General features: G+C 53.4%; 49 protein-coding genes and 1 pseudogene (1 of these 50 only partly in view). 41 read left to right on the plus strand and 9 right to left on the minus strand.

Going from position 1 to position 57,671, the window contains the following annotated elements; all coding sequences use genetic code 11:
* Positions 1-246 precede the first annotated feature (246 nt).
* On the plus strand, positions 247-651 hold the full coding sequence (locus C4S74_RS15890; protein ID WP_103996283.1) for a VOC family protein: 405 nt from the start codon (positions 247-249) through the stop codon (positions 649-651).
* A 92-nt stretch (positions 652-743) separates the two neighbouring features.
* Here C4S74_RS15890 and C4S74_RS15895 read toward each other — a convergent pair whose 3' ends face one another.
* A complete protein-coding gene (locus tag C4S74_RS15895) occupies positions 744-2,621 on the minus strand; it encodes a bifunctional UDP-sugar hydrolase/5'-nucleotidase (RefSeq protein ID WP_103996284.1) in 1,878 nt (625 codons plus the stop codon).
* A 286-nt stretch (positions 2,622-2,907) separates the two neighbouring features.
* Here C4S74_RS15895 and C4S74_RS15900 point away from each other — a divergent pair, with 286 nt between their 5' ends.
* The 5 genes from C4S74_RS15900 (at position 2,908) to C4S74_RS15920 (ending at position 9,247) form a co-directional block, all read left to right on the plus strand.
* Positions 2,908-3,873, plus strand: coding sequence for a sugar-binding transcriptional regulator (locus tag C4S74_RS15900; protein WP_009671421.1), 966 nt, complete (start codon positions 2,908-2,910; stop codon positions 3,871-3,873).
* A gap of 76 nt (positions 3,874-3,949) precedes the next feature.
* On the plus strand, positions 3,950-4,783 hold the full coding sequence (locus C4S74_RS15905) for a purine-nucleoside phosphorylase (RefSeq protein ID WP_103996285.1): 834 nt from the start codon (positions 3,950-3,952) through the stop codon (positions 4,781-4,783).
* Between the two features lie 273 nt (positions 4,784-5,056).
* Positions 5,057-6,370 carry an amidohydrolase family protein gene (locus C4S74_RS15910; protein WP_181024443.1) on the plus strand — a complete coding sequence of 438 codons (1,314 nt, stop codon included), beginning with the start codon at positions 5,057-5,059 and terminating at the stop codon, positions 6,368-6,370.
* Positions 6,371-6,785: 415 nt separating this feature from the next.
* Positions 6,786-8,072: an NCS2 family permease gene (locus C4S74_RS15915; protein WP_103996287.1), complete on the plus strand. Its 1,287-nt coding sequence runs from the start codon at positions 6,786-6,788 to the stop codon at positions 8,070-8,072.
* Positions 8,073-8,566: 494 nt separating this feature from the next.
* Positions 8,567-9,247: a 4'-phosphopantetheinyl transferase superfamily protein gene (locus C4S74_RS15920; protein WP_103996288.1), complete on the plus strand. Its 681-nt coding sequence runs from the start codon at positions 8,567-8,569 to the stop codon at positions 9,245-9,247.
* On the opposite strand, the gene C4S74_RS15925 is transcribed toward C4S74_RS15920, so the two are convergent.
* The 3 genes from C4S74_RS15925 to C4S74_RS15935 form a co-directional block, all read right to left on the minus strand.
* A complete protein-coding gene (locus C4S74_RS15925) occupies positions 9,210-10,202 on the minus strand; it encodes a DNA-3-methyladenine glycosylase (RefSeq protein ID WP_103996289.1) in 993 nt (330 codons plus the stop codon). The two genes, C4S74_RS15920 and C4S74_RS15925, sit on opposite strands and share 38 nt — an antisense overlap.
* The gene (locus C4S74_RS15930; protein ID WP_103996290.1) at positions 10,162-10,728 is read right to left on the minus strand and encodes a methylated-DNA--[protein]-cysteine S-methyltransferase; all 567 of its coding nucleotides are present in this window, start codon (positions 10,726-10,728) and stop codon (positions 10,162-10,164) included. The genes C4S74_RS15925 and C4S74_RS15930 overlap by 41 nt, the downstream gene beginning before the upstream one ends.
* Before the next feature lie 179 nt (positions 10,729-10,907).
* Positions 10,908-11,477 carry a bifunctional transcriptional activator/DNA repair enzyme AdaA gene (locus C4S74_RS15935; protein WP_103996291.1) on the minus strand — a complete coding sequence of 190 codons (570 nt, stop codon included), beginning with the start codon at positions 11,475-11,477 and terminating at the stop codon, positions 10,908-10,910.
* Positions 11,478-11,703: 226 nt separating this feature from the next.
* Between C4S74_RS15935 and C4S74_RS15940 the strand changes: the two genes are divergently transcribed.
* From C4S74_RS15940 to C4S74_RS16020, 17 genes and pseudogenes are all read left to right on the plus strand, one after another.
* A complete protein-coding gene (locus C4S74_RS15940; RefSeq protein ID WP_103996292.1) occupies positions 11,704-12,285 on the plus strand; it encodes a TIGR00730 family Rossman fold protein in 582 nt (193 codons plus the stop codon).
* A gap of 265 nt (positions 12,286-12,550) precedes the next feature.
* On the plus strand, positions 12,551-13,216 hold the full coding sequence (deoC, locus tag C4S74_RS15945; protein ID WP_103996293.1) for a deoxyribose-phosphate aldolase: 666 nt from the start codon (positions 12,551-12,553) through the stop codon (positions 13,214-13,216).
* A gap of 27 nt (positions 13,217-13,243) precedes the next feature.
* The gene (locus tag C4S74_RS15950) at positions 13,244-13,645 is read left to right on the plus strand and encodes a cytidine deaminase (protein ID WP_009674813.1); all 402 of its coding nucleotides are present in this window, start codon (positions 13,244-13,246) and stop codon (positions 13,643-13,645) included.
* 121 nt (positions 13,646-13,766) lie between these two features.
* Positions 13,767-14,945: a NupC/NupG family nucleoside CNT transporter gene (locus tag C4S74_RS15955; RefSeq protein ID WP_103996294.1), complete on the plus strand. Its 1,179-nt coding sequence runs from the start codon at positions 13,767-13,769 to the stop codon at positions 14,943-14,945.
* Between the two features lie 26 nt (positions 14,946-14,971).
* Entirely contained in the window at positions 14,972-16,153 is a 1,182-nt protein-coding gene (gene deoB, locus C4S74_RS15960; protein WP_103996295.1) for a phosphopentomutase, read from the plus strand.
* A 54-nt stretch (positions 16,154-16,207) separates the two neighbouring features.
* The gene (gene deoD / locus C4S74_RS15965) at positions 16,208-16,915 is read left to right on the plus strand and encodes a purine-nucleoside phosphorylase (RefSeq protein ID WP_103996296.1); all 708 of its coding nucleotides are present in this window, start codon (positions 16,208-16,210) and stop codon (positions 16,913-16,915) included.
* Between the two features lie 193 nt (positions 16,916-17,108).
* Positions 17,109-18,410, plus strand: coding sequence for a pyrimidine-nucleoside phosphorylase (locus C4S74_RS15970; protein WP_103996297.1), 1,302 nt, complete (start codon positions 17,109-17,111; stop codon positions 18,408-18,410).
* Between the two features lie 333 nt (positions 18,411-18,743).
* A complete protein-coding gene (locus tag C4S74_RS15975) occupies positions 18,744-19,337 on the plus strand; it encodes a TetR/AcrR family transcriptional regulator (RefSeq protein WP_103996298.1) in 594 nt (197 codons plus the stop codon).
* A gap of 108 nt (positions 19,338-19,445) precedes the next feature.
* Positions 19,446-20,828 carry an MFS transporter gene (locus tag C4S74_RS15980; RefSeq protein WP_103996299.1) on the plus strand — a complete coding sequence of 461 codons (1,383 nt, stop codon included), beginning with the start codon at positions 19,446-19,448 and terminating at the stop codon, positions 20,826-20,828.
* 281 nt (positions 20,829-21,109) lie between these two features.
* Positions 21,110-21,987 (plus strand): annotated as a pseudogene (locus C4S74_RS15985) (Virginiamycin B lyase).
* A gap of 351 nt (positions 21,988-22,338) precedes the next feature.
* Positions 22,339-24,120 (plus strand): hypothetical protein, encoded by a 1,782-nt coding sequence (locus C4S74_RS15990; RefSeq protein WP_103996300.1) that lies wholly within the window; start codon positions 22,339-22,341, stop codon positions 24,118-24,120.
* 142 nt (positions 24,121-24,262) lie between these two features.
* Positions 24,263-25,297, plus strand: a complete 1,035-nt coding sequence (locus C4S74_RS15995; protein ID WP_103996301.1) for a hypothetical protein — start codon at positions 24,263-24,265, stop codon at positions 25,295-25,297.
* A gap of 248 nt (positions 25,298-25,545) precedes the next feature.
* A complete protein-coding gene (locus C4S74_RS16000; RefSeq protein WP_103996302.1) occupies positions 25,546-25,992 on the plus strand; it encodes a MarR family winged helix-turn-helix transcriptional regulator in 447 nt (148 codons plus the stop codon).
* Positions 25,993-26,022: 30 nt separating this feature from the next.
* On the plus strand, positions 26,023-26,997 hold the full coding sequence (locus C4S74_RS16005) for a ring-cleaving dioxygenase (protein WP_103996303.1): 975 nt from the start codon (positions 26,023-26,025) through the stop codon (positions 26,995-26,997).
* Between the two features lie 419 nt (positions 26,998-27,416).
* Entirely contained in the window at positions 27,417-27,995 is a 579-nt protein-coding gene (locus C4S74_RS16010; protein WP_103996304.1) for a sulfurtransferase TusA family protein, read from the plus strand.
* Positions 27,996-28,226: 231 nt separating this feature from the next.
* Positions 28,227-29,387, plus strand: a complete 1,161-nt coding sequence (locus C4S74_RS16015) for an MBL fold metallo-hydrolase (RefSeq protein WP_103996305.1) — start codon at positions 28,227-28,229, stop codon at positions 29,385-29,387.
* A gap of 57 nt (positions 29,388-29,444) precedes the next feature.
* The gene (locus tag C4S74_RS16020) at positions 29,445-29,672 is read left to right on the plus strand and encodes a sulfurtransferase TusA family protein (RefSeq protein WP_103996306.1); all 228 of its coding nucleotides are present in this window, start codon (positions 29,445-29,447) and stop codon (positions 29,670-29,672) included.
* 65 nt (positions 29,673-29,737) lie between these two features.
* Here the strand turns inward: C4S74_RS16020 and C4S74_RS26600 are convergent, their stop codons facing one another.
* Entirely contained in the window at positions 29,738-29,908 is a 171-nt protein-coding gene (locus C4S74_RS26600; RefSeq protein ID WP_181024445.1) for a hypothetical protein, read from the minus strand.
* Positions 29,909-30,056: 148 nt separating this feature from the next.
* On the opposite strand from C4S74_RS26600, the gene C4S74_RS16025 reads away from it, so the two are divergent.
* Positions 30,057-30,851, plus strand: a complete 795-nt coding sequence (locus tag C4S74_RS16025) for a sulfite exporter TauE/SafE family protein (RefSeq protein WP_103996307.1) — start codon at positions 30,057-30,059, stop codon at positions 30,849-30,851.
* 76 nt (positions 30,852-30,927) lie between these two features.
* A complete protein-coding gene (locus C4S74_RS16030) occupies positions 30,928-31,410 on the plus strand; it encodes a DsrE/DsrF/DrsH-like family protein (RefSeq protein ID WP_103996308.1) in 483 nt (160 codons plus the stop codon).
* Between the two features lie 242 nt (positions 31,411-31,652).
* On the opposite strand, the gene C4S74_RS16035 is transcribed toward C4S74_RS16030, so the two are convergent.
* A complete protein-coding gene (locus C4S74_RS16035) occupies positions 31,653-32,249 on the minus strand; it encodes a hypothetical protein (RefSeq protein WP_103996309.1) in 597 nt (198 codons plus the stop codon).
* Between the two features lie 356 nt (positions 32,250-32,605).
* On the opposite strand from C4S74_RS16035, the gene C4S74_RS16040 reads away from it, so the two are divergent.
* The 9 genes from C4S74_RS16040 to C4S74_RS16080 all read left to right on the plus strand — a co-directional run bounded on the left by C4S74_RS16040 (position 32,606) and on the right by C4S74_RS16080 (position 49,227).
* The gene (locus C4S74_RS16040; RefSeq protein WP_103996310.1) at positions 32,606-34,204 is read left to right on the plus strand and encodes a copper amine oxidase N-terminal domain-containing protein; all 1,599 of its coding nucleotides are present in this window, start codon (positions 32,606-32,608) and stop codon (positions 34,202-34,204) included.
* 248 nt (positions 34,205-34,452) lie between these two features.
* Entirely contained in the window at positions 34,453-36,273 is a 1,821-nt protein-coding gene (locus C4S74_RS16045; protein ID WP_103996311.1) for a sensor histidine kinase, read from the plus strand.
* A complete protein-coding gene (locus tag C4S74_RS16050) occupies positions 36,266-37,786 on the plus strand; it encodes a response regulator transcription factor (protein ID WP_103996312.1) in 1,521 nt (506 codons plus the stop codon). The genes C4S74_RS16045 and C4S74_RS16050 overlap by 8 nt, the downstream gene beginning before the upstream one ends.
* A gap of 246 nt (positions 37,787-38,032) precedes the next feature.
* A complete protein-coding gene (locus C4S74_RS16055; protein WP_103996313.1) occupies positions 38,033-39,502 on the plus strand; it encodes an ABC transporter substrate-binding protein in 1,470 nt (489 codons plus the stop codon).
* A 162-nt stretch (positions 39,503-39,664) separates the two neighbouring features.
* Positions 39,665-40,546 (plus strand): ABC transporter permease subunit, encoded by an 882-nt coding sequence (locus C4S74_RS16060; RefSeq protein WP_181024455.1) that lies wholly within the window; start codon positions 39,665-39,667, stop codon positions 40,544-40,546.
* A gap of 30 nt (positions 40,547-40,576) precedes the next feature.
* A complete protein-coding gene (locus C4S74_RS16065) occupies positions 40,577-41,497 on the plus strand; it encodes a carbohydrate ABC transporter permease (protein ID WP_103996315.1) in 921 nt (306 codons plus the stop codon).
* 195 nt (positions 41,498-41,692) lie between these two features.
* Positions 41,693-43,012 carry a glycoside hydrolase family 125 protein gene (locus C4S74_RS16070; protein ID WP_103996316.1) on the plus strand — a complete coding sequence of 440 codons (1,320 nt, stop codon included), beginning with the start codon at positions 41,693-41,695 and terminating at the stop codon, positions 43,010-43,012.
* Positions 43,009-46,308, plus strand: a complete 3,300-nt coding sequence (locus C4S74_RS16075; RefSeq protein WP_103996317.1) for a beta-galactosidase — start codon at positions 43,009-43,011, stop codon at positions 46,306-46,308. Before C4S74_RS16070 ends, C4S74_RS16075 begins: the two co-directional genes overlap by 4 nt.
* 195 nt (positions 46,309-46,503) lie before the next feature.
* Entirely contained in the window at positions 46,504-49,227 is a 2,724-nt protein-coding gene (locus C4S74_RS16080) for an alpha-mannosidase (protein WP_103996318.1), read from the plus strand.
* A 304-nt stretch (positions 49,228-49,531) separates the two neighbouring features.
* On the opposite strand, the gene C4S74_RS16085 is transcribed toward C4S74_RS16080, so the two are convergent.
* Positions 49,532-50,017 (minus strand): DinB family protein, encoded by a 486-nt coding sequence (locus C4S74_RS16085; RefSeq protein WP_103996319.1) that lies wholly within the window; start codon positions 50,015-50,017, stop codon positions 49,532-49,534.
* Positions 50,018-50,320: 303 nt separating this feature from the next.
* Positions 50,321-51,022 carry a hypothetical protein gene (locus C4S74_RS16090; RefSeq protein WP_103996320.1) on the minus strand — a complete coding sequence of 234 codons (702 nt, stop codon included), beginning with the start codon at positions 51,020-51,022 and terminating at the stop codon, positions 50,321-50,323.
* A 142-nt stretch (positions 51,023-51,164) separates the two neighbouring features.
* On the opposite strand from C4S74_RS16090, the gene C4S74_RS16095 reads away from it, so the two are divergent.
* Positions 51,165-52,700: an ATP-dependent endonuclease gene (locus tag C4S74_RS16095; RefSeq protein WP_181024446.1), complete on the plus strand. Its 1,536-nt coding sequence runs from the start codon at positions 51,165-51,167 to the stop codon at positions 52,698-52,700.
* A gap of 10 nt (positions 52,701-52,710) precedes the next feature.
* Here the strand turns inward: C4S74_RS16095 and C4S74_RS26255 are convergent, their stop codons facing one another.
* On the minus strand, positions 52,711-52,884 hold the full coding sequence (locus tag C4S74_RS26255; RefSeq protein ID WP_146065507.1) for an Arc family DNA-binding protein: 174 nt from the start codon (positions 52,882-52,884) through the stop codon (positions 52,711-52,713).
* A 27-nt stretch (positions 52,885-52,911) separates the two neighbouring features.
* On the opposite strand from C4S74_RS26255, the gene C4S74_RS16100 reads away from it, so the two are divergent.
* The 6 genes from C4S74_RS16100 to C4S74_RS26260 form a co-directional block, all read left to right on the plus strand.
* A complete protein-coding gene (locus C4S74_RS16100) occupies positions 52,912-53,118 on the plus strand; it encodes a hypothetical protein (RefSeq protein WP_103996322.1) in 207 nt (68 codons plus the stop codon).
* Positions 53,119-53,297: 179 nt separating this feature from the next.
* On the plus strand, positions 53,298-54,248 hold the full coding sequence (locus C4S74_RS16105) for an ABC transporter permease (protein WP_103996323.1): 951 nt from the start codon (positions 53,298-53,300) through the stop codon (positions 54,246-54,248).
* Complete coding sequence (locus C4S74_RS16110; protein ID WP_103996324.1) at positions 54,245-55,198, plus strand: iron chelate uptake ABC transporter family permease subunit; 954 nt, start codon at positions 54,245-54,247, stop codon at positions 55,196-55,198. Before C4S74_RS16105 ends, C4S74_RS16110 begins: the two co-directional genes overlap by 4 nt.
* On the plus strand, positions 55,192-55,950 hold the full coding sequence (locus tag C4S74_RS16115; protein ID WP_103996325.1) for an ABC transporter ATP-binding protein: 759 nt from the start codon (positions 55,192-55,194) through the stop codon (positions 55,948-55,950). Before C4S74_RS16110 ends, C4S74_RS16115 begins: the two co-directional genes overlap by 7 nt.
* A 117-nt stretch (positions 55,951-56,067) precedes the next feature.
* On the plus strand, positions 56,068-57,033 hold the full coding sequence (locus C4S74_RS16120; RefSeq protein WP_103996326.1) for a siderophore ABC transporter substrate-binding protein: 966 nt from the start codon (positions 56,068-56,070) through the stop codon (positions 57,031-57,033).
* 500 nt (positions 57,034-57,533) lie between these two features.
* Positions 57,534-57,671 carry the beginning of a hypothetical protein gene (locus C4S74_RS26260; protein WP_146065508.1) on the plus strand. The gene runs 567 nt beyond the window's last position, so only the first 138 of its 705 coding nucleotides appear in the window; it begins with the start codon at positions 57,534-57,536; its stop codon lies off the right edge, out of view.

The raw sequence follows: 57,671 nt of genomic DNA on the forward strand, positions 1-57,671 counted from the left end.
TAGAACCTAAACTATAGAACCTAAACCATAGAACCTAAACTGTAGAGCCTAAACCGTACAACCAAACCGTACAACCAAGACCTTACAACAAAAAACAAGCCGCCGTCCACAGCATACAGACGGCGGCTTGTTCCTCTTACCGGGATAAAACATTGCGGCGATCCGAAAGATGGATTACTATCGGGTTTGTGCACAACCTCTACACATACACACATTCAACAGCAGACGGCAAAGGAGAATCGCGTCATGTCCGCAAAAGTTATCCACCATATCTGCATTCAGACGAACTGTTATGAACAGTCACTGGCATTTTACCGGGATGCGCTCGGCTTTGAGGTGGTGCAGGAAACGCCCGATTTTCATACACGGGCTTATAATTCCTGGCTGCGCCTAGGCGAGTTCTATATCGAACTGCAAACCGGCAAGGCCGGTGAAGAGCTTCAACCGGTGAATACGAGTTTGCGGGGAATCGTTCATTTTTGTATATGGGTCGAAGATCTTGAAGAAGAGGTCCGCCGTTTGAAGAGTTTCGGAGCAGAGTTCAGGCTTAAGAACGGCCGGGAAATTTATACCGTAGAGAACGGCAAGCTGTGCAAGCTGACAGCACCCGAAGGAACGATCATCGAACTGAGGGATACGAAAGGGCTCTGACCGGTGAAAAAAGAAAGGCCCGCAGACGGGATATTCTGCGGGCCTTTTGCTTTTATAGCGTGCAGTTGACCGGTGCGGGTAGCGTGCCGCTCTTATTTTACTTCCACGATACGCCCTTCGACCTTCGGATTAACGGTTCCCTGCTTAATCAGGGCTTCTTCCACGACGTCGTAAAGCGTGAAGCCCGAGTTGAACACTTTCTTGTCCTTCATCATGGCATAGCCGTCACCGCCGGCCGCGATAAAGTCATTCGTAGCCAGCTTGTAGGTTTTATCCGGGTCAACCGGCTCGCCTTTCACCTTCAATTCAACCACTCTCTCGCCGGCAGGCTTGCTGCGGTTGTAGGTGAACGTCATGCCGCCGATTTGCGGGAAGCGTCCTTCGCCGCTCTCCACTTTGCTTACTCCGTTTTCGAGTGCCGCTTGCAGTTCGCTGCCTTTAAGCTCCAGGACGACAAGGGTGTTCGGGAACGGGAGCACGTCGTACAGATTTTTCTTCGAGATGTCTCCGGCGTTCACCTGGGTCCGGATACCGCCGCCGTTAATAAGCGCAATATCGGCTTCTTGTCCGCCGATCGTCTTCGTTTTGGCCAGCATGGCATCGGCGATGAGGTTGCCGAGATTGGTTTCTTTCGCGCGTACGAGGGTGCGTTCCCCGTCGAGCTGAACGTCGGTTTTGGCGATTTTCACATCGAGCTGCCCGTCAACACGGCCGACGATATCTTTGACCAGCTTGGCCATTTCGGCATCGGGCTGCACTTTCTCGTCGTACTCGATCAGGCCGCCGGTAAAACCGACAAGCTCCTTGTTGTAATAATACAAGTCCGCGCGGCCCATCGACTTGCCATATTCCCAGTCCTGCACGATGTAGGTGCCGTTTACGAGCTCCGGCTTCGTCAGTTGGGTGTGAGAGTGGCCGCCGATGATGAGGTCGATGCCGGGAACGGTCTTCGCCATCTCGCGGTCGACCTCGATGCCGTTATGGCAGACGACGATGACGTGATCGACTTTCTTTTTCAGCTCGGGAACAAGCTGCTTCGCTACTTCAATCGGGTCCTTGAACTCCAGCGCTTTCACGTTATCCGGATGTGTCACGATCGGTGTATCCGCGGTCGTAAAGCCGAGAATGGCGAATTTTTTGCCGCCGATTTCGGTATAATGCACGGGCTGGAGCAGCTCCGTGCCGTCTTCTTTTTTGAACACATTGGAAGAAATGATCGGGTGATCGACCATGCCTTTGAGCTTGAGCAGCTGCTCGTAGCCGAAATCGAATTCATGGTTGCCCGCCGCCTGCGCGTCGTAATTAAGGTAGTTCAGAAGCGGCACGATGGACTCGCCCTTGAACAGATTGGCGAAGACGGTTCCCTGGAAGGTGTCGCCCGCATCCATCAGCATGAAATTAGGGTTTTCCGCCCGCATTTCTTTCACGAGTGTTGCGATTTTGGCATAACCGAACTCTTTGAGCGATTTGTTTTCTTCGATATGTCCGTGAACATCATTGGTATGTCCGATCGTAATATGTAGGGTAATGGCCTGGCCGAGCGCCTGGAGAAAATCTTTCCGCGATACGGAGTCGGCATCTGCCGTCAGTTTGATGTCATAGCCGGCTTTTTTGGCGATTTCGGTAACGGCTGCGGCGCTTAGTACGGCGTCCGGCTTATTTACTTCCGCTTCGCTCAGGAGTCCCTGCTTTTTGGCCCAGGACAGGGAAGCCGAGGCCCAGTGGGAAATCGAAGCGTCCACCGTCAGGGAAGCTCCTTTGGAGCGGGCGAGAATAGTCGCAAGCTCCGCCGTCGAAACGCTGCGGTCCAGTGCCAGGCCGCCGCCTTCGTAGCCTTCGATGATCGCTTTCTTTTGCATCCAGTCGGTATGAGTGATCTGCGGTGCCGTCTGGGCGTAAATGGACGATGCAAGAATAGAAGAAATGATTGCGCTTACAGATATAGCCGAAACAAATTTGCCTTTGAACAAAAGAATTCCCCCTTAACAAAAGTAGACTCATTGTATCATGGGTCTTTCGGGGCAACAATAGAGGTATAGCGAACATAGTTTGTCAATTTGTGCACGGATGCCGCCGTAAACGCTCTCAAAAATGGTATAATGATAAGAAGTGCTTGTTTAATTTACGCTCATTTTCATTCATTTCCGGCCTGGATTGGATTGATTTTCATAAAAGGATGTTTTATACTCAGGGAGTGAAATGATGTTAGATTTATATTGAACATAATTTCATAATGCGAGGCAGGGAAAAGCTCCAATGGAAGATGAAAAGCTCAGAAAGATCATCGAGGTAGCCAAATTATACTACCAGCTCGACTATAATCAGAACCAGATCGCGCAAATGCTCGGCTTATCCCGTCCGACCGTGTCGCGTCTGCTGCAGCAGGCCAAGACGGAAGGAATTGTGAAAATCCACATCGCGGACCCTTCGGAAGATTGCGAAGCTCTTGCGGTTACCCTGCGGGAGAAGTTCCACTTGAAAAAAGCGGTCGTCGCTTTCGTGCCGACTTACGACGATGAAATCGTCAAGAAATTTATCGGCGAGGCGGCCGCGCAGTACTTGATGACGACGGTCAAAGACAAAGATATTATCGGGGCTTCGTGGGGAACCACGATGTACCAGGTGGCGGCAAACCTCCAGCAGAAGGGGCTGACGGATTCGCGCGTCGTGCAGCTGAACGGGGGCGTGAGCCATGCGGACATTACGATCTCTCCGTCCGAAATCATCTATCTGTTCAGCCGGGCGTTTCATGTCACGCCGTACTTCCTCTATCTGCCGGCTATCGTCGATCACAGTCTGGTCAAGCAGGCGATTCAGTCCGACCGGCATATCCGCCGCGTTCTGGATCTCGGAAAGCTGGCCAACATCGCGATCTTTACGGTGGGGCTGCCGGACGCCGAATCCGTGCTGATCCAGTCCAATTACATGACGGAGGAAGATTTGGAGATCATTCAGAGCAGAGCCGTGGGTGACATTTGCTCCCGTTATTTCGACGATAAAGGGCAGATCTGCCATACGAGCCTGAACGACCGCACCATCGGCATCGAGCTGGAGGATTTAAAGGAGAAAGAACAGGCGATTCTCGTAGCCGGCGGAATGAGAAAGGTAAACGCCATTTACGGCGCTCTTCGCGGCGGATATGCGAATACGCTTATCACCGACCAGATGACGGCCAAAGCGCTCATCGCCAAACATGACGGCGGGCAGACGGCAACAGCCTGACGGCGGGCCAGCAGGATAGGCGGCGCGCCCCAGCCGGGCTGTCTTGTACCGAACCAGACCAGGGGGACTTCACGAGATGACACAGACTTCACAGACTAACCACGTATCGCAGGCGGCTGCCTTTATTAAGGACAAGCTGACATTCACGCCGCAGGTCGGCCTTATTCTCGGTTCGGGTCTCGGCGTTCTTGCCGATGAGATCGAAAATCCGGTCGTGATTCCTTATCACGAGATTCCCGGGTTCCCGGTATCGACGGTGGAAGGGCATGCCGGACAACTCGTCTGCGGAATGCTCCAGGGCAAGCCGGTTGTCGCCATGCAGGGCCGCTTCCACTATTACGAGGGATACGCCATGAATAAGGTCGTTTTTCCCGTATTCGTCATGAAGCGGCTCGGCGTAAAGACGCTTCTTCTGACCAATGCCGCGGGCGGAGTAGACGTAAGCCTGGAGCCGGGGGATCTCATGCTGATTTCCGATCACATCAACCTGATGGCGTCCAATCCGCTGATCGGACCCAACGACGCGGAGCTCGGTCCGCGTTTTCCGGATATGTCGGAGGCTTATTCGAAAAGGCTGCGCGAAACGGCGCGCGAAACAGCCGGCTTCCTGAACATGAGCTTGAAGGAAGGCGTATACGCGGGCCTCACGGGCCCTTCCTACGAAACGCCTGCCGAAATCCGCATGGTGCGGGCGCTCGGCGGAGACGCGGTAGGCATGTCCACCGTGCCGGAGGCGATCGCCGCGAGCTACGCGGGGCTTGAAGTGCTGGGCATCTCCTGCATTTCCAACATGGCCGCGGGCATCCTGGAGCAGCCGCTTTCCCATGCGGAAGTCATGGAGACGACCGAGATGGTGCGCGCTAACTTCGTGGCGCTGATCAAAGGCATTATCGGCCGCAGCGACTTGTAGCGCCAGTCCGGCCGCCTGCCCGGTACCCTTAAGGAATCCTGGATTTTATGATCCAGGGTTCTTTTTTGCGCCCGGAAAAGGGAGTGGAACGTGCAGCAAGCAGGATGGAATAAATCAGAATGGACAAATGTAAAATAAATTTCAAATTAATATTTACATATGTTCACACCCTGCCTATAATAGGTGTAATGTATTCGGGTTTCACAGATACTACCCCTGACATAACGGCTTTGATGCTTTACCTTTTTCTACAACTTAGATAAGTCTGGAGAGATGGTTTTGAATACAGCTTATGTGAACGGTCACTTTTTTACGATGGATGAAAACAGCCGGCAGTACAAAAGCGGAATGATGGTCGTCGGCAGAGACGCGATCGATTATATCGGCGTCCATTCCGCAGAGCGGCTGGCCGCGGCGGACCGGGTCGTCGATCTGGGCGGCAAATGGGTCATGCCGGGCCTCGTCAATGTCCACTCTCATATCGTGATGACCATCCTCCGGGGAATCGGTGACGATATGCTGCTGAAGCCGTGGCTGGAGACGAAGATCTGGCCGATGGAGGCCAAGTTTACGCCGGAGATCGCGTCTGTCAGCACCCGGCTCGGCATTCTGGAGATGCTGAAGTCGGGCACGACGACGTTCTCGGATATGTTCAATCCGAACGGCATCGACCTGGACGGCATCATGCAGGAAATTGCCGATACGGGAATCCGCGGCGCCTTCTCGCATACGATTTTCAGCCTAGGCACCGAGCGACAGCAGCGGGATAATATCGCAAGCGCGGAGCGGTTTGCGAGAAATTACCGCACGTTCGCGGGCGGACGCCTGACGACGATGGCGGCGCCTCACAGCCCGTACGCGTGTACGCCCGAAGCGCTGGAGGAAAGCGCACGGATCGCGGCCGAGAACGGCCTGATGGTTCACATCCACGTCTCGGAGACGGATCTGGAGATCCGCGATATCGAGAGCCGCTATGGCGTGCGTCCCGTGGAGCACCTCCGCCGGCTAGGCGTGTTTGATCAGCCTACGGTGATGGCTCACGGGGTCGTTCTTAACGAGGAAGAACGGGCGATTCTTCATCAATACGATGTGCGGGTCGCCCATAATCCCATCAGCAACTTGAAGCTGGGATCGGGAGTGGCGGATGTTGCCGCGCTTCTCGAAGCGGGAGTCAAGGTCGGCATCGCCACGGACAGCACCGCCTCCAACAACAATCTCGACATGTTCGAGGAGATGAGGACGGCGGCCTTGCTGCAGAAGGGGATCTACAAAGACGCGAGCAAGCTTCCCGCGAAAACGGTGCTGGCTCTGGCGACGCGCGTCGGTGCCGAGGCTATCGGCATGGGGCATACGGGTTCGCTGGAGGCGGGGAAGAAGGCGGATTTCATCACCATCGATCCGTCGGATAAGCCGCACCTACAGCCGCTGAAGCAGGCGTTTTCGCATCTGCTCTATGCCGCAAGCGGACGTGACGTCTGCGATGTGTATGTCGGCGGAGCAGCGGTTGTCCGTGACGGAAGCTGCCTGACGATCGACGAGGAAAAGATCGTGGCGGAGGCCAATCGTCTGCAGGCTGAGCTGCAATAATCCGCTGCGCGGAAGGCGTGTAAGTGACGAAGACGAAGTCCAGTTATTAATGAAGCAATAATGAAACAAACATGTGAACCCAAATGGCCGAAAAAAACGGCCGCAGCGTTCGGAGGCCGTATGATTGACCGCCGATATGCGCGGCTTTCCGTACCGCGCAAAGCCTCCCGGCGCGTTGCCCGGCATCGCATGACAGTCGTCTGCCACGCCGCTGCGCGGTCAGCATGCCTGGTGCGTTAAGCGACCACGGCGGACGGCGTTTTTCCACGACAGAAGATCACTAGCGATAAGCCGGCTGCGCGTACGCGCAGCGGGCAGGCGTTATTTTCATAGAGCAGGTACAATTTACGGTTATATCCGGGTTTAGTCAAGCTCGGTATAATGGGCGGGTCCGGGGCAGAGTGGAGGAATAAGAATGATTCGGGGTCTTAACCGGTATTTTCAATTGGAGGCTCACGGGACGACGTGGAAAAGAGAGCTGATGGCGGGCCTTACCTCGTTCTTTACGAGTGCGTATATTATGCTCGTCAATCCCCTCATCCTGCAGGATACGGGAATGCCGCTGAGCGCCGGGGTACTTGCGACCATCGCGGCGACCGTTATCGGCAGTCTGATGATGGCCCTGTGGGCGAATGCGCCCATCATCGTCATCCCCGGCATGGGGCTTAACGCGTTCTTTACCTACACGATCGTCCAGTCGCTCGGACTTTCCTGGCAGCAGGCGCTTGGCGTTGTCGTCGTGTCGGGTGTTATTTTCCTGCTTGCGAGCGTGTCTTCCTTCGGCAGCAAAATTTTGTCGGCGGTACCCGCTTCGCTGAAGCACGGGATTACCGCCGGAATCGGCCTTATGCTTACGTTTATCGGCCTGCAGAAAGGCCAGATCGTCCAGCCCGATTCCGTTAACTACGTGGCGCTCGGAAATTTTACGAGTCCGGTTACGCTTGCGACGCTTATCGGGCTTGCGGTCACCTTCATGCTGTTCGTCCGCAATATAAAAGGAAGCCTGCTGATCGGAATCGGTTTTACCAGCGTCCTGACGCTCGTACTTGCGGGCAGGGGAGATGCCGCGGGCAAAGCGGTCGATCTTCAAGCCTACGGCCAGGTACTGGGAGCCGCCGATTTCAGCGTGATGCAGATACCGTTCTGGATCGCGGTGTTTTCCATGACGATGATCGTCCTGTTCGAGAACATGGGGCTGCTCAGCGGCATGCTGCCGGACAAGGAAAAGTTCCCGAAAGCTTACCGGGTCGTGGCGGTGTCCACGATTGTATCCGGCTTCTTCGGGACCAGCCCGACCATCGCTTCAGCCGAGAGCACCTCCGGTATTTCGGAAGGCGGCCGGACAGGTATCCCACCGCTCGTAACGGCGGTCTTGTTCCTGCTCTCCGCCTTGGCGCTGCCCGTTATCGGACTCATTCCCGGCAATGCCGTCGCGCCGGTGCTCATTATTATCGGAGCGCTGATGATGATGAGCGTGAAGGACATTCCGTTCAACGATTTTTCGGAATATTTGCCCGCGTTTCTTATCGTGGTGTGCATCCCGCTGACGTCCAGCATCGCCGACGGTCTCGCTTTCGGCTTTATCGCATATCCGCTTACGAAGGTGGCTATCGGCCAGTGGAGGAAATGTTCGCCTCTGCTTTACGCGATTGCGGCGCTCTTTGTCCTAAACTTTGTGGCCTCTTCCGTTTTCGTTCATTAAACGGGGGAGCCCCTGCATCGCGAAAGAGGAGATTCCGCACTGCGTCCAGCTCCTGGCATGGGGCTTGGCATCCTGTGACACGAGGCGGCCAAGGAGCATAGAGGCTTCACGCTTGCAAAGCCGATTTCCCGGACGAGAAGCGCTGCGTCGCTAAAAGGACTCCCCAAAAAAGCCTGACGATACTTGGTATCGCCAGGCTTTTCTTGTATGCGAAGAAGCTTTCCGGGCGCGGAACCGGGCCGCAGGGCATAGGGCGCTGCCGATCGCATCCGACCGCATCCGCCGATCGCGGTCATGCGGCTCCCCGCTACGCGCCAAGAGAAGTCACGGGGAGCATTTTATCCGTCCCGCATAAAAGAGATGCAGAACGTAGGGGAATGCCCCACAACAGCTCCTCCTTTTGGTACAATAAGGAAGAAAAGGACGGGTGATTTTGCAATACACGCCCTGTCTGCCACGGTTAAACCGACAACTTCGATTATTGGGGATATAAAATGGATATTTATGCGATAAACCTGCGTTTGGACGACAAAGAAACGGTGCAGCATGCGGACCGGCTGATGGTCCATCTGTCCGAGGAGAAGCGGGCCAAGGCCCAGAAGTTTTACCGCCAAGAGGACCGTATAAGGGCGGTTGCCGCGGACGCTCTCGCGAGATGGTGCCTGTGCCGGAGATTGGCGGCAGTTAACCCGGAGCTGCGCTTCGGGACGAATGACTACGGCAAGCCGCACTTGACCGCACCCCGTACCGGCGTCCATTACAACGTGACGCATTCGGGCTGCTGGGTCGCGGCGGCCGTTGCGGAAGCGGAAGTCGGCATCGACGTGGAACAGATCCACCAGGTGGATCTGGATATTGCCGAACGATTCTTTTCCGCCGCGGAGAAGCAAGATCTCTTCAGCCTTCCTCCAGAGGAGCGGCTGGATTATTTCTTCGATCTGTGGACGCTCAAAGAAAGCTACATCAAAGCGGTCGGCAAGGGCTTGTCGATCCCGCTGGACTCTTTTTCCATCCGCAGGAGAGGGAAGGGAATGTTCGGGCTGGAGCCGCAGCCGACCCATGTTTTCAGGCAGTATGAGATTGACGGTCCTTACAAATTGTCCGTTTGCTCGACTTTGGATACTTTTCCGGGTCACGTTACGTTTTTGCGCCTGGAGGATCTGGTGTTTCAATAGAAAGAGAACCTTCCGGCATGAGGCTTCTCCATAGATAAAATACCGCATAAGCCTCCCATCCCCGCCAGGGAGCGAAAAGGCGCCGGATCTCTTCGAGAGCCGGCTTTTGCGTGCGGTGCAGCAGCAGCTTCAGCGCATTATGAAGCCCGGCGTCCCCGATAGGGAAGGCGGCCGGGTTCCTCAGGCAGCGCATCAGCACGTAATGCGCGGTCCACGGGCCGATGCCGCGTATGGCGAGCAGGGTGTGCTCGGCGTCCTCATAGGAACCGGAGGCGAGGAGTGCTTCTTTGGACAGGGTGCCGCTGTCCATCAGACCCGCCACATGAAGGATATACTCGGCCTTCTTGCCGGTGAACTGGAGCTGCCTCAGCTCCTCAACGGTCACGCCGGCCAGGTCGCCCGGTTTCGGGAACAGCCAGTACGAGCGGTCATCCACGACCAGCTTCCTGCCGTAATTCTCCACAAGCCTGCGCTTGAGCGTATAAGCGAACGTCAAATTAATCTGCTGCCCGGCGATTGCCCAGCACAGGGCCTCGAACAGATGCGGCACGCCGATGATGCGGAGCCCGAAATACCTGGAGGCAAGCGGCCCGAGCAAAGGATCGGACTGAGCCATCGCGTAGAAGGGCGTCATATCCCGGGCAAGGTCCAGCCATTCCGCGGTGTAGGCCACGGCTTCCCGGACGGCGTCCGGACTGGCGGGCGGGCCTTGGACAAACCGGAGCTGGAGCCTGCCGGGACACGGTTCGCTGATTTCGGTCGGAAGCAGTTCTTTCCCCGCTTCGAGCAGCTTATAGATGCGGCCGTTCTCCACGCTGTGAAGGCATTCCAGAGGGGAACGCGTCAGGTACAGGAGCGTTTCCGCGTAGCTGAACGCCGCCGGCGTTTCGATTTGCGCGATTCCCGTATGTTCGTCAAAACTGAAAACGGGCGTGTCCTTTTGCCGTGTAGTCATGGAATCCCTCCAGTCTGAGCAACTCTTCTTTAACCTGAAGGCCTCCTCTGAAACCGGTAAGCGCCGCATTCTTGCCGATAACGCGGTGGCAGGGGACGATGATGGGAACGGGATTGGCTCCGTTGGCCGTACCGACCGCTCTTACGGCTGCGGGACTGCCTACGCTTGCCGCAATGTCGGAGTAGCTGCGCGTTTCCCCGAATGGGATTTCGGCAAGAGCTTTCCAGACCGAAATCTGAAAAGCCGTTCCCCGCATATCGAGCGGAACGTCGAATTGCTGCCGGGTCCCTTCGAGATATTCTTTCAGTTGAAGGAGATATGGGGCCATCTGTTCTTCGTCTTCAATCAGCACGGCGCCGGGAATCTGCCTGGCGGCCCAGCTTTTCAAGGTGTCCAGACTCTCGGTCGGCCACGTAATGCGGCACAATCCCCGGTCTGTGGCGGCTATATATAAAGGCCGGTTCCGGAAAAGGGGATGCACCAGGGCCGCCCAATAAATTTCGGTTGTCGCCGAAAGAGTGTTCATTTTGTTTGCCTCCTGTTTGTCTCGGTTTGTTTTGGTTTGAACGGAATTGAACTGAATTGAATTGAACGGAATTGAATGGAATTGAATTGAGCCGAACCGAACCGAATTTATTTGAAATAAATTAACTTAAGCTGATTTAAATTGAATTGTCTATACTTCACTTTGGCAGCGGTTCTCACTCAGGAATTCCGGGCATTCCGTTCCCTGTATTCATTCGGCGTACAGCCGGCGGTTTTATGAAAGACGGCGGAGAAATGGGAAGCGCTGCGGAAGCCTACCGATGCCGCGATTTCGCCAATGGCTTGTTCGCTCCCGGACAGCCGCCGCTCCGCCTCCTCCATGCGGGTAAGAAGCAGCTGGCGCGAGGGACTGATTCCGGTCGTCCGTTTGAACGTGCGCTGCAGATGATAAGGGCTCATGTTCAGCTCGGAAGCAAGCCCATGCAGCGTCAAATTTTCGCCGTAGCGGGTGCGGATCACATCTAGTACGGTTTCCGCCAGTTCCGCGTCGGGTCCGTGGGGACTCGGGTTCTCGGGCTTGCACCTTTTACAGGGACGAAACCCGGCTGCCAGAGCTCCTTCGATACTTTCGTAAACCTTTACGTTTTCGGGCCTCGGAGTCCGCGACCGGCAGGAGGGCCTGCAAAATATGCCCGTAGACGTAATGCCCACATAATACTGCCCGTCATGGCGGGTATCTCTGCTTAAAATCGTCTCATAGACGGATTTGAAAATAGTGTCTTCGTTCATCCGTTAACCGCACCTCCTTCTCTACCCATTATAAACTTCCGCCCGGTGCTTGATAATAGGAGTGAAATAGGACAGCAAAAATTCGCTAAGACCCGGAATGCGCGAGAATATGAACGCAAAAGGAAGAGAGAAGCCTTGCACGGACGTGCTGCCCGGTTTTCCTGAGCTTCGCTTTCCACTATAATAAAGGAAGATTTTGTACAAAAAGGATGGAGGAGATCAGACAATGAAACGCATAGCGGTTTTCTGCGGATCGAGCAACGGGGCATCGGAGGTCTACAGGGAAGGAGCCGTGAGGCTTGGGCGCGAGCTCGCGGAGCGGGGGCTGGCCCTTGTGTACGGAGGCGCCAGTGTCGGGTTGATGGGGGCCGTGGCCGATGCGGTTCTGGAAGCCGGCGGCGAAGTCATCGGAGTTATCCCGAAAATGCTGGAAAACCGGGAAATTTCCCATCACGGGCTGACGGAACTGATCGTTGTCGAATCCATGCATGAGCGCAAAGCGAAGATGGCGGACCTTGCGGACGGATTTATGGCACTTCCGGGAGGCCCGGGCACGCTGGAGGAGTTTGTGGAAATTTATACGTGGGGACAACTCGGGCTTCACCGCAAGCCGTTCGGGCTGGTTAATCTCAATCGGTATTACGATCCCCTCGTCGCTCTCTTCGACCGGATGAATCAGGAGCAGTTTATGCAGGACAAATACCGCTCGATGGTTCTGGTGAACGAAGACCCGGCCAAACTGCTGGAAGAGTTCGCTTCCTATGAAGCTCCGGAAGTCAAAACGTACATAAAAAACGAACAGACCTGAAATTTCAGACATTCTAAGTAAAATGTGACGAAAAGAAGCATACTAGAGTCGGTTACGGTCTTCTTGGGAAAGAAGACTGTAAGGGCTCTTTTTTATGTTCGGAAAAAGAGCGGAATAAGCCCCTGAGACACAAAAATGACATGAACATAATTTTACGATGTGTTTTACATATGTTCACGTGTGTGCTATTATGAAGGCATGGAATTCCTACACACACTGTCTTTTTTACAGGGCATGACAACTCATAATCAAGGAGTGTAAACACATGAGCATAGCCGGAATGATCGATCACACGCTGCTTCGCGCAGACGCCACAAAGCCTGAAATCACGAAGCTGACGGAAGAGGCGAAGAAGTACGGATTCGCGTCCGTCTGCGTAAATCCGACCTGGGTCGTTTATGCGGCCGAACAGCTTGCGGGAACGCCCGTGAAAGTTTGTACGGTCATCGGATTCCCTCTGGGTGCTACGACATCTGCCGTGAAAGCGTTTGAAACGAAGGATGCGATTGCAAACGGAGCCGGAGAAGTCGACATGGTCATCAACATCGGCGCCTTGAAAGCCGGAGACGATACGCTGGTGGAAAACGACATCAGAGCTGTTGTCGAAGCTGCCGCGGGCAAAGCCCTCGTTAAAGTTATCATTGAAACCAGCCTTCTTACGGACGAGGAAAAAGTGCGCGCAAGCGAGCTGGCGGTTAAAGCGGGAGCGGACTTCGTGAAGACGTCCACCGGGTTCTCGACGGGTGGAGCGACACCTGCGGATGTAGCGCTGATGCGCAAAACCGTCGGTCCCGACGTAGGCGTCAAAGCATCGGGCGGCGTACGCAGCCTCGAAGACATGAACGGCATGATCGAAGCCGGAGCAACCCGCATCGGAGCGAGCTCGGGCGTGAAAATCATGGAAGGCGGCCAGTCCGCTTCTTCTTATTAAACCCTGACCTTCAAGGAGGACGGATCCATGAAAGACCAGCTGATTCAGGAAGCGATTGAAGCCCGCAAGCAGGCCTATGTGCCTTATTCGGGCTTCCAGGTCGGAGCGGCCGTGCTCACGGGCGGGAAGGTTTACCGGGGATGCAACGTTGAGAATGCATCCTACGGTTTAACCAACTGCGCGGAGCGGACGGCTATTTTCAAAGCAGTTTCGGAAGGCGAAGGCGGGCACAAGCTTGAAGCGATCGCCATCGTGGCGGACACGGAAGGACCGGTATCGCCATGCGGCGCATGCAGGCAGGTTATCGCCGAATTCAGCGACCGGAACACGAAGATTTACTTGACCAATCTTCACGGCAATACCGAAGAATGGACAATCGATCGGCTGCTCCCTGGAGCTTTTCAAGCCGACGATATGGAAAAAAAGTAAAATTGGTTATGAAACTTCTTCTTGCAAATTGAATGTAAGCGCTTAATAGATTTTCAGGTTCAGAGACCGGCATCCGCATCGAATGTGCTGATGCCGAGCAACCATTGGGGGAAACACTAACATGAAATATTTAGTTGCTATTCTGGGCGTGCTTGTCGTGTTCGGGCTTACTTACGCCGCCAGCAACAACCGTCACAAAATCCGGTACCGTCCGCTGTTCGTCATGATCGCCCTTCAGGTGGTCCTGGCATTCGCTCTTCTGAATACGAGCGCGGGCGAATTTCTGATCCGCGGCTTCGCGAGTGTATTCGAATCGCTTCTCGCTTACGCGTCCGAGGGGATCAATTTTGTGTTCGGCGGCATCGCGAACGACAAGACGTCTCCGTTCTTCCTGAACGTGCTGCTTCCTATCGTATTCATTTCCGCATTGATCGGGATTTTGCAGTATACTAAAATCTTGCCGTTTATCGTGAAATACATCGGTCTGGTGCTCAGTAAGGTCAACGGAATGGGCAAGCTTGAATCTTACAACGCCGTGGCGTCCGCGATTCTGGGCCAATCGGAAGTATTCATTTCGGTGAAGAAGCAGATCGGCCTGCTGCCGAAACACCGCCTGTACACGCTTTGCGCATCGGCCATGTCCACGGTTTCGATGTCCATCGTCGGAGCTTACATGCAAATGATCGAGCCGAAGTTTGTCGTAACGGCGCTGGTGTTGAACCTGTTCGGCGGTTTTATTATCTCGTCGATTCTTAACCCTTACGTGGTTACGAAGGAAGAAGATATTCTTGAAGTCCAAGAAGAAGAGAAGCAGTCTTTCTTCGAAATGCTGGGAGAATATATTCTCGACGGTTTTAAAGTCGCTATCATCGTGGCGGCCATGCTGATCGGTTTCGTGGCCCTGATTGCCTTGATCAACGGTATTTTCAACGGCATTTTCGGCATCTCGTTCCAGTCTCTGCTCGGGTACATTTTCGCTCCGTTCGCGTTTGTAATGGGCGTGCCTTGGGCCGAAGCGGTCGAAGCCGGAAGCATCATGGCAACCAAGATGGTCTCCAACGAGTTCGTCGCCATGCTCGACCTTGCCAAGCATACGACGATGTCCCCGCGGACCGTCGGAATCGTCTCGGTATTCCTCGTTTCCTTCGCGAACTTCTCCTCCATCGGGATCATCGCCGGTGCGGTCAAAGGGCTTCACGAAAAGCAGGGCAACGTTGTGGCCCGTTTTGGTTTAAAATTACTGTATGGAGCTACATTGGTCAGCGTCCTGTCGGCTACGATTGCGGGGCTGTTCCTGTAAGCTGAATAGGAAAGGAAGCGTGAAACATGACTATGTTTAAACGGATTCACCTGATTGTGCTGGACTCGGTCGGTATCGGCGAAGCGCCGGATGCCGCTAAATTCGACGACTTCGATGTCAATACCCTCGGACATATCGCCCGGGAGAGGGGCGGCCTCAACATGCCGAACATGGCCAAGCTGGGCCTATCCAATATCAGCCCGATCGAAGGCGTGCCTGCGGCGGACAAGCCGCTGGCTTACTTTACGAAGATGCAGGAAGCGTCGAACGGGAAAGATACGATGACCGGACACTGGGAAATCATGGGCCTGAATATCGAGACTCCTTTTCGGGTGTTTCCGGACGGCTTCCCGGATGAGCTGATCGGGCGCATCGAAGAGAAGACCGGCCGCAAAGTGATCGGCAATAAGCCGGCCAGCGGCACCGAAATCATCGACGAGCTCGGCGAAGAGCACGTGAAAACCGGCGCGCTTATCATTTACACGTCCGCGGACTCCGTGCTGCAGATTGCCGCCCACGAAGACGTGGTGCCGCTTAAGGAGCTTTACGAAATTTGCGAGTTCTGCCGCGAAATTACGCTTGAAGATCCGTACATGCTGGGCCGCATCATCGCCCGCCCGTTCGTCGGCGAAGCCGGAAGCTTCAAACGGACGGCCAACCGTCACGATTACGCCTTGAAGCCTTTCGGCCGCACCACGATGAACGAGCTGAAAGACAAAGGCTTCGACGTGATCGCACTCGGCAAAATCTCCGACATCTACGATGGCGAAGGCGTTACGAAAGCGGTCCGGACCGTCTCCAACATGGACGGCATGGACAAGCTGGTGGACACGCTCGGCGAGTCCTTCACCGGACTCAGCTTCCTGAACCTCGTCGATTTCGACGCCCTCTTCGGCCACCGCCGTGATCCGCAAGGATACGGACAAGCGCTGGAGGAGTACGACGCCCGCCTGCCGGAAGTGTTCGCCAAATTGACGGACGAGGATCTGCTGATCGTCACGGCCGACCACGGCAACGATCCGACCTATCGCGGAACGGACCATACACGCGAATACGTGCCGCTGGTCGTTTACTCGCCGCGTTTTGCGGATGGCGGCAAAGAGCTGCCGCTGCGCCGCACGTTCGCCGATATCGGCGCTACCGTAGCGGACAACTTCGGCGTCACGCTGCCCGCCCACGGCACAAGCTTCTTGGCGGACTTGAAATAAACCGGGACGATAAACCGTCCCTTCTATCCTTATTCATAACGGAGGTACACGTTCATGAGCGTTCATATTGGTGCAAAACCCGGCGATATCGCCGAAACGATCCTGCTTCCGGGCGACCCGCTGAGAGCGAAGTACATTGCGGAAACTTACTTGTCCGACGTAATCTGCTACAACGAAGTCCGCGGCATGCTGGGCTTCACCGGAACGTATCAGGGCAAGCGGGTTTCGGTGCAGGGATCGGGCATGGGGATTCCGTCGATCAGTATTTACGTCAACGAGCTGATCAGCCAGTACGGCGTCAAAAACCTGTTCCGCGTCGGCACGTGCGGAGCGATGCAGGAGCATGTCCGCGTCCGCGATGTGATCCTGGCTCAGGCGTCCTGCACGGATTCTAGCGCGAACCGCCACGTTTTCGGCGGCTTCGACTACTCTCCGATCGCGAGCTTCCCGCTGCTTAAAGCCGCTTATGAGCGCGGCGTAGAGAAGGGGCTTAAGCTTCATGTCGGCAACATCTTCAGCTCCGACATCTTCTACCGTGACGAGAAGACAGTCGTACAGAAGCTGATGGATTACGGTGTGCTGGGCGTGGAGATGGAGACGACAGCACTATATACCCTTGCGGCCAAATTCGGCGCGAACGCTCTGACAATTCTGACCGTCAGCGATCACCTTCTGACAGGCGAGGAAACCTCTTCGGAAGAGCGTCAGACTACTTTCAACGAGATGATGGAAGTGGCTTTAGATACGGCGATTTCGCTGTAAAAAAGCCGCAGGCGGGAAGGTTTGTGACACAGGTATCTCTGATACAAGACGGATATACCACGCAAGTAGGCAGCACAGACAAGACAGTTAGACAAGACAGACAAGACGGATAAACGGGACACAGGTTTGACCGGTTACCCCGTGAACAGGAATTAGTTAAGAGTACTTACTGGTGAAGCGAGGAGAAAAGACGATGAGAATGGTCGATTTGATTGCGAAGAAGCGTGACGGCAAGGAACTGACGACGGAAGAAATCAACTTTATTATCGAAGGCTACACGAAAGGCGATATTCCGGACTATCAGGTCAGCGCACTGGCGATGGCGATTTACTTCAAGGATATGACGGCGCGCGAGCGGGCCGATCTGACGATGGCAATCGTCAACTCCGGCGAAACGATTGATCTGTCCGCCATCGAAGGGGTTAAGGTAGACAAGCACTCCACGGGCGGAGTGGGCGACACGACGACCCTGGTGCTGGCTCCTCTCGTAGCGGCGCTCGATATTCCCGTTGCGAAAATGTCCGGACGCGGCCTGGGCCACACCGGCGGCACGATCGACAAGCTGGAAGCGATCGAAGGCTTCCACGTGGAGATTTCCAAGGATGAGTTCGTAAGCCTGGTGAACGAGCACAAAATCGCCGTGATCGGGCAGACCGGCAACCTGACGCCTGCCGACAAGAAGCTGTACGCTCTTCGCGACGTAACGGCGACCGTAGATTCCATCGCGCTTATCGCCAGCTCTATCATGAGCAAGAAAATCGCCGCAGGCTCCGACGCTATCGTGCTCGACGTCAAAACGGGCGCAGGCGCGTTTATGAAAACGCCCGAGGACGCGAAAGAACTGGCGCACGCCATGGTCAGCATCGGAAACAACGTGGGCCGCAAGACGATGGCCGTTATTTCCGATATGAGCCAGCCGCTCGGCGCCGCCATCGGCAACGCGCTGGAAGTGCGGGAGGCGATCGATACGCTTCGCGGCCAAGGGCCGAAGGATCTGGAGGATCTCTGCCTCGCCCTGGGAAGACAAATGGTCTTCCTGGCAAACAAAGCTTCTTCCCTGGAAGAAGCGGAGGAGAAGCTGAAGGAAGTGATCCGCAACGGCAAGGCGCTGGAGAAATTCAAGGAATTCATCGCCAACCAGGGCGGGGACGCGTCGGTCGTGGACGATCCCGAGAAGCTGCCTAAAGCGAAGTATCTTATCGAGGTCCCGGCGCGCGAGGACGGTATCGTAGCCGAAATCGTCGCCGATGAAATCGGTACGGCGGCTATGCTGCTCGGAGCCGGACGCGCCACGAAGGAATCGGAGATCGATCTGGCCGTCGGCCTTATGCTGAATAAGAAGATCGGCGAAAATGTAAAAGCGGGCGAATCCCTCGTAACGATCCACGCCAACCGTGAAAACGTGGACGATGTGATCGCTATGATTTACGAAAACATCCGTATCGCCGACCACGCTGAAGCGCCAGTCCTCATTCACGACATCGTAACCGAATAGGACCCGCAAGTGCCGGTGTTTCACAGAAATTACGGCTTGAAAAACGGTCCTTCGCCGGACCGCCGGCCGAACAAACCGCCGCATCCTTTTTGATGCGGCGGTTTTTTGTGCCCGTACGAGTGAACCGGGGCACTCGGTCACAGGTGCGGCGCAGCGCGGTTTTTGAGCGCATTCGAATGTAAACCACGGAAAGGCCGTTTCATATTTCAAGGTTGACAGCAAATGGAAAGGGGAATAGAATGAACGAAATGATAGTGAGTACTAACACACATGAATGAACGATTCATTCGTTTTTCATAACGGGAGTAACACGGACAGAGGAGGAGGCAGAGTATGAGCGGCTCATCTTCAAGCAGTTCAGACAAACTGCTGCTGGCAGCCATTGATCTTATAGCGGATAAGGGCTACAAATGCGTCACGACCAAAGAGATCGCCGCGGCCGCCGGGCTGAGTGAAATGACGCTTTTCCGCCATTTCGGAAGCAAGCAGAATTTGCTCGAATCCGCTTTCGACCGGTTTCATTACGCCGGGGAGATGCGGAAGCTTTTTGCGGAAAAGCTGGTTTGGGAGCTGGAAACGGATCTTCTTCTGATCAGCCGAACTTACCACGATATCATGAACCGCAACCGCAAAATGATCCAGATCAGCCTGAAAGAATCGGTCAGTCTGCCGGGTTTTCGGGAAAAGACACAGAGACATCCCCGCCAGTTAAGAGAGTTTTTGACCGAGTATTTCGTGAAGATGGCGGAGCGGGGAAAAATGGTCTCGGCGAATCCCGAGCTCCATGCGGTCTCGTTCATGTGGATGAATTACGGCGCGTTTATGAATAACCGGGACGGTTGGGGAGAGGGGACGTTCGCCGACATCCCGCTCGACGATTTTATCCGGGAAAGCGTAAAGGTGTTCGTCAAGGCGCTGACTCCCTAGTTTTTTTTCGCCCGATATGTTAGCAAGTACAAACATTCATAACTTTTACAATTAACGAGGTTAACTGAAATATTCGGATATCATTTGCGCTCTGAGGAGGCGAAAGCTGTGTCAACCGCTGTACAAAAAACAACCGGCGATAAACTTATGCGGGTTCTGGCGTTCACTCTGGTCATTTCGGTCATGAACGCCTCTATCTTCAACATTGTGCTGCCGCAGATCAGTGCAGAGTTTCAACTGAATTCGGCCCAGGTCAGCTGGGTGGCTTCCATTTACATGCTGGTTTATGCCATCGGATCGGTCATTTACGGCAAGCTCGCGGATAAATATCCGTTAAAACGGCTTATCACGTTCGGACTGATCGTTTTTGCGCTCGGGTCCGTTATCGGCCTGTCGGCCTCCGCCTATTGGATGGTCATTCTGGCAAGAGGATTCCAGGCTATGGGGTCCTCGGTCATTCCGGCCGCCGCGATGATTATCCCGATCCGATTTTTTCCGCCGGAAACCCGGGGCCGAGCCTTGGGCATCTCGGCTATCGGCATGGCGCTCGGCAATGCGCTCGGACCTGTGCTGTCGGGCCTGATCATGAGCGTAGCGGACTGGCGCTGGTTGTTCTGCCTGTCCCTGCTCACGCTGGTGACGCTGCCGTCTTACCGCAAATTGCTGGATGACAAGCGCGGCACGGCCGGTAAAATCGATGCGTGGGGCGGCGCTCTGCTGGCGGGAACCGTCAGCCTGCTGCTGCTGAGCATCACGAACGGCGGCTGGATTACCGTCATCAGCGGAATTGTGCTGCTGGGACTTTTTATTCTCCGCATATTGAAGGCGGAGGAGCCTTTTATCCAGCCCCGGCTGTTTTTGAACAAACATTACGTAACGGGCCTGGTCGTTTCCCTGATTATCGTAGGCCTCGGTTTTTCCTTATCGTTCCTGATCCCTCAGCTCATGTCGCACGTGAATCATATCGAGCCCGGTATGATCGGCTTTATGATGGTGCCGGGAGCGGCCGCATCCGCAATGATGGGTCTCAGAGGCGGCAGGCTGGCGGATGAGAAGGGTAATTCCTTTCTCGTGTATCTCGCGTCCTTCCTGCTGTTTATCAGCTTTGTCCTGCTGTCCTCCTTGTCCGGCGCTCTGCCCGTGGTGGTGTCGGCTCTGCTCATCTTCGGCAACGTGGGAATGACGTTCATGCAGATTGCGCTGTCCAACACCATTTCGCGGTCACTGGACAGAGACCAGGCCGGCGTGGGGATGGGACTCATGGCCATGATGAATTTTATCGGGATCGCGTCCTCGTCGGCTATTTACAGCAAGCTTCTGGATAACGGGGCGACGGTAACGTGGAATCCCTTTAATCTGTACCAAGGAGCTTCCGTGTACAGCAACATATATTTGGGGCTTGCCGTCCTCGTTCTTGCGGCGGCCGGTATTTACTTCTACCGGTTCGGCAAAGCTCCGGCAAATGCGTCTCCCAGAAAAGCGGAAGCTTAACAGCCTGCTCGGCAGTGGTGAACAAACCGGAATTAGCCCTTTAGGGTGTGATTCCGGTTTTTTTTGTGTTCAGCCCCGAGTGGCTGATCCCCTTTCGTGTGACGTTAAGCACCCCGCGCCGGGAATTTTGCACGGTTTATACCGTGAGCAGAACATAAGAAAAAACGGCTGAATCTGTTTTTTAGCTGACCCTGCTCTTGCGGAAAACGGTATAGTGGAGAAAAAGCATCTAAACAGCTTATGCAAAACGACGCCTATCATGTTTAGGAGGAGGTACTTCTATGTCTTATGCGTTTGAGGAATTTGCACTCCCGGATAAGGATTCGGGTCCGTACGGTTTGACGTACGGCAAAGACGGAGCGGTCTGGTTTACAGAGCAGATAGGAAACCGGATCGGCCGTATGACTCCCGATGGCCGGTAACCGCGGAAGAAGCGGGGCTCTCTGCCATTCTATCGGCAGAGGACGGTACTTTGTGGTTCAGCGGGTATAAAGCCGGTATAATCGGGCGGATCAGCTTGTCGGGCGAGCTTACGGAATACCCGCTGCCCGCCGCGGGTTCAGGGCCGTTCGGTCTTGCCGAGGGACCGGACGGAGCCATTTGGTTCACGGAATTGACGGGAAATAAAATCGGACGGATCAGACCGGACGGGACGATTACCGAATTCGAACTGCCTCTGCCCGGCTCGTTTCCTTCTTTTATCGCACGGGGATCAGACGGAGCGATGTGGTTTACGGAAAATCAGGGCAATCGCATCGGCCGCATTACGACCGCGGGGGAGATAACCGGGTATCCGCTTCCGTCCGGAAAGGCGGGGCCGGTAGGTATTACGGGAGGCCCTGACGGCGCCCTGTGGTTTGTCGAGATTAACGGGAGCCGGATCGGGACGATTTCGACAGATGGCGTGATCACCGAGTATCCTCTTCCCGATCCGGGAGCAAAGCCGCATGCGATTACAGCCGGCACAAACGGGGATTTGTGGTTTACGGAATGGGGAAGTAACAAAATCGGCCGGATCACTACCGACGGTCAAATCTCCGAATATGCGATTCCCAGAGAGATAGCGGAACCGCACGGGCTTGCCGTCGGCCCTGACGGCGCCGTCTGGTTTGCACAGGAGAGCGGCCAGATCGGCCGGCTAACGGTCCGTTCGTTCTAAATTCTCCAGAACGAAACGTTTGGCAACAGGAGATCACTGCGCGTAAGCGGTGGTCTCTTTTTTTGCTGCCGGAATAAGGTTGGAAGCCTCGGAATTCGGGCTGGTTATGGGCTGGATTTTTTTATAAAAAGGTTTGTGATTATGGAATTTTTTTACTGCAATTCTGCTTGTATCCTATGGTTTAATGAAGAGAGCTGACAAAATGAGCCTTTTTTCTCACATCCGGGTCCTGTTCTGGAGGCAGCCGATTGCTAAACCCGTCTAACTTGATAGAACGCTTTTGGGAGCGGGAACAGTGATGCGGAGTTTATAGGAAATAACGGGTCCATCCATCATTTGCGGAGGTTTATCATGAAAAACATATGGATACGAAATCTGCTTGCGTTCTCGCTTTTGGCCGGAACCGCATATACATCGTTCTTACCCCCGGCTGCTGCGGCGCAGTCATTGGGGATTCACACCGCCGTTCACGGCTATACCGTACAGTCCGGCACGATAAGTGATGCGGGCGGGATGACTTCGGGCGGGTCTCTATTGGCGGACGGTATGATTATCGCGTCACCCGACAAGGAAGAGAATGTGAATCATATAGGGCTGAAGGAGCTCGGAATTTTTGCGGGTATTATTCTCGTTATCTATCAGTCAATCCGGGTCATCCGGCAGCGGAAAAAGAAGGAAAAGCTGCTCCGGGAAGCACAATCTTATTCCATGGATCTGTACCGGGACAGCGAGCGCCTCGGGCTGCTGGCCGATCTGTACAAAGGGCCTTCCGCAGAGAAGCGGATCCGTCCCGTAGAAGCCGAGTTAGCGGATGTTTCTACCATTCTGGATGAGATGACGGCCATGATCTCGGGCATCAAAATTTCTTTTATCGGAAATGTAAAAACGATGGAAGAAACGATGGGCGAATGCCGGATGCTTTTGAGGCAGTATCAGGGAGTATACGGCAGCCTGAAAGGGAGCATCGACAGGCTCTGCGAGCTGGAGAAACAGAACGATAAGGTCGTTTCGGAGCTTCAAGCGAAAATAGATTCCCTTCTGACCCGGGCGAAAGAGCGCTCGGCCGCCTACCGGGTAGATGATCTGGAAGAGGAACTGCTCGGCCTGCAAAAGCGGATCGGGATCATCGACCGGGAGCAGATGAGCGATTTTATTGACGTGCAGGAGCATCTTGCGCCGGAACGCGGCCAGCTCGCCGAAATCGAACGGCTGCTTGCGGAGCTGCCTGAGCTGCATAACCGGCAGCAGAAATTCAAAGGACAGATCGGCAGCGCCCGGGATGACGTGAACCGTTCCATACGCGAGCACGGACTGGATTCCTCGGACTTGACTTCCTTTGGAAGCCTGGATCGAGCGGAGGCGCTTTCGGCCGCTATGCTGGACGCCCTTAACGCGGGCAGAATCCGGGAAGCGGAGCGCCTTTCTTCCGACGTGACGGGTCTGATCAAGCATTCGGTTACCGCGGCGGGAGAACTGGCGGAGCTGAGGGAAAGCCTGAACAAGACGCTGCGGCTTCTGAAAAGCGGCATGCGCGAGCTGGATTATCCCGAGCCGGCCTTTAAGGAAGAGCTGAAGCGGGTAAAAGCGTATTTTGCGGAATCCGTCTGGTCGTTTATGCGCGGCGAATTCGATCAATTCACGGTCTTGTACCGTGAAATTACTCATAAGCTTCCCGAGGTGGAGAACCTGCTGTCGGAAGGACGTTTTAACGAAGGCGGCAAAAAACTCATCGCCTTGATGGAGCAGTACGAGCTGGCCGAAAAGAAACATGCCCGCCTGCAGGTGTATGAATCGGCCAATAAGGAACTGAACGCTCTCAGGGAGCGCGTGCATGCCTGCTGGATGGATTTTCAGGAAACGGTATCGTATATTTCCTCGGAAGATCTGGAAGAAGCGCTGCATTCCCGGGATCTCGGCGATTTGAAATACAAAATTCACGAGCAGAAGGACTTGATCGAACGCCGCATGAGCAGTCCTCCCGTCCAGCTTGACCGAATCAAGCGGGATGCGGAAGCGATGGCCGCCAATGTCCAGGCTTATAACGCGCGTGTCGAGCAAATCGCCGACCAGCAGGAAGAGTACGAGGATGAAGAGGAAAGTAAAAGTGTTGTGATCAACGTGAATTTTAAATAGGTTTGCGGGCAGACGGTGGACGGTTGCTGTGACGGAGCTATTCTGCTGCCCGAAAGACCGCCGCTTCTAACAGTGCAAAAGAAGGCGGCAGAAGAAGCCCGTATCAATCCGTGCCTATTTCCGCGCCCGGAAACAGCGAGTTGTGAAGCCGATGACGGGGCAGAAAGGAAGTAACATGTCTATTCTAGGAAAAATTTTATTCTGGGCGTTTGTTATTATGATTCTATTTTTAACCATGGGTTTTATTCTGCTCGTAATCGATAAACGAAAATTAACACATAAAGCGAGTGAACTCGAAGGTGAACTTTTTCATATGGAGGCGAAGATCCTGCCTCTTACGGAGTTATACAAAGGCCGTGCAACGGAAAAAAATCTGAGGCCGGTTAAAGGCGAATTACAAGCAGCCTGGGAAAATCTCGAAGACCTGAGAAAACGAATAGCAACCATTTTTACGCACAAAGATTCCAATAATCGTATACAAGTGATTAGGGAAGACATGGCTGCCTTCGAAAAAAGCTGTCACTCTCTTAAAGAAAAGATAGAAAAGCTGATCGCCATGGAACATGAGAATGAAAGCATCCTTTTACAGCTCCAGACAAAGGGAAATCAGTTAATGAAGCGTCTTGAAGCATTGTCAGACAGCTATCAACTTGCAGAAGTCCAGAAAGGACTGGCCGCCCAGCTGGCATTAATCGAAGCCATCGACGATAAACAGCTGACTGATCTGATCAATGTACACGATACGCTTTTGCCGATCCGTACACAAATGGACGAAATCGAAACCCTTCTCGATACACTCCCCCCTCTGTCCGAAATAAGAGAAGGTCAATCGGGAGAAGAGATCGAAGATCAGGTCGAAGCGGTGCGTGCTCAGATGGAAAAGGCGATGCGGGCGTCCGGGCTGAAAAAGGAAAAAGAGCCGCGGGAGAGCAAAGATGACTCGCAGACCTCGCAAACCTCTTCGGTACACGTAACAAGGCAAGCTTCTGCGGAGCCGATTGATCTGGATGAAGTGAAAAGATTGATGGACCAGGGGCTTGTGTTCGATGCCATTCATCGTATGGCGGAAAGTCTTGGTCCGACTGTTACAACCCGGCAAGATGTCCAAGTGAAGGTAGTAGTTTCTTCGGAACAGCAGGAATCCAAAAAGCCCAAGCGCGGCAAGAAGAGCGGCTAGGAGAACCACGGGAATGGTCGAGTCCGTAGGAAGCCGATGTTGGGAGGTGGAAAGTCGTTTTCGCACCCCCGCGATGGAGCTTCGCTCGTTGCAAAAGCGAAGACGCGGGCAATCTCCCTTACCCTACAAAAGTAAAACCGTTCCAACCCGGAACGGTTTTTAGTTTGCCCGCAGGTCGGTGAGGAGGACATTGACTTTTTATCAGTTTAGTACTAAACTTAAGTTATCAACGAAAGCGGGGTGAACCGATGCAAGAGAATAAGAAACCGCCTCTTTCCAAACAGGAAGAGAAGCTGGGGGTGCTGATCTGGTTCCGGCTGTCCCGTGTGTACAATCAGAGCATCCGGTTATCGAATCAGCATTTGAAAGCCTGGAACTTATCGGCCGCTCAGTTCGACGTGCTGGTCCAGGTCGGTTCGCACGAGCGGTTGACTCAGCAGGAATTGGCGGACAAGCTTCTGGTCACCAAGGGCAATATTGCGCAGCTGCTGAGTAAGATGGAGGAACTGGGCTGGATCAGACGCGAGCAGGAATGGAAGACCAAATATATTTCCCTGACGGCGGAAGGACAAGCTTTGTTTGACGAAGTCGTTCCGCAGCAGGAACAGTTTCAGGCTTCCCAATTTGACGCTTTGGACAGGGAAGAGAAGAAGCAGCTTCTGGAGCTGCTGAAGAAAGTCCAGAAACAATCCTGACCACACAATACAACCGGGGAGGACATCATGATGGAACTTAAAGGCATCCACCACGTATCGGCCATCACGGCGCAAGCACCGGAAAATTTCGAGTTTTACACGAAGGTTCTGGGGCTCCGTCTGGTGAAGAAGACGGTCAATCAGGATGATATCAGCGTGTATCACTTGTTTTACGGAGACGAGAAAGGCAATCCCGGAACGGAATTGACGTTCTTCGAAATTCCGATGGCCGCGCGGAACCGCGAGGGGGTCAGCAGCATTTCAGCCGCTTCCCTGCGTGTTACCGGTGACGAAGCTTTAGGCTGGTGGAAAAAGCGGTTCGCCGAATTCGGTGTCGACCACGACGACATTCAAGACCGTGCGGGACGCGCGACACTGGCATTCCGCGATTTCGAAGGCCAGCGCCTGGTTCTTGTGTCCGACCAAGACAACAAAGGGGTCGCCGGCGGCACGCCATGGGACAGAAGCCCGGTACCCGCCGAATACGGCATCCTCGGACTCGGCCCCGTCAAACTGACGGTGCAGGACCCGGAACCGACGGTGATTGTGCTGACGGAGCTTTTGGGCTTCCGTGAAAAAGGCCGCTACACGGCCGACGTGCCGGGACAGCCGGACATCGTCGTGTATGAAACCGGCGAGGGCGGCAGCGGAGCCGAGGTTCATATCGAGCAGAGGAACGATCTCTCCCGTGAACAGCTCGGCCGCGGGGGCGTACACCACGTCGCTTTCCGCGTGGATAACGAGGAAGAGCCGCGCGCCTGGATCAACCGGGTCCGGCAGGTCCGTTTTCCGAATTCCGGCTTCGTGGACCGGTTTTATTTCCGGTCCCTGTACTTCCGGGAGCCGAACGGTATTCTGTTCGAGCTTGCGACGGACGGCCCGGGCTTCGATACGGATGAGGATATCCGTCATCTGGGTGAATCGCTGGCGCTTCCGCCGTTTCTGGAATCCAAGCGCCCGCAGATTGAAGCGGGATTGAAGCCGCTTCACACGAAAGCGGACTAAGCGCGCCGGTTTGACAGCGCTGAGAATAATAACTTGTGTAAGCCTCTCTTTGGACCGGAAGGTTCATCGGGAGGCTTTTTTTAGTTCAGCCGGCTGATACGCACTTTAGGTTTAACTGTGGGGACGATGTATCGGCGCGGCATTTGAAATGAATGTTTTATGTCTTGAAAACCCTGCAAACCTCCGCGGCCCTTACTGCCATTCTTCAGCGGACAGGGGCGGTTTTGCCGTTTAAAAACATATCCAGGAACGCGGTGATTGACGAACTATCACAAAGAAGTTATAGTATCAATATACCTATACGGGTATATGTATTAAACAAAAAGCGATCTGCCGATAAAAAAACCGATTGAACTCGGGAAGACAAAACGGCGCAGGTTATGCCGCCGCGGAATAACATCAGGGAGGTACTCAACGTTATGAATATTCAAACTCATCAAATACTGGACGCCAAAGGACTGGCCTGTCCGATGCCGATCGTACGCACGAAGAAGGCGCTGGAGCAGATGGCCTCCGGCCAGGTTCTGGAGATTCAGGCAACGGACAAAGGTTCTTTGGCCGATATCCGGAGCTGGGCCAAAACGACGGGCCACCAGTATCTGGGCTTCACCGAAGAAGGGGAGGTGCTGCACCATTTTATCCGCAAATCCGATCCTGCCGAGGTCAAAGAAGAGCGGCAATTTCCCCATACCGTAACCAACGATGAACTGGAGCAGTGCCTGCGGGAAAAGCCGCAAACGAGCGTTCTCGATGTACGCGAACCTGCGGAATACGCATTCGGACACATACCGGGAGCCGTATCCATTCCCTTGGGCGAACTGGAGCAGCGGATCGGTGAGCTGAACGGGGAGGACGAGCTGTATATCGTCTGCCGGACGGGCCGCCGCAGCGATATGGCCGCGCAGCTTCTGGAGCGTCAAGGCTTCAAGGGCATCCGCAACGTGATTCCGGGCATGTCCGCCTGGACGGGGCCGCTGGAGAAGTCGGCAGGCATTTGACAGCTGTCCGGCGGGAAGCCTTTTGCAACGTGAAATTTTAACGTGCTTAAATCCAACACCTTGGGAGGAACTTATCATGAGCAGAAAAGTAGCGATTATCGCATCCAACGGCGGCATGTTCGACGCTTATAAAGTGTGACCTTTTGAGGGAGAACATCCCTTGGACAGACGGTTAACGGTGTGGCTCATTAAAACCATAAATCACTTGTGACAAACAGGGAGGATACACGCATGAATGCGGGCAATCATGAAGAAAGGCGGCTTAAAGGAATGACGGCCGCCGAGCTGGCGAAGAAGGTTCTTAACAAGAAGCCCCTTTTTATATTAGATGTACGAAATGAAAGCGACTTTGCCGATTGGAAAATCGAAGGAGATGGGGTCGAGCTGCTGAACGTGCCTTACTTCGAGCTGCTGGACGGCGTGGAAGCTGTAACGGGTAAAATCCCCGCGGACCGGGAAGTGCTGGTCGTATGCGCCAAAGAAGGATCGTCGAAATTCGTGGGCGGGCAGCTTGTGGAAGCGGGTTTCTCCGATGTTTCGTACCTGGCCGGCGGGATGAAATCATGGAGCGAGCACCTGGAGCCGGTAAAGGTAGGCGACCTGAAAGACGGAGGAGCTCTCTACCAATTCGTACGGATCGGCAAAGGCTGTCTTTCTTACATGGTGATCTCGGGCGGGGAAGCCGCGGTTATTGATGCGGTACGGATGACAGAGGTGTTCATCGGTTTTGCCCGGGAGAAGCAGGCCGTGATCAAGCATGTGCTGGATACGCACCTTCATGCCGATCATATATCCGGAGGCCGCAAGCTGGCTGCAGAAACGGGAGCGGCTTACTGGCTGCCGCCCAGGGATGCGGAAGAAGTGGTGTTCGGCTACTCGGAGCTGGTGGAAGGCGCCGATATTACGGTCGGTTCCACCCGGATCGCGATTCAGCCGCTCTATTCCCCGGGCCATACGATCGGAAGCACGTCGTTTGTGGTGGGTGAGCGCTACCTGCTGACGGGGGACATCCTGTTCGTCGCTTCCATCGGGCGTGCCGATCTGGCCGGCAAGGCGGAGGACTGGGTGGGAGATCTGCGCACCACGTTATACGACCGCTACAAGAAGCTGTCCGAGGATCTGATCGTGCTCCCGGCGCACTTCGGGCGGTTTGCCGAACTGGGCGAAGGCGGAAAAGTGTCCGCCAGACTGGGCGATCTGTTCATGGACAATCCGGGGCTGAATATCGGAGACGAAGGCGAGTTCCGTAAAACCGTATCGGAGAATCTGCCTCCGCAGCCCAACGCGTACAAAGAAATCAGGCAAACCAACATGGGCAAAATAACGCCGGCGGAAGAAGAACAGCGCGAAATGGAAATCGGTCCGAACCGCTGTGCCGTGCACGACCATTAATACGAATCTTTACCGGAGCAATCATTAACGGGATAAACGATAGAGGAGGATTACAAAATGGAAGTCAACGTAACGGTAGACACGAAGGGAATGGCATGTCCGATGCCGATCGTCAAAGCCAAGAAGGCACTCGATTCGCTGGAATCGGGGGGCATTATGCAGGTTCTGTCCACGGACAAAGGCTCGCTGAACGATTTTCAGGCTTGGGTCAGGCAGACCGGGCACGAGCTGATCAAGCATGAGGAAGTTAACGGCGTATATACCTTTTACGTGAGAAAAAAATAAAGGCGGGAGCGTCGGGCCCAGGCTCCCCGAAAGAGGAATTCCCGGGCTTTTCCGCAACTCCCGTATCAGTTATCGGTATAAACAACACGGACACCCAGATGGCCGTAGGTTTCTTCGGTATAGTGACCGCCGGGGCACACTTTAACTACGCGGTGCGGGGTAGCCTCGTCGCTTTGGAGGGGCTGCCCGCAATGCGGACATACGGAAACGAATAACCGTTTGAGATGTTGAATCATTTTTAAAACCCCTTTTTCCAACTAAAATACTTGGTATTAATTTATTATAGCCGGATCGGCGGCGCAAGTATAGGGCTTTTTCTTCTAATTTATGCCGCCGCCGGAATGCTTGCTAATGATTCGCATCAGGTCAGACAAGGAGGATGTTATGGATATTTTGTTAGCGGTTATCATGCTGGTGCTGGGGCTGGCCGGGTCTTTTTTGTCGGGCCTGCTGGGAATCGGAGGAGCCATTATTAATTATCCGCTTCTGCTGTTCGTCCCTCCCTTGTTCGGGGAAGCCGGTTTTACGGCCCAGGAAGTTTCCGCGATCTCAATGTTCCAGGTATTCTTCGCCTCCTTGTCCGGTGTCCTGTTCCAAAGACGCGGAAAAAACGGACCTTCCCTCGTTCATAAAGGGCTAGTCCTGTATATGGGCGGCGGTGTGCTTGCGGGCAGTCTGATCGGCGGACTGGCTTCGAAATATATGCCGGGCGATACGATTAATGTGATTTACGGGGTTCTGGCGGTAATCGCGGTGGTGCTGATGCTGATCCCGGCCAAGGGCAAGCGGCAGAAGGAAGGAGCGGAGCTTGCTTTCAACAAACCGCTTGCCGTACTTTCCGCGCTGGCAGTGGGCCTGGTGTCCGGGATCGTGGGCGCTGGCGGGGCGTTTATTCTCATCCCGATTATGCTGACCCTGCTTAAAATTCCTACCCGAACCACGATCGCTTCTTCTCTGGCGATTGTGTTTATTTCGGCGGTCGGCGGGGTGATCGGGAAAATCGGGGCGGGGCATATTCCGCTGCTTCCGGTTATTTTTACGGTTATCGGCAGTCTGCTCGGAGCGCCGCTCGGTTCCCGGCTGTCGGCCCGGATTAACGTAAAGTACCTGCGGTACGCATTGATTGTTCTCATTGCCGCTACGGCGGTTAAAATATGGCTGCCTATTTTATTGCAGTAAGGCCGGTCCGTTTCGGATCGGTTAAAATTTTCACAGTTTGTATACCCATAGATGTATATGTATAAGGAGTGACATGATGGAGGAGCAAAAAGAAGGAACGACGATCGTTTTGTTCAGCGGGGAAATGGATAAAGCCATCGCCGCTTTTATCATAGCGAACGGCGCGGCCGCTTACGATCACGAGGTGACGATCTTTTTCACCTTCTGGGGGTTGAACGCGCTGCGCAAGGATGAACCGGTCAAGCTCAAGAAGGGCTGGCTGGAAAAGATGTTCGGCCGCATGATGCCGAGAGGGCCGAAGAAGCTGGGCCTGTCCAAAATGAACTATATGGGCATGGGCCCGAAAATGATTCAGCATGTGCTGAAGAAGCACAACGCGCTGACGCTTCCGCAGCTCATCGAGCTGGCGCGGGAGCAGGGCATCAAGCTCGTCGCGTGCACGATGACCATGGATCTGCTCGGCCTGCAGAAGGAAGAGCTGCTGGACGGGATCGAGTACGCCGGCGTAGCCGCTTATCTGGGCGATGCCTCGCAGGCGAAGGTGAATCTGTTTATTTGACGGGGGGAAAAGAGCGGAGCCGCTGTGCGGGGAATTGACCGTCTGGCGCTGCCGCGTGGAGCAGCTCCCGGCGCCGCCGTATCGCGTGCCGGGAACTGAGCGCGATATGGCGGCAGGGCACGGCTGCGCAAAAAGGGAAGGAGTCCGACTCCTTCCCTTTTTTATTTGCGCCCGGCGGGCGGTGTCGTCGACGGGCTTCGCAGGGCGCGGGTCACCCGCCATACTATCGGCGTCACGCCACCCTATCCGGCGGACGCGATCTCTTCGCTGCCGAGCAGAGACCATACGGCCTTGCCGTGGAGGTCCTTGGACTGACGCAGATGCGAGACATGAATGTCCCCGTTGGCCCGCTGCCAGACGACCTTGGCTTCCGCTTTGTTGTCGCGCAGCAGTAGCGCATACATAAGATCGCCGGGTTTAAGCCCGCGGGTCGCCGTAATAAAGACTTCATTGAAAGAGGAAGCTTCGTTCCGGCTGAGCCTGCTTTCGAATTCAGCCTCAATGTCGGGACCGGCAATCAGGTTCCACTGCTCTTGCGCGAACGCGGCAGGCTGTTTGGAATCTTGATTGGCTTCCTTAGCGTGCTTTTGATCAAGCGTCTGAACGGCCTTGTTCCAGGAGCTCTCTAATTTCGAATAGACGCCGGGATCGGAAAACTCCTTATAAGGAACTGGTTTAGAGGAGGCCTCCGGGACAAGCACTGCCGGATATTTTTCGGTAAACGAACGTGCGCTATCGGCGGGCGTCGGTCCCCCTGTCGTATTGGCTGCATACACAACGGTACTTGTCAGGACTACGGCAGCAAGCGCAGTAATCCCGGTGATCGCTTTTTTATTCATTTCAACCTCCTGTTGCTTAAAGACTTTGGAATGAATAGAACATTTAATTGAGAAAGAGTTAATGACGTGAAATATAGAGCCGTTTCGCCGTCAGGTTCGGATAGCAAGCTGTAATGATGAACGAGCGGCGCCAAGGTCGGCTATCGGGAGGGGGGCGTTTACTCTAGTGTAGCGGCTATTGCTTGAATTGGCAATAAAAGTAAAAAGAGTTCCGGCCGTCTCCCAAAAAACTTTTTTCAAAATCAGTGATCCAAACTTCACTCCCTTGCGTTACACCCTATGTAAAGACCAAACGAGAACAAGCGGAACCAAAAACGGAAACGCGAAAAACACATAAACCAAGGGAGTGAACGTTTATGCAAATGAAAAAACTGCTTCTTCCGGCACTGAGCCTGTCCATCCTTATGCCGACGGTGGCGGCCAACGCGGCCGCTGTTCAAACGCCGAAGGCTACGGTAAACACACCGGCCGCCGATCTGAGAGCCAGCCTGGATCACCTGCTCTCCGAACACTTCGCGCTGGCGGTTACCGCCATGACGAAAGCGTACGACGGCTCGGCAGACGCGGCCGAAGCGTACAAGGCGCTGGATCAGAACGCGCTGGATATGACGCCGGCGATCGCTTCCCTCTACGGGAAAGAAGGCGCGGCCGAGTTCGAGCGGATTTTCCGGGCCCATAACAAATACACGGACGATCTCGTCAAAGCGACCAAGATGAACAACCAGGAAGCCCGCAAGAAAGCGGAGCAGCAAGTGCAGGGCTTCGTAGACGAATTCTCGGCCTTCCTGGACAAAGCGACCGCAGGCAAGCTTCCGAAGCAGGCTGCCGCGCAGGCGATCCGTCTTCACGAAGATCAAGTTCAGGAAACGTTCGACGACTATATCGCAGGCGATTACCAGGGAGCGTATGCGGCTTATCGCGAAGGCTTCAAGGAAATGTTCACGATCAGCAAAGCGCTGTCCACGGCTATCACCACGCAAATGCCGGAGAAGTTCAACAACACGAAGGCGGATACGCCGGCGGCTGATTTGCGGTCGGCCCTGAACAACCTCGCGGCCGAGCATCTGTCCCTGTCTACGCTGCAAATGCAAAAGCAGTACGACGGCAGCAAGGATTCCGACGCGCTGATCAAGGCCGAAGCCGGAAATACGGCCGATTTCAAAGCCGCGATCGGCTCGATTTACGGCGCCGAAGGCGGCATGGCCTTCGAGAAAATCTGGGTCACGAACCATGTGAACGCCCAGAGTGATTATGTGACCGCCGTCAAAAACAAAGACGAAGCCGCGAAAGCCGCCGTGGAGAAAAGAATCGACGGATTTACGACCGAGTTTGCGAATTTCCTCGGCACGGCGACCGCAGGTAACCTTCCGGCCTCTGCCGCCCAGGATGTGCTCCGGCAGCACGAAGGTCAGGTGCAGAAAGTGCTGAATGAATACGCCGCGGGCAATTATGCAGCCGCCTATACAACGGACCGCGAAGCTTTCAAGGTCATGTTCGGTGTGGGCCAGGCCCTGGGAAATGCCATCGTGACGCAGTACGGCGAGAAGTTCCAGGAGAAGGCGGACCCGTCCATGGCCACCGTCTGGATGCAAATCGGCAGCCATGACCTCAACATTAACGGGACCGTTACGAAGATGGACACGACACCGTTCATCTGGAACGACATGAGCTACATCCCGCTGCGCTACCTGGCGGAGGGAATCGGCGCTGAAGTGACTTGGGACAGTGAGGCCCAATCCGTCTGGGTTAAGGCCGGCAGCGACAAGATGCAGTTCTGGATCGGTAAAGATTACATGGAGCTTAACGGCACGAAGAAAAGCATCGGCTCCAAAGTATTCGTGAATGCGGATGGAAGAACCGTGCTCCCGCTCCGTTTTATTACGGAACTGCTCGGCTGGGACGTTAAATGGGGTCAGCAGGACAGATCCATCACCCTGACGAAATCCATGCAATAACACCGCTGCGACCGGCAAAAATGTTAACGGCCTTAATCATTTACCGCAATCAATTTTCAATCTTTAATGGAAAGAAGCGGAATACCGCATTTAAAGGACTGCCTTCCGGGGCGGTCCTTCTTTTTTTCTCCCTATAAACACAGCATGAGCACAGGACTTCGCGCCACGGAACTGACAAAGGGGGTTAGGTTGTAGGGGCGGCGGCATGCTATAATCGAGACGGATAACGTTCAGGGAGGGCAGACCGCATGGGTGTCAGGAGAATCTACCGCAACTATTTGAAAAACAACTTGTTTCTGAAAATGATCCTGATGTTTTCCCTGATCACGATTCTAACCATCATTACGCTTTCGTATTTGATGTTTTCTTTCATGTCCCAATCGATCGTACAGCGGGAACTGGCCAACCAGAAAAAGGCGATGGAAGGCGTCAGCTCGTACGTTAACGGCAAATTCGAGTGGATGCAGTCGCTGCTCACCGACATTTACCAGAACGACGCCCTGTCGGCCAACCTGTCGTATTTTCTCCAGCATCCCTATCAGGAATATGCCGAGCACCGGCTGGATCAATTTTATAAAGACACGAATTTTTCGACGGACGTTCTGAAATATTTGCAGAATAAACTAGACGCGGACCCGGATATCCAGAATCTTATGCTTTACAGCGCCGAGGAACAGTATCTCTACACGTACAATTCCAACCGGCTGAGCAAGCTGATTTCCACCAACGCTTCGCGTTCCTACATTCCGGACATTATGGCGCAGGAGACCCGCACGATTGCTCCGCCGAACGTCTGGATGCGCAAGACGCTGAACCAGTGGGACCCCCGGCTTTATTCCATCCGCGTGCCGGTCAACGATAAATATTCGCTCAAAAATATCGGGCAGCTGCTCCTTTATTTCAATTCGGACGGGATCGTCCGGGCACTGGAAAGCTACAAACCGGATTTGAAAGGGACCATCTTCGTCATGACCCCCGACGGGGATGTGATGTTTGACTCTTCCGGGAAATACTACGGGAAGAAGTTCCCCTACACCGACAGGATCAACAACTTGTACGATACGGGCACCTTGCAGCACGGCATGTATTTGACGAAGCTGACGCAGAGCCGGGGCGGCTTTATCGTCATGGGGGCCGCTCCCAAGGAAGAGATTGCGGCCTCCTACCGGGGCCTGCGCAATACGATCCTGCTCGTCAGCGCGATTGCTATTCTGTTCGCGATCCTCATTCCGTCGCTGTTCATTATGAACTTCGCGAAGCGGACGAACCGGATCATCCAGTTCACGCGGCGGGTGAAGCGGGGAGACCTGAAAGCCCGGATCCGCGATACGCGGGAAGATGAGCTCGGGCAGATTTCCAAAAGCTTTAACGATATGCTGGACGAGCTGAACAACTACATCGACCGCGTGTACAAGGCGGAGATCAAGCAGAAGCATACCGAGCTGACCGCGCTCCAGGCCCGGATTAATCCTCACTTCCTCTATAACACACTGGAAGTGATCCGGATGAGGGCGCTGTCCCAAGGGGCGAGCGATGTGGGCGAGATGATCTACAGCTTGTCCGTGCTGTTCAAAAGTTTCGTGCAGCAGAAGACGATCTATACGATGAAGGACGAAGTCGAAGCGTGCCGGATGTATCTGGAGCTGTTTCGTATCCGGTACAAGGACCGTTTTTCGTACGAAATCGTATGGGAGCGGGATTTGGCGCACGTTCAAATTTTGAAAATGTCCCTGCAGCCGATTATCGAGAATTATGTGGTTCACGGTATCCGCAGCGACCGCAAGGATAACCGCCTCACGATCACGATCGGCGAAGAGGACGGGTTTATCCGGGTCCGGGTGCAGGATAACGGCAACGGCATGACGGAAGAGAAGCTGGCCGAGATCACGGAGAAGCTGGACCGGGAGGAGTCGGAAGGCGAATCGTTCGGCCTGAGGAGCGTTCATGAGAGGCTGAAGCTGCAGTACGGGAGCGAGTACGGGATTGAACTTCACAGCGAGCCGGGACAAGGCACGACGGTAATCGTGCGCTATCCCGGCGCAGAGGGACAGGAGGCGGCCCATGTATAGAGTATTTCTGGTGGATGACGAGCCGTTCATTATCGAAGGGCTTTACGATATCATAGACTGGTCCTCGTTCGGGCTCGAAATTGTGGGCCAGGCCGAGAATGGCCGGGAGGCGCTGGAAGCGCTGAAGAAGACGCCGGTGGATCTTCTGATCACGGACATTTCGATGCCGGTTATGAACGGGCTTGATCTGATCCGGGGGGCCCGGGAGTTTCATCCCGACCTGAAGGTGGTAGTCCTTAGCGGGTTTAACGATTTTGTGTATCTGAAAGAATGCATCCGGCTCGGCATCGAAAATTATTTGCTGAAGCCGATTAATCTGGACGAGCTGAAAGCGACGCTGGACAATACGGTGGAGAAGCTGAACGCGACAAAATCGGAACGTCTGTTCAACGAATACGGCGTGCAGATATTGAAGGATAATATGATGCACCGCTGGCTGACGGGGCAGATCGCATCCGGCGAGTACCGGGAGCGGGCCGATCTGCTCGGCATCGAGATGGACAAGCCGTATATGGCCGCCGCGGTTATGCGGCTGGAGGAGAACTTCGTCCAGGTGTTCGAGCTGATCTCGCGCCAGATGAAATATAACGAGGCGATCATCCCGTTCCGCGATGTGGACGGGGATCTCGTCATTCTTTTCGTGATGGACGATCCCGGGGAAGGCAAGCGCGAGATGATCGGCACCATCGAGGAACTGCTGGAGCGGCTGACGACCTATCAGCCCATCCGCACCTCCATCGGAAGCGTGCAGCCGCTTCCGGATCAGGCGCCGCTCAGCTACCGGCATGCGAAGAAGGCGCAGGAATATTTCCTGCTCTACCCGGAGCACGGTCTTATCGACTACAGCGACCTGCCATCGGGCAAGGACGCGGGGAAAGCGGCATTCCCCATCGACTGGAGCGATTATACGAAGCTGATTATGGCCAAAGACCGGGAGAAGCTGCTCCTGCGCATCGAAGAGGATTTCGAGGAGATGCAGACGCTGGAAGGCGTTACCCCCGGAGATATCCAGGATATCGCCATGGAAGTCATTATTCTTTTCAAAATGGCGCTGAAAGAGATCAAGCACGTGGAGGAAACCGAGCTGTATAAGGAAGGCTTCGAGAAAGTACGGCACGCGGGCACCCTGCGCGAGCTGATCAAGGCCGTCCAGGACGTGGCGGGGCTTACGGTCGATTCGCTGGTCCGGGATATCAAGAGCCCGGTTGTCCAGCAGGTGCTCAATTACATCCACGAATCGTATGCCGAAGAGCTTTCGCTGAAAGCGCTTGGTGCGCTGTACAACATCCATCCCGTCTATCTCGGCCAGTTGTTCCATAGGGAGACAGGCGAAACCTTTACGGAATACATCAACAAATACCGGATCGAGAAGGCGAAGGAACAGCTGAAAACGACGCATCTGAAAGTGCATGAAATCGCCCGGAATGTAGGCTACTGGGAGACGGGTTACTTTTACAAACAATTTAAGAAATATGTGGGAATCTCACCTACGGATTTCAAGGGACTGCTCTAGCGGATGGCCGCGGGCGGTCTCTTTTCTTTATTTTAGACACGATAACTTTAATTTCTCTTCTATTTGAAACTGCTTTCATCACGTACAGTAAAGATAGTCCTCGAAGCAAGCGGACAACGGCCTAAAGCCCGGTGCATAGGGCATTTCCCGGTTCCGCACAATGAATAGAGCAGAAGATCGCGTAAGAATTGCCGTCTGCCCTGTTCGTGCAGAGATGGCGGATTTATTAAAGGGGAGGATACACACATGAACAGAAGCAAGAAAAGTCTCGCTGTCGTACTTGCCATGCTGCTTACGTTTACTCTGGTGCTCAGCGCCTGCGGCGGCAAAGACAGCAAACAAGGCGAGGGAACGGCGGACAAGCCGGTTGAACTGATCTGGTACACGATCGGGACTCCGCAGAAAGACACGGACCGCGTCATGGAAGAAGTCAGCAAGTACACGAAAGAGAAAATCGGCGTTACCGTCAAAATGAGACAAATCGATTTCGGCGACTATTCCCAGAAGATGCAGGTTATGGCCGCTTCCGGTGAGCCGATCGATATCATGTTTACCTCTTCGTGGGCATTCGATTATGTCCAGAATGCAAGAAAAGGCGCATTCCTGGCGATCGACGACCTCTTGAATAAAGAAGGCAAAGGCATTAAAGACGCTCTGGACCCGGCGTTCCTCGAAGGCTCCAAAGTAGACGGACACAACTACGGTATTCCGGCTAACAAAGAGCTTCCGGCACAGGAAGTATGGCGCTTCAACAAGCAGCTGCTCGACAAATACAACCTGGATATCACCAACGTGAACACGCTGGAAAGCCTGGAGCCGCTGCTCAAAACGATCAAGGAAAAAGAACCGAACGTATTCCCGCTGGCGGCGGACAAAAACTTCGGCCTGTACGTTCCTTACGACTATGTCATCGAAAAAATGCCGATGGCCGTTAAGCTCGACAGCACGGATCTGAAAGTCGTTAACGTTTTTGATACACCTGAAATGAAACAAGCGCTTCAAACGATGAACAAGTACTATAAAGCCGGCTACATCCCGACGGAAGCGGCTACGCTGAACTCGCTGAGCGACGTTCAAGCAACGGGCAAATGGTTCGCGGACAAAGCGACCAACCAGCCTTTCGCCGACAACCAATGGTCCGCAAGCTACGGCTACCCGGTTGTATCGACTCCGGCCGGTCCGTCTACCATTTTCAACTGGTCCGTAATGGGCTCCATGCAGGCGATCTCCGCCAACTCCAAATATCCGGAGAAAGCAATGGAATTCCTGAACCTGCTCAATACCGATCCTAAGCTCCGCAACATGGTGGATTCCGGTATCGAAGGCGTGCACTACAAGAAAATCGGCGACAACGTGATGGAAAACCTTCCGGATGCGAAGAACTACGACATGCCGACTTTCTCGCTCGGAAGCGTCATTATCACTTACCTGAACAAAGAAGACCCTGCCAACAAGTGGGACGAGTTTAAGAAGTTCAACGATGCGGGCAAACCGGCTCCGCTGCTCGGCTTTAACTTCGACACTTCGAAAGTGACAACTGAAATCGCCGCCGTACAGAACGTGAAGGAAGCTTTCTGGACTTCACTGATGACCGGTACGGTAGATCCGAATCAATACCTGCCGCAGGCTAACGAGAAAATGAAAGCCGCGGGTCTGGATAAAATCATGGCGGAAGCCCAGCGTCAAATCGACGAGTGGAAAGCTTCCAAGAAGTAAGAGAATCAGAATCGGATTAGGCGAATGTTTCCCGCATTCGCCTGATTTTTTATGCTCGCGAGCGTTACCGGCTTTCGAATTATTTCACAAAAGGGGTGATAGGGTGTGACAAGGATTACGAATTTCTTCAAAGACATCAACAAAAACAAAGCACTCCTTCTCATGGTACTGCCAGGCACGATCTGGTTCCTGTTCTTCTCCTATCTGCCGATGGCAGGTATGGTCATTGCGTTCAAACAATACCGGTACAGCCGGGACGGCTTCTGGGCCAGCATCATCGAAAGCAAGTGGGTCGGCCTGCAAAACTTCAAGTTCCTGTTCAGTACGAACGACGCTTACATCATTACGCGCAATACCCTGCTGTATAATTCCGTATTTATTATCGTCGGCCTGGTCCTTTCGGTCCTGCTGGCTATCGTTCTATCCGAAATCGTCAATAAACGTCTCGCCAAAATATATCAGACCGGCATGTTCCTCCCGTACTTTCTGTCCTGGGTCATCGTCGGCTATTTCGTATTCAGCTTCCTCAGCTTTGACAAAGGTCTCGTCAATAAAGTCGGCGCCATGTTCGGCGTAGATCCTACCCAGTGGTACAACAACCCGACCTATTGGCCGCTGATCATCATCCTGGTGTTCCTGTGGAAGTCCGTCGGCTACAACAGCGTCGTTTACCTGGCCGCCATTATGGGCATCGACAAGTCCCTCTACGAAGCAGCCATGATCGACGGCGCAAGCAAATGGCAGCAGATTGTCCACATTACGATCCCGATGCTGAAGCCGCTGATGACGATCCTGACGCTGCTGGCGATCGGCCGCATTTTCTATGCCGACTTCGGTCTCTTCTATCAGGTTCCGAGAGATTCGGGCACGCTCTACTCCGTGACGAACGTTATCGACACATATGTATACCGCGGCCTCAAAACGACCGGTGAAATCGGCATGAGCACCGCCGCAGGTCTTTACCAGTCCCTGGTCGGATTTATTCTCGTCATTACCTCGAACTACATCGTACGCAAATTCAACAAAGAGAATGCCTTGTTCTAACAGATCAGCATGTGAAAGGGGGAATTGGCTGTGCTAGCCCAAACGAGAAAAAAAAGCCGCGATTTTCATCAGCTCCCGACCGTCTGGAACGTTGTCTTTAACCTGATTGCAGCCTTGTTCGCTTTTGCCTGCGTCTTTCCGTTCCTGTTCGTTACGATCATCTCCTTCACGGATGAAACGACACTGGCCGCCAACGGCTATCAGCTTATCCCGGAAAAATGGAGCCTGGAGGCTTACCGCTATTTGTTCAAAGCGGGCGATCAGCTTCTCCGCTCGTACGGCGTCACGATTCTCGTCACGATTGTCGGAACGGTCATCTCCGTCATCATGACGGCGCTGTTCGCTTATGCCATTTCGCGCAAAACGTTCAAATACCGCAATTTCTTCGGATTTTTCGCTTTCTTCACAATGCTGTTCAACGGCGGTATGGTACCGACTTATATCGTCGTGACTCAGCTGCTCGGCATGAAAGATTCGCTCTGGGCGCTCATTCTGCCCTTGGCGGGAAACGCCTTCTATATCATGATTATGCGGACGTTCTTCAGCACCTCGGTGCCGGACGCGATTGTCGAATCCGGTAAAATCGACGGCGCGGGCGAATTCCAGATCTTCTACAAGCTCGTTATGCCGCTGGCTCTGCCCGGCATGGCCACGATCGGCCTGTTCAGTACGCTCGGCTACTGGAACGACTGGTTCAACGCGCTTCTGTACATCGACGATCCGAAGCTGGTTCCGCTCCAATCGATGCTGATGCGGATCGAGAACAGCATGCAGTTTCTGCTCCAGAACACGAACAACCCGTCGCTCGGGATGGGCGTGCTGCAGTCGCTGCCGCAGGATACGTCCCGGATGGCGATGGTCGTCCTGGCGACCGGACCGATCATTCTGGCGTATCCGTTCTTCCAGCGTTACTTCATTCAAGGCCTGACGATCGGCGCCGTAAAAGAATAGGCCGGAATCAGTGCACGGACGGCCCTGCAGCTTGCGGGGCCGCTCCTGCATGGAGACGGGACGCCGCGCCGAATGCCGCTTTTTGCAGCATAAGAGCAGAAGCGACATACCGGGTCAAAACCTACACATATAAGAAACGAGACATATCAGGTAAACTAGCAGACAAACTGCGAAATTATTGGAGGAACCGAAGCCATGGAACAATTCAGACTGCCCAAAATTCCGATGCCTAAGCTGGAGCTCCCGCAGGCCATCCAGGAAGTATTGAAGGAAGCCGAAGAGAAGCTGGCGCATCGCCCGAAGCTGCTTCAGCTGTTCAAGAACTGTTTTCCGAACACGCTGGAAACGACCACGAAACTGATGGATGACGGCACCACCTTCGTCATTACCGGAGACATTCCGGCCTCGTGGCTGCGTGATTCGGTCGAGCAGGTGATCCAATATGTGCCTTTTGCCAAAGAAGACAAGGATCTGCAGCGCATTATCGGCGGCTTGATCAAGCGCCATATCGCTTACATCCACATCGACCCCTATGCGAACGCGTTCAACGAATCCGCCAACGACTGGCACTGGAACACCACCGATATTACGGACATGTCCCCGTGGGTGTGGGAGCGCAAATTCGAGCTTGATTCGCTCTGCTTCTCGATGCGTCTGGCCTATGCGTACTGGAAAGAAACCGAACTGACGGACATTTTCGACGCGGGCTTTAAAGGCGCGATGCGCAAAATCGTCGAGCTGTTCAAAACCGAGCAGCGCCACTTCGAACAATCTCCGTACCGCTTCACGCGCGACAATGGCATTCCGACCGATTCGCTCCGCAACAGCGGCCTGGGGATGCCGGTCAATTATACGGGCATGGTCTGGTCCGGCTTTCGTTCCAGCGACGACGCCTGCGATTTCCATTACAACATTCCGGCCAATATGTTCGCCGTGGTGGCGCTCCGCCACATGCAGGAATTCGCCGAATGGGTTTTCCGCGACATGGAGTTCCTCAAAGAACTGAAAGACCTCGAAGCCGATATCGACCATGGGATTCAGCTGTACGGCATTTACCGCCACCCCGAATTCGGACCGATCTACGCATACGAGACGGACGGCTTCGGCAACTACTGCCTGATGGACGACGCGGGAACGCCGGGCCTTATGTCTATTCCGTATCTCGGATACGTGAACGCGGACGATCCCGTTTATCAGAACACGAGACGCTTCGCGCTAAGCAAAGAGAATCCGTTCTACTACGAGGGCACGGCGGCAAAAGGAATCGGCAGTCCGCACACGCCTCCGGGCTATATCTGGCACATGGCTTTGTCCATGCAGGGACTGACCGCAACTACGGCCGAGGAGAAGCTGGAGATGATCGCCATGCTCGAAGCGACCGACGCGGATACGGGCTTTATGCATGAAGGCTTCCATGCCGACGATCCGAACACGTTCACGAGAACCTGGTTCGCGTGGTCGAACAGCCTCTTCTCCCAGCTCGTGTACCGGGCGATGAAGGACGGACTGCTATGAGCGTGAATCAGCCGGTCGTTCTTTTCTATGATCCGTCGTTTCCGATAAGCACCGCAGAACAAGCAAACGTGAACACAGGCCGGCAGACCGTGCCGGTCTTGAAGGAAGAGGTTCGGCAGCCGGACTCCGGCTCCGCTGTTGACGGCACTGCCGGTGCCGCGCTCCAGACCGATACGCTGGCGGGTATCGGAAGGTTTGTCAGCGCCGACGGCCTGGCCGAAGCCCTGAACGAAGCGGCCGGGGGCTGCTTCGTGAACCTGCACGCGCCGTACTTCCCGAAGGCGGCGTGGCCGGCCATTCTCGGCTTCCTGCAGAGAGGCGGAAGCCTGATCTCCGTCGGCGGCGCGCCGTTCAAGCATCCGGTGCGCCGCGACGGCGGCGACTGGCACGTGGAAGCCGAGCAGACGGCTTACCACCAGGAGCTGCACATCCACGAAGCGCTTCGCGTGGACGCTTCTCCCGCGGCGGAACTGGCCGCTTTGGACACGATCCCGCTGCTTGCGGGGCAGGAATCGCTCTTTGCCGTGGCGGACACGTGGAATCTCGTGCCGCACGTCACCAAAACGAGCGATCTGCCGCACCAGATGGGCTCCGCCGGACCGATGAGCACGCAGATTTATCCGCTGCTCAAAGGGATTTCCGCGGAAGGCCGCGAAGTGTCGGCTCCCATCGTGCTCTGGGAAAATTCGCGCGGCAAGTTCGAAGGCTCGCGCTGGCTGTTCGTGAACCAGCCGCTGCGCGCGCAGTTCTGGGAGCAGGGCGGCGCCGCGGCGCTCAAGCAGTGGACGGAGTTCTGCGCGGCGGGCGTCACCGAGCTTTGGCTGAAGCCGAACTACGCGTCCTACGAGGAGGGCGAGCGTCCTCAGCTTACTTTGCAGACCCAGCGCATGACGCGCGTAAACGGAGCGGGCCGCGTGAAGGTGGCGGAGAACTGGACGTTCTCCATCACTGTGAAGCACGAGAACTCCTCCGACCGCTGGACGCATGAGCTTCGGCAGGAGGTTACCGGCGGATTCGGCCTCGTCCGCATCCCGGTTCCGCTCGACATTCGAAGCGGCTTGTACCGGGTGGAATGCCGCGCCGAATCGGCAGGCGGTGAGCTCCGCATCCTGCGCCAAGGCTTCTGGGGCCTGGACGCCAGTCTTCTGGCGGAAGGCGAGCCGATCGGCCGGGACCGCGACTACTTCATTCAAGACGGCAGGCCGCTGCCTGTCGTCGGCATGACCTATATGACTTCCGACGTGGCCCGCAAGTTCCTGTTCCTTCCGAACGCGGCCGTGTGGGACCGCGATATGGCTCAAATGGCCCGCGCGGGCATTAACTGGATCCGCACCGGCATCTGGACCGCTTACCGGAACATTATGCAGGTGGACGGCCATGTGTCGGAGGATGTGCTCCGGGCGATCGACGCGTTCCTGATGACGGCCAAGAGGCACGGCCTCCAAGTCACGTTCACGTTCTTCTCCTTCACGCCGGAAACGTGGGAAGGCGTCAATCCTTACCTCGATCCGCAGAGCGTGGAAGCGCAGAAGCGGTTTATCCGCTCCATCGTTTCGCGCCACCGGAATACGAAAAACGTGGATTGGGATCTCATCAACGAACCGTCCATGTTCGAGCCGGAAAAAATCTTCTCCGACGGTCCGCGCTCCTGCCGCGATCCTTTTGAGAAAGCAGCCTTCATAGAGTGGCTCCGTAAGCGCCACGGCTCTGTCGAAGCGCTCCAGGAACGGTGGAACATGTCTCCGGAGCAGCTTCCTGATTTTGAGGCGGCTGTCGTGCCGGAAGCCGGAGAGATCAACTTTGATGTGCAGGATATGCACCGCGGCAAGAAAGGGACTCGCTGGCTGGACTATTGCCTGTTCTCCATGGACATGCACAACCGCTGGGCCAAGGAGCTTTACGAAACGATCAAGGAACAGTGCCCGGATCATCTCGTGACCGTCGGGCAGGACGAAGCGCTGGGAGCGCAGAGACCGTCGCCGTTCTTCTACGAAGAAGCCGTCGACTATACGACCGTTCACTCCTGGTGGCTGAACGATCAGCTTCTGTGGGACGGCATTTTCGCCAAAACGGCCCATAAGCCGAATCTCGTCCAGGAAACCGGCATCATGTACGTGGAAACGCCGGACGGCCGGGCGAAACGGACCGAGACGGAGCTGCGCAGCCTGCTGGAGCGCAAGTACGCCTACGCGTTCGCGACAGGCGGCGCTGGGGCGGTTCATTGGATCTGGAACACGAACTTTTATATGGATAACGCGAACGAATCGCATATCGGGGCACTCCGGGCGGACGGCACGGAGAAGCCGGAAGCCGACGTTTCCTATCATTTCGGAACGTTTATGGCGGGTATCCGCGACTTGTTCAAGGAACGGAAGCTGGAGGAAGTCGTCGCCGTTTTCCCGTATTCGAACGATTTTTCGAACCGGAAGCTGGCCTTCGAAGCCACGACCCGGCTGACGCGTGTGCTGGCTTACCAGCTTAACCAGCCTTTCCGGGCGGCATCGGAGTATCACCTGGATGCGCTGGAGCAAGGATCGGTCAAGCTGATCCTGCTGCCGAGCGCCCATAACGTGGACGATGGGGCGATGGCGGAGCTCGTGGAGTTTGTAAAACGCACGGGAGCCGTGCTTCTGGCGACAGGTCCGCTGGGCATCGACGCTTACTGGAGAGAGACGGACCGCCTGGACGATGTATTGGGCAGCGGCAAGCTCGCCAATGTGCGCCGAGAAGAGATGCTGAACATCGGCGGCTCCGTCCAGCCGGTTTCATTCGGACAGAGACGCATTGCGGAAACCGTCAAGGAAGTCCGGCGGAACAGTGCGGCCGAGGGAGACGGCACGGAATCTGCAGCCGGAATCGGAACCGCAGCCGGTCTAACGGGACAAAAAGCCGATAGCCTGCAGGGCGATGCTGTTGTGGATATCCCGCTCGGCAAAGGCCGCCTGATCTGGAGCCCGCTGCCCGTCGAGCTTAACGAAAGAACGGAAGCCGTCGCCGAGCTGTACCGGTACGCCCTTGAGGCGGCCGGCTGCGAGAGCGGCCTGGAATGGCGCCGCGGGGGCAATCTGCCGGGAGTGTACGGCCGCAAAATCAGCTTCAAAGAAGGCTCGCTCTTCGTCTTCGTATCCGAGTTCGCCTGGGATGTTCCGGTAGAAGTGAAGGACACGGAGACCGGCGCGGTCTACTCCTTCCTGCTGGAGAAAGAGCGGTCCGTTCTTTTCGCGGCCGATCCGTCAGGCAAGCTTCTGGCCGTTTACCGGCCGGACGAAGTCCAAATCGCTGTAGCCGGCGAGTAAGACGGGAGGGAGCGTAAGGGTACGTGACCTGGGTATGTTTGCACGTGCCTGCGTTATCCTGACCCGCCAGGCAATCTCTTACTAATGACAATTCACGCTGGAGAACACGACGCCTGACGCGGCGCTCTCCGGCTCTTTTTTTCAAATAGAGAAATCGCACAAGGCATCACCGCAAAGAGAGGGAGGCGAACGATCATGAGCAAAAAAAGAACGGCACACATCATTTCTCACACACACTGGGACCGCGAATGGTACCTGCCTTACGAAAAACACCACGTCCGGCTCGTAAAGCTGGTCGATACGCTGCTGGATAAACTGGATGCGGGCCCGGATTACAAAAGCTTTTATCTCGACGGCCAGACCATCATTCTCGAAGACTATTTGCAGGTTCGCCCGGAGCAGAAGGAACGTCTGGAAAAATACATCCGCGAAGGACGCATTTTTATCGGTCCCTGGTACATCCTGCAGGATGCTTTCTTGACCAGCCCCGAGGCGAATGTGCGGAATATGCAGATCGGGCATCAAGATGCCAAACGCTACGGCCCGGTGTCCAAAATCGGATATTTCCCGGATACATTCGGCATTTACGGGCAGGCTCCCCAGATTTTGCGTCAGGCGGGCATCCGCAACGCGTTTTTCGGACGCGGCGTAAAGCCGACGGGCTTTAACAACACCGTATCGGATTCGGGATACGAATCTTCGTTCTCAGAGCTGACTTGGGAAGGAACGGACGGCTCCAAGGTGCTCGGAGTCCTGTTTGCGAACTGGTATTCCAACGGCAACGAAGTGCCGGCAGGGGAAGAGGAAGCGAAGGAGTACTGGGCCCGCAAACTTGCGGATGCCGAGAAGTACGCATCCACCGGCGAGCTCTTGTACATGAACGGATGCGATCATCAGCCGATTCAACTGGATCTGCCGGAAGCGATCGAAACGGCGCGGAAGCTGTACCCGGACACGGAGTTCGTCCATTCGAACTTCGCGGCGTATCTGGAAGCGCTGGAAGGAAGCGTGGAGCGTGAGCTGTCCTCCGTCAAGGGCGAGCTGCGCAGCCAGCGTACGGACGGCTGGTCTACGCTCGTCAACACGGCGTCGGCCCGCGTCTATCTGAAACAGATGAACCAGGAAGGCCAGGCGCTGCTTGAAAAAGTGGCCGAGCCGCTCGCTTCCTTCGCGCATCTGCTCGGCGAGAAGTACCCGCATCATCTGTTTACGTATGCCTGGAAAACGCTGATGCAGAACCACCCGCACGACAGCATCTGCGGCTGCAGCGTGGATGAAGTGCACCGCGAAATGGTGACGCGGTTCGAGAAGAGCCGCCACGTGGCGGAATCCATCGTGGACGACAGCAAGCGTGCCATCGCGGAAGCGATCGACACGACCGTGTTCGCAGGCTTCGGCGAGGATGCTCTTCCGGTCGTCGTGTTCAACACGACAGGCTGGGAACGCACCGGCACCGTGTCCATCGAGCTGGATGCGGCGCGCCTGTACTTCCGGGAAGGCTATTCCCTGGAAGAAACGGCAAGCCGCATGAAGAACGTGGACCTCTCCGGCCGCGTGCTTGTCGACGCGGAAGGCAACGTTATCCCTTGCGCGGTGGAAGACCTCGGTCTTCTGTTCGGCTACGACCTGCCGGACGATCAGTTCCGCCAGCCGTATTCGTGCCGCAAGGTAAAACTGACGTTCGAAGCGCGGAACGTTCCGGCGCTCGGACTCCAGACCTACGCGTGGGTGCGCAGCGAGAAGGCGCAGTCCGCGCCTGCCTCCCTGTTCGCGGGCGAAAGCATCATGGAGAACGAGAACCTTAAGGTCGAGATTGCGCAGGACGGATCTTTTGCGCTGACCGACAAGGCGAGCGGACGGACGTATCGCGATCTCGGCGTGTACGAGAACACCGGAGACATCGGCAACGAGTACATGTACAAGCAGCCGGAAGGCGAAACCGCGCTGACGACGAAAGGTCTTTCCGCACAGGTTCGCGTGCTGGAAGACGCGGCTTTCCGCGCTTCCGTGGAAATCGTCCACGAGTGGGAAATCCCCGTGTCCGCAGACGAGACGCTGGACCGGGAGCAGCGGGAAATCGTGTATTTCCCGCACCGTAAAGCTCAGCGTGCCGCCGAAACCGTGCCGATGGTTATTCGCACCATCGTCAGCCTGGACCGCGGAGGCAAGGGCGTCGAGCTGTCCGTCTCCTTCAACAACCAGGCGAAGGATCACCGCCTCCGCGCGCTGTTCCCGACGGACCTTCAGGCAAGCTCGCATGCGGCCGACTCCGTCTTCGAAATCGCACGCAGAGACAACGAGCCTGCGGCCGAGTGGGAAAACCCGAGCAACACGCAGCATCAGCAGGCGTTTGTCGATGTGAGCGAGGCGCAGGCCGGTCTGACGGTCGCCAACCTCGGCCTGAGCGAGTACGAAGTGCTGCGCGACGGGCGCAACACGATCGCCGTGACGCTGCTCCGCGCAGTCGGAGAGCTAGGCGACTGGGGACTGTTCCCGACACCGGAAGCGCAGTGTCTGGGCGAGCAAACGGCACGCCTGATGCTTATTCCGCACGGCGGTGACGGCGTCACCTCCGGCGCTTATGCGCAGGCGTACCAGTTCCAAATCCCGTGGACCCTCTGCCAGACCGGCGTGCATACAGGCGCTGTTCAGCCTGTCTATGCACCTGTCCAGTGGAAGGGCCGGGAGCTGGCCTTCTCCTCGCTCAAAATGAACGAGGAGTCCGGAGACATCCTGCTCCGCTGGTTCAACATGAGTTCGGAGCAGGCAGAGCTGCCTGTCCGCACCTCGCTGCCTCACAGCGGCTTCTACAAGAGCAGCATCATGGAGGAAGCGGGGGAGGCGATCCCTGCGGAAGATGGCGCTATCCGTGTGCCTGTCGCGCCTCATGAGATCGTGACGGTCGGGCTTCGCCGATAAAATAATAAAATGATTAAAGCCGGAGCGCTCTGCTCCGGCTTGTTCTTTTTGCAACGGATAATTAGGCAAGAAATATTTCCCTGAAAGCGTACAGGTGGTACAAGTCTCATCGGTTGTTCATTATCTTGCTTATGACTCGAAGGTGCACGGTGCATATCGTGAAAAACAGGCTAAAGTCTCGGAAGCGAGAAGCTCGTCGCTAGAAAGCCAGTTTTGAGGAACTACAATAATGTTTCCATCGAAATAGAGATGCGTCTCTTTGAAGAACTTCCATAAGGAATCATTCTTCTCGTCAAATTATTTCTTATTTTTCATCTACATTCCAGCTCTTTTGCAGCTTCCGAATATAACAGATTTGACCAATGTGATATGCATTATGAGTGGATAAATTTCCAAGTAACTCCCACCATCTGGCGGATACCGGAAATCCGATTACATCACTTTCGACTTTTTCTTCAGTAAGCAGATCTTGCCATTTTAAAAGCACATCTAATAATTGATCTTTTAAATCAGTGAATTTTTTGTCCTTAGGAATTATAAAACTTTTATTATTATTTCCTATGGGAGGCACGGTGTTGACATCAGATTTTCGGTACCTGGTTTGCCATGTTTCATTCCAATAAAGTAAATGTTGCACAATTTCAGCGATACTATTGCTATCTTCACTAGGTTTCCAAAAAGCTGCTTCCTCTGACAAATTCTCGACTGCAGTTGAAAATGGTAGATACCAACTAGGGTCATTGGCATTTGCCAATAACTGATCGGATAAAATATCTTTTACATGAACCATACTTCCCACACTCCTCCTTACTAATAGGCGGCGACCTGCTAGTATTCATATTGAACCAACGTTCACCATTAGTTCAATGGCAAAATTCTATTCTAGTATTATTTTCCCATCGAACCTGTCGCGCCTCATGAGATCGTAAGGGTTGGGCTTCGCCTATAGAATACTAGAAATAAACAAAGCCGGAGCGCTGTGCTCCGGCTTTTCTTTTTGTCATGAATAGTTAAGCAAGCAAATTGTGCCTGACTTAAAAATAATAGGCATTATGGTGGAAGGGGTCAGGGAACAAACTCTTATCTTCATACGTTAAAGAGAGTGTTCTACCCTTAGTTCAACTGCTCGTACATGGTTATTTGTTTTGTTAATTGTGAGGATTATACGGTGTGCAAATCGTGAAAAGTAAGCTAAAGTCTCGGAAGTGAGAAGCTCGTCGCTAAAAAGCCAGTTTTGAGGAACTACAATAATGTTTCCATCAAAATAGAGATGCGTCTCTTTGAAGAACTTCCATAAGGAATCATCCATCTCGTTAAATTCCACTCTGCAAAGGTTGCGAAATTCCCGAATCATTATTTCAACATTCTCACAGTCGATTGCTCCCTTTGTTTCCGAACCGAGATCTTTCCTCATATAAAAGTCATTAACAATCGGGCTTAGCTGCATATTCTCTTTCTTGTCTTGAAAATAATTTTGAGTCGCCAATTTAAGTTCGCTGAGTCTGATCATCGTAAGTTTTTGATTTTCATAGATACCTTGAACGGTATTAAAGTGGCCTGCCACATGATTTAAAATGTAAGTTTGTATCTCCGGTGTATGAATCGGAACCTGGTAGCACAACCCTTCCTTCTGCTTAAGAAATGGGCAGATGATCCACTGCAGAATTAGATCGTATTGGATTTTATTCAATAAAGGCGAATGAGGAGATGGTATGGTTGAGATAGAAAAATCAGGTTCATCAATTTCTTGGTAATTATCATTTTCGGGTTCCTGAAATATACGGTACCAAGTCATATGGTTCTCCTTTTTGTAATCTTTAAAACCAATTGATTCTGGGTTGTAAATAAAAGGAACTGCATATAAACTAACGAAGTAGGTAGTAGGGTTACATATTAATGACAATAAAATATGTTCTACTTTCGAAAGAGGTATGCTTATGTATCGTTATATACGAGTTAGAAATCATAAAGGTATTCGAGATGTTTCCTTGTCATCGTTAGGGCAGTTAAATATCATCTGTGGAAAAAACAACAGCGGAAAAACATCCATACTTGAAGCGATTATGGAGCCAGGCTGTCGTTTACTCGGTCGCGAGATTATATCTGATATAGAATGGATTAAAGATTTATATAAAAGTAAGGCGGGTGGATATTCAAGTCCATCCCCGAGGGTAACAATTCCAAAATTTAATCAATTTATAGATATCTTAGCTGCCAAAAGAGAGATTTTATACAAAGATAAAGTAACACAATTGATTGAAGAATTGAATAAACAATCAAGAGATGCAGCAGGTTTAGTAGGAAATTTATTTGAAAGGTTTTTAGATAAACCGCTTGAGAAGTTTAATCCTCTGTTGGTTCCTGCTAAAAGAACTATTGAAAGTATAGTACCCATACAGATAGATGAGAACATTGAACCAGACGGTAGCGGTATAACAAATATGTTATTTAATCTAAAAAATCAAGATATTGAATCAAATTCTTATCGGGCTTATATGAGAATATTAGATAGCTTCAAAGAAATTACTGGACATATTTTCAAGATTATTACTACAAGTTCGAATAAAATAGAAATATCGTTTAAAAATGACAATTCGGACTGGGCTCTAGCTGATTCATGCGGAATGGGACTATCAGATGTTTTGGTGATAATATGTCATTCGTTGGATACAGAACACAATTTTATTTTAATTGAAGAGCCTGAAAGTCACTTGCATCCTGAAATGCAAAAAAAACTCCTATCCTTTTTGAAAAAGATAAAGAGCAAACAGTTTATTTTATCCACTCATTCCAGCATTTTTTTAAATCCTTATGTGGCAGATAAGATATTTTTTTCACAGATTACGGATCAGGTTAAATTATCAGATGAAACGCATAGATCTGAAATTTTACAATCTCTCGGGTATTCCGTTACCGAAAATATTGTATCAGATGTAGTTGTTCTGACCGAAGGACCCACTGATATTCCCATCTTAACGAGATTACTACAACTTAATGGAGTTTTTGATAAATATAATATTAAATTTTGGCCGCTTGGTGGAGATATTATGGCCCAATTAGATCTGGATGTTTTTGCTGAACGCAAAAATGTAATCGCAATAGTTGATTCAGATCCTAAGAGCGGTAAGATACGAACAAGATTTGTAAGACAGTGCAAAGAAAAGGGGATCACTTGCATCAGATTAAAGAGATATGCGATTGAGAATTATTTTTCAATAGATGCTCTTAGAAAAGTACTACAAGATAACTTTCCTAAGCACTTAACAGAAATAGATCCGAATAGAAAGCTAGATGACCAATTGGGTAACAGTAATAATGAAAAATTTAAAAGACCTTCTATAAAAACCAAAAATCTAGAAATTGTAAGCCATATGACGTTGGAAGATTTTAAAGGTACAGATCTTCAAACTTTTGTTAAAGAACTTATTAAGATATGTGAAGTTAGCAGGTCTAACGATAATCCGAAAGTATGAAAATAATCAGTTAATCCTCAACCCGTATCTCGCCGTTCTTCTTCTCAAATTCCTCAACGTATTGTTCAATTAAATACTCTATTTGCATCGCGATAGAACGCTTGTTTCTTTCAGCGATGTATTTTATTTTCTCGAAGTTTTCTTCCTCTAGACGCAGAGTGAAGACTCTTTTATTGGTAGCCATAAAACGGGCCTCCTTCAAAGGGTTCTTATGGGTCATAAGGATTATCAACTTTTATCCGAGCTACTTAAGACAAAATTTAATGAAGTTCTTGAGCAAGCCTCGGATGAACAAAGAGAGTTGCTGTTGAAATACGAAGAAGAGGGACAAATTCAAACCGCGTTCGCAATTGAGCTTATGTACAAGCAAGGGTTAATGGATGGCATCTACGTTTATCAGCGCGTTCTTGGGAACTAATTCATGAATGGGTTTCTTTTTATCATCCTACTATTTAAAAATCCCCCCAATCGGTTGACACAACCGGGGGAGATGTTATAATACTCTACGAACCCAATTGATAATGAATCTCATTATTAATGAGAAAGATTCTTACTACAAAGCTACATATACAAAATTACCCGCCCAAAGGACAGCTTATGAAAAAGAGATATCTGGTGATCGCGCTTATCGTTTTATCCGTCGCATCGGTCTTTATCGGGGTGAAAGACATCAGCCCCCTGGATCTGTTCAACCTGAGCGACGATAAAGTCCATATCCTGCTTGTCAGCAGACTTCCCCGGCTGGTCAGCATCCTGATCGCGGGCATGAGCATGAGTGTCATCGGTCTGATCATGCAGCAGCTGAGCCGCAATAAGTTCGTGTCGCCGACTACGGCCGGTACGATGGATTCCGCAAGGTTCGGCATTCTGGTCTCGATGATGCTGTTTACCTCGGCCGGTCCGCTGGAGAAGATGCTGGTGGCCTTCGTATTCGCCCTGCTGGGAACCTTCATTTTTATGAAGATTCTCGACCGTGTGAAATACAAGGACACGATTTTCATCCCGCTGGTGGGTCTGATGTTCGGAAATATCGTAAGCTCTATCACCACTTTTTTTGCTTACAAAAACAATCTCATTCAAAATATGTCCTCGTGGCTGCAGGGTGATTTCTCGATGGTGATGAAAGGCCGGTACGAAATCATGTACGTTTCGATCCCGGTGCTCATTATCGCGTACCTGTTCGCCAACCGGTTTACCATTGCCGGCATGGGGGAGGAGTTCTCCACCAACCTGGGGCTGAAGTACAAGCAGGTGGTTAACATCGGGCTCGTCATCGTGGCCCTGGTGTCCTCGGTCGTCATTTTGACGGTCGGCACGCTGCCGTTCCTGGGGCTGATTATCCCAAACATCGTCACGCTCTACATGGGAGACAATCTGAAAAAGGCGCTCCCCCACACCGCCTTGCTCGGAGCCGTGTTCGTCCTTTTTTGCGACATTCTGGGACGGATTATTATTTTCCCGTATGAGATTTCGATCGGGTTAACGGTCGGGGTCATCGGAAGCGGAATCTTCCTTTACATGCTGCTGGCAAGGAGAAAGGCCCTATGAATTCACAAGCAAAAGTTAAAATCAGCCTCCTTGCCGTACTCGCGCTTGTGCTTATCGCGCTGTTTCTCGTGCTCGACGCTTCCGGCAACTGGGATTACGTGCTTCCCCGCAGGGGGAAGAAGATCCTGGCGATTGTCCTGACGGGCGGCGCCATCGCCTTCTCGACGATGGTGTTCCAGACCATCACGAACAACCGGATTTTGACGCCGAGCATTATCGGTCTCGATTCGCTCTACATGCTGTTTCAGACCGCGATTGTGTTCCTGGCCGGCTCCGCGAGCTTCCTGATGAACAAGAACGTGAATTTTCTTATCTCCGTCGGCCTGATGGTTGCCTTCACCGGCGTGCTGTATAAGCTGCTTTTCAAAAAGCAGGGGCAGAACTTGTACTTCCTCCTGCTGGTGGGACTGATTTTCGGGACGTTTTTCCAGAGCATCTCTTCCTTTATGGAAGTGCTGATCGACCCTAACGAATTTCTGATCGTGCAGGACAAAATGTTCGCCAGCTTCAACAACGTGAATACGGATCTGCTCGTCATATCCGTCGTGATGATCGCTCTGGTGGGCGTTTATTTTGCAAGATTCACGAAGTATCTGGATGTCCTGGCGCTCGGCAGAGAGCATGCCGTCAACCTCGGCGTCGATTACGACTATGTGGTCAAAAGGCTGCTTGTCATCGTCGCTATCCTGATTTCGATCGCTACCGCCCTGGTAGGGCCGATTACGTTCCTGGGCCTGCTTGTCGCGAACGTGGCGCACGAATTTCTCAAGACGTTCCGGCACAGCGTTCTGATTACCGGCTCCATCCTTATCTCCATTATCGCTTTAGTGGGGGGCCAGCTGATTGTAGAGCGGGTATTCACCTTCTCGACAACTTTGAGCGTGATCATTAACTTCATCGGTGGTGTCTACTTTATCTATCTGCTATTAAAGGAGAAAAAATCGTGGTAGAAGTCAAGGGCGTATCCAAACTATACGGCAGCAAGCATGTGGTCGAGAACGTGTCGGTCCAGATCGCCAAAGGCAAAATCACTTCCTTCATCGGTCCCAACGGCGCAGGCAAAAGTACGCTGCTGTCCATGGTGAGCCGCTTGATCGACAAAGATCAGGGGGAAGTGCTCATCGAAGGCAAGGAAATCGGACAGTGGAAGAGCAACGATCTGGCCAAGAAGATTTCCATTCTCAAGCAGTCCAACCATATCAACATCCGTCTGACGATCCGCGATCTGGTCGGCTTCGGACGGTTTCCATACTCGCAGGGCCGTTTGACGGCAGAGGATAAGAAGTACATCGACGAGGCCATTCAGTACATGGAGCTCGGAGATATCCAGGATAAATACCTGGATGAGCTGAGCGGCGGCCAGCGGCAGAGAGCTTATCTCGCCATGGTGCTTGCCCAGGATACCGAGTACATCCTGCTCGATGAGCCGCTGAATAACCTGGACATGAAGCATTCCGTCCAGATCATGAAAGTGCTTCGCAGGCTGGTGAACGAGCTGGGCAAAACGATCGTGATCGTCATTCACGATATTAATTTCGCTTCCTGCCACTCGGACTATATCGTCGCGCTGAAAAACGGACGTGTCGTGAAAGAGGGCACAACGGACGAAATCATCGACTCCGCCGTTTTGAAAGAGATTTACGATATGGATATCGAGATTCACAACATAAACGGCAACCGGATTTGCACGTACTTCGCTTAGGGAACACATTCCCGCCACAACCGCTTTTCTACAAATGGTAACCAATTAGACGGATGATGCCGGCCGGTGTCATGCCCGCTAACTACAAACCCAATTAAACCCATAGGAGTGATTGCAATGAGTAAGAAATTATCCCTGCTTCTTATGACCCTCGTACTGGCCGTTATGGCTGCCGCGTGCGGCAATAAAGAGGCGGCTACAACGTCTTCCAAAGAAGGAACGGCCCCAACGGCCGCGGCTTCCAAAGAGCTGACTATTAAGCACCAGCTGGGCGAAACGAAAGTGAAAACGAACCCTGCCAAAGTTGTCGTATTCGACATGGGCGTATTGGATTCTCTGGATAAACTGGGCGTAGAAGTAGCGGGCGTACCGCAGGACGGCCTGCCGACTTACCTCAAGAAGTACAAAGAAGCCAAATACACGAACGTCGGCAGCCTGAAAGAACCGGCTTTCGAAGTGATCAACAAGCTGAAACCGGATCTGATCATCATTTCCGGCAGACAGCAGGACGCTTACAAAGAGTTGAGCAGCATCGCCCCGACGATTTTTATGGGCGTAGACGCGAAGAGATACATGGAGTCTTTTAAAGAAAACGCGAAACAGCTCGGCCAGATTTTCGGCAAAGAAGCTCAAGTGGATCAAGAGCTTGCCAAAGTCGACGAAGCGATCAAAGGCATCAAAGACAAAGTGGGCGCCGGCAGCAAAAACGGCCTGATTACTCTTGTAAACGGCGGCAAAATCAGCGCTTACGGCCCGGGTTCCCGTTTCGGCATCATTCACGACGTATTCGGTGTTCCGGCCGTAGACAAAACGATCGAAGTATCCACGCACGGTCAAAGCATTTCCAACGAATTTATCGTAGAGAAAAACCCGGATTACCTGTTCGTTATCGATCGTGACTCCGCAATCGGTACGGAAAGCGCGGGAGCCAAGAAAGTCATCGAGAACGAACTCGTGAAAACGACGAAAGCGTTCAAAGAAGGCAATATCATTTACCTGAACCCGGACTACTGGTACCTGTCCGGCGGCGGACTTGTATCCGTAGCCGAGATGGTTAAAGAAGTCAGCGCAGGCATTAAGTAAGTTTGCAGCGGTTAACGGCCCTTCGGGGCCGCCCGCACCCTCTCCCGAGTCTCGGGAGAAGGACACCAAAAGGCCTCCAGACACACCCGCAGGGGTGGAGCTGGAGGCCTTTTGGGCGTGGTGGGGCAGTTGCCTTAGCTTGAGCTATATTTTTAATGCCGTTGTCATTGATTTTAGTGATTATCGTTTTCTTTTCCATTTCAGATAGATGTCAACAAAAAATAAGAGACACAGTAAAGTTAATATAACATTTGTGTAGGTAAGAGTACCATTGATCTGTTCTAGTTGACTCTCCAAATTCATAAAAGAAGACCGAGTATTATCAGCAACTTCACCTATTTTTATGCTTATTTGATTAAAATATTGTATAAAATCATCGTTCATCTTAAATCCTCCTATTAACATATTATTAACCCCATTATATCATTCATTTTACATTTATGGTAAAATGATGTTATACTAATATTTGTAATAAAAAACAAATATTAGGAGTGGTATGGTTGTTAAAAAGAACTTCAAGTTTGATCGTAGCTACGGGTTTGTTGATTTCTGCTCTTTCTCCAATCTCAGTCTCAGCACAAGATACTAAATCTTTACTTACAGTTACGGATGTTCAGAACGAACAATTTGAGAAAGTT

This window comes from Paenibacillus sp. UNC499MF (assembly GCF_900107975.1).
In the GTDB taxonomy this organism is placed as follows: Bacteria; Bacillota; Bacilli; order Paenibacillales; family NBRC-103111; genus Paenibacillus_F.

Coding starts and splice junctions, on each gene's coding strand:
- C4S74_RS16035 (WP_103996309.1), bottom strand. CDS start 32,249: ATGAATAAAAAAGCGATCACCGGGATTACTGCGCTTGCTGCCGTAGTC.
- C4S74_RS15970 (WP_103996297.1), top strand. CDS start 17,109: ATGAGAATGGTCGATTTGATTGCGAAGAAGCGTGACGGCAAGGAACTG.
- C4S74_RS15910 (WP_181024443.1), top strand. CDS start 5,057: ATGGTTTTGAATACAGCTTATGTGAACGGTCACTTTTTTACGATGGAT.
- C4S74_RS16060 (WP_181024455.1), top strand. CDS start 39,665: ATGGTACTGCCAGGCACGATCTGGTTCCTGTTCTTCTCCTATCTGCCG.
- C4S74_RS15920 (WP_103996288.1), top strand. CDS start 8,567: ATGGATATTTATGCGATAAACCTGCGTTTGGACGACAAAGAAACGGTG.
- C4S74_RS15940 (WP_103996292.1), top strand. CDS start 11,704: ATGAAACGCATAGCGGTTTTCTGCGGATCGAGCAACGGGGCATCGGAG.
- C4S74_RS16000 (WP_103996302.1), top strand. CDS start 25,546: ATGCAAGAGAATAAGAAACCGCCTCTTTCCAAACAGGAAGAGAAGCTG.
- C4S74_RS16005 (WP_103996303.1), top strand. CDS start 26,023: ATGGAACTTAAAGGCATCCACCACGTATCGGCCATCACGGCGCAAGCA.
- C4S74_RS15935 (WP_103996291.1), bottom strand. CDS start 11,477: ATGAACGAAGACACTATTTTCAAATCCGTCTATGAGACGATTTTAAGC.
- C4S74_RS16080 (WP_103996318.1), top strand. CDS start 46,504: ATGAGCAAAAAAAGAACGGCACACATCATTTCTCACACACACTGGGAC.
- C4S74_RS26600 (WP_181024445.1), bottom strand. CDS start 29,908: ATGATTCAACATCTCAAACGGTTATTCGTTTCCGTATGTCCGCATTGC.
- C4S74_RS15990 (WP_103996300.1), top strand. CDS start 22,339: ATGAAAAACATATGGATACGAAATCTGCTTGCGTTCTCGCTTTTGGCC.
- C4S74_RS16055 (WP_103996313.1), top strand. CDS start 38,033: ATGAACAGAAGCAAGAAAAGTCTCGCTGTCGTACTTGCCATGCTGCTT.
- C4S74_RS15905 (WP_103996285.1), top strand. CDS start 3,950: ATGACACAGACTTCACAGACTAACCACGTATCGCAGGCGGCTGCCTTT.
- C4S74_RS16095 (WP_181024446.1), top strand. CDS start 51,165: ATGTATCGTTATATACGAGTTAGAAATCATAAAGGTATTCGAGATGTT.
- C4S74_RS16120 (WP_103996326.1), top strand. CDS start 56,068: ATGAGTAAGAAATTATCCCTGCTTCTTATGACCCTCGTACTGGCCGTT.
- C4S74_RS16040 (WP_103996310.1), top strand. CDS start 32,606: ATGCAAATGAAAAAACTGCTTCTTCCGGCACTGAGCCTGTCCATCCTT.
- C4S74_RS15890 (WP_103996283.1), top strand. CDS start 247: ATGTCCGCAAAAGTTATCCACCATATCTGCATTCAGACGAACTGTTAT.
- C4S74_RS15915 (WP_103996287.1), top strand. CDS start 6,786: ATGATTCGGGGTCTTAACCGGTATTTTCAATTGGAGGCTCACGGGACG.
- C4S74_RS16025 (WP_103996307.1), top strand. CDS start 30,057: ATGGATATTTTGTTAGCGGTTATCATGCTGGTGCTGGGGCTGGCCGGG.
- C4S74_RS16105 (WP_103996323.1), top strand. CDS start 53,298: ATGAAAAAGAGATATCTGGTGATCGCGCTTATCGTTTTATCCGTCGCA.
- C4S74_RS15950 (WP_009674813.1), top strand. CDS start 13,244: ATGAAAGACCAGCTGATTCAGGAAGCGATTGAAGCCCGCAAGCAGGCC.
- C4S74_RS16100 (WP_103996322.1), top strand. CDS start 52,912: ATGGGTCATAAGGATTATCAACTTTTATCCGAGCTACTTAAGACAAAA.
- C4S74_RS15925 (WP_103996289.1), bottom strand. CDS start 10,202: ATGACTACACGGCAAAAGGACACGCCCGTTTTCAGTTTTGACGAACAT.
- C4S74_RS16075 (WP_103996317.1), top strand. CDS start 43,009: ATGAGCGTGAATCAGCCGGTCGTTCTTTTCTATGATCCGTCGTTTCCG.
- C4S74_RS26255 (WP_146065507.1), bottom strand. CDS start 52,884: ATGGCTACCAATAAAAGAGTCTTCACTCTGCGTCTAGAGGAAGAAAAC.
- C4S74_RS16110 (WP_103996324.1), top strand. CDS start 54,245: ATGAATTCACAAGCAAAAGTTAAAATCAGCCTCCTTGCCGTACTCGCG.
- C4S74_RS16045 (WP_103996311.1), top strand. CDS start 34,453: ATGGGTGTCAGGAGAATCTACCGCAACTATTTGAAAAACAACTTGTTT.
- C4S74_RS16085 (WP_103996319.1), bottom strand. CDS start 50,017: ATGGTTCATGTAAAAGATATTTTATCCGATCAGTTATTGGCAAATGCC.
- C4S74_RS16090 (WP_103996320.1), bottom strand. CDS start 51,022: ATGACTTGGTACCGTATATTTCAGGAACCCGAAAATGATAATTACCAA.
- C4S74_RS16010 (WP_103996304.1), top strand. CDS start 27,417: ATGAATATTCAAACTCATCAAATACTGGACGCCAAAGGACTGGCCTGT.
- C4S74_RS16030 (WP_103996308.1), top strand. CDS start 30,928: ATGGAGGAGCAAAAAGAAGGAACGACGATCGTTTTGTTCAGCGGGGAA.
- deoB (WP_103996295.1), top strand. CDS start 14,972: ATGACTATGTTTAAACGGATTCACCTGATTGTGCTGGACTCGGTCGGT.
- deoC (WP_103996293.1), top strand. CDS start 12,551: ATGAGCATAGCCGGAATGATCGATCACACGCTGCTTCGCGCAGACGCC.
- C4S74_RS16050 (WP_103996312.1), top strand. CDS start 36,266: ATGTATAGAGTATTTCTGGTGGATGACGAGCCGTTCATTATCGAAGGG.
- C4S74_RS15930 (WP_103996290.1), bottom strand. CDS start 10,728: ATGAACACTCTTTCGGCGACAACCGAAATTTATTGGGCGGCCCTGGTG.
- C4S74_RS15900 (WP_009671421.1), top strand. CDS start 2,908: ATGGAAGATGAAAAGCTCAGAAAGATCATCGAGGTAGCCAAATTATAC.
- C4S74_RS16070 (WP_103996316.1), top strand. CDS start 41,693: ATGGAACAATTCAGACTGCCCAAAATTCCGATGCCTAAGCTGGAGCTC.
- C4S74_RS15955 (WP_103996294.1), top strand. CDS start 13,767: ATGAAATATTTAGTTGCTATTCTGGGCGTGCTTGTCGTGTTCGGGCTT.
- C4S74_RS16020 (WP_103996306.1), top strand. CDS start 29,445: ATGGAAGTCAACGTAACGGTAGACACGAAGGGAATGGCATGTCCGATG.
- C4S74_RS16015 (WP_103996305.1), top strand. CDS start 28,227: ATGAATGCGGGCAATCATGAAGAAAGGCGGCTTAAAGGAATGACGGCC.
- deoD (WP_103996296.1), top strand. CDS start 16,208: ATGAGCGTTCATATTGGTGCAAAACCCGGCGATATCGCCGAAACGATC.
- C4S74_RS15975 (WP_103996298.1), top strand. CDS start 18,744: ATGAGCGGCTCATCTTCAAGCAGTTCAGACAAACTGCTGCTGGCAGCC.